This is a genomic window from Pedobacter panaciterrae (assembly GCF_013204795.1).
In the GTDB taxonomy this organism is placed as follows: Bacteria; Bacteroidota; Bacteroidia; order Sphingobacteriales; family Sphingobacteriaceae; genus Pedobacter; species Pedobacter panaciterrae.
Window position 1 is genome coordinate 457701 of the sequence record NZ_JABMKW010000017.1, and the last position, 57671, is coordinate 515371.

The 57671-nt window shown below is 37.2% G+C and carries 59 protein-coding genes (2 of these 59 cut by a window edge); 22 read left to right on the forward strand and 37 right to left on the reverse strand.

The annotated features are described in order from the left end of the window. The 5 genes from mtgA to HQN86_RS13355 all read right to left on the reverse strand — a co-directional run. A protein-coding gene (gene mtgA, locus HQN86_RS13335; RefSeq protein ID WP_394367892.1) for a monofunctional biosynthetic peptidoglycan transglycosylase crosses the window boundary here: on the reverse strand, positions 1-273 show its 5' end (the start). Its footprint begins 474 nt before the window's first position; the window shows 273 of its 747 coding nt (coding positions 1-273); its start codon is at positions 271-273; the stop codon falls past the left edge of the window. A 90-nt stretch (positions 274-363) separates the two neighbouring features. Next, positions 364-807, reverse strand: coding sequence for a 50S ribosomal protein L9 (gene rplI, locus HQN86_RS13340; RefSeq protein ID WP_048907352.1), 444 nt, complete (start codon positions 805-807; stop codon positions 364-366). Positions 808-817: 10 nt separating this feature from the next. Further along, positions 818-1081, reverse strand: a complete 264-nt coding sequence (gene rpsR / locus HQN86_RS13345) for a 30S ribosomal protein S18 (protein ID WP_012780908.1) — start codon at positions 1079-1081, stop codon at positions 818-820. After that, positions 1081-1440, reverse strand: coding sequence for a 30S ribosomal protein S6 (gene rpsF / locus HQN86_RS13350; RefSeq protein WP_048907353.1), 360 nt, complete (start codon positions 1438-1440; stop codon positions 1081-1083). The genes rpsR and rpsF overlap by 1 nt, the downstream gene beginning before the upstream one ends. Before the next feature lie 265 nt (positions 1441-1705). Continuing rightward, on the reverse strand, positions 1706-2296 hold the full coding sequence (locus tag HQN86_RS13355; RefSeq protein ID WP_172661442.1) for a flagellar hook assembly protein FlgD: 591 nt from the start codon (positions 2294-2296) through the stop codon (positions 1706-1708). A gap of 165 nt (positions 2297-2461) precedes the next feature. On the opposite strand from HQN86_RS13355, the gene HQN86_RS13360 reads away from it, so the two are divergent. Then, positions 2462-3334 (forward strand): AraC family transcriptional regulator, encoded by an 873-nt coding sequence (locus tag HQN86_RS13360; RefSeq protein ID WP_172661443.1) that lies wholly within the window; start codon positions 2462-2464, stop codon positions 3332-3334. 87 nt (positions 3335-3421) lie between these two features. Further along, the gene (locus HQN86_RS13365) at positions 3422-5206 is read left to right on the forward strand and encodes a DNA polymerase III subunit gamma/tau (protein ID WP_172661444.1); all 1785 of its coding nucleotides are present in this window, start codon (positions 3422-3424) and stop codon (positions 5204-5206) included. On the opposite strand, the gene HQN86_RS13370 is transcribed toward HQN86_RS13365, so the two are convergent. Further along, a complete protein-coding gene (locus HQN86_RS13370; RefSeq protein ID WP_172661445.1) occupies positions 5203-5631 on the reverse strand; it encodes a hypothetical protein in 429 nt (142 codons plus the stop codon). The two genes, HQN86_RS13365 and HQN86_RS13370, sit on opposite strands and share 4 nt — an antisense overlap. A 176-nt stretch (positions 5632-5807) precedes the next feature. Further along, on the reverse strand, positions 5808-8027 hold the full coding sequence (locus HQN86_RS13375) for an NADP-dependent isocitrate dehydrogenase (RefSeq protein ID WP_172661446.1): 2220 nt from the start codon (positions 8025-8027) through the stop codon (positions 5808-5810). A gap of 192 nt (positions 8028-8219) precedes the next feature. Here HQN86_RS13375 and HQN86_RS13380 point away from each other — a divergent pair, with 192 nt between their 5' ends. Together HQN86_RS13380 and HQN86_RS13385 are read left to right on the forward strand one after the other, a co-directional pair. Continuing rightward, positions 8220-10292: a TonB-dependent receptor gene (locus HQN86_RS13380; protein ID WP_172661447.1), complete on the forward strand. Its 2073-nt coding sequence runs from the start codon at positions 8220-8222 to the stop codon at positions 10290-10292. A gap of 76 nt (positions 10293-10368) precedes the next feature. Then, complete coding sequence (locus HQN86_RS13385) at positions 10369-10893, forward strand: DUF6141 family protein (protein WP_172661448.1); 525 nt, start codon at positions 10369-10371, stop codon at positions 10891-10893. Position 10894: 1 nt separating this feature from the next. On the opposite strand, the gene HQN86_RS13390 is transcribed toward HQN86_RS13385, so the two are convergent. The 3 genes from HQN86_RS13390 to HQN86_RS13400 form a co-directional block, all read right to left on the reverse strand. After that, on the reverse strand, positions 10895-11455 hold the full coding sequence (locus HQN86_RS13390) for an HPP family protein (RefSeq protein ID WP_172661449.1): 561 nt from the start codon (positions 11453-11455) through the stop codon (positions 10895-10897). Positions 11456-11588: 133 nt separating this feature from the next. Beyond that, positions 11589-12239 carry an NAD(P)-dependent oxidoreductase gene (locus HQN86_RS13395; RefSeq protein WP_172661450.1) on the reverse strand — a complete coding sequence of 217 codons (651 nt, stop codon included), beginning with the start codon at positions 12237-12239 and terminating at the stop codon, positions 11589-11591. 60 nt (positions 12240-12299) lie between these two features. Next, positions 12300-12710 (reverse strand): RrF2 family transcriptional regulator, encoded by a 411-nt coding sequence (locus HQN86_RS13400; RefSeq protein ID WP_172661451.1) that lies wholly within the window; start codon positions 12708-12710, stop codon positions 12300-12302. Positions 12711-12991: 281 nt separating this feature from the next. Between HQN86_RS13400 and HQN86_RS13405 the strand changes: the two genes are divergently transcribed. Then, positions 12992-13840: a bifunctional helix-turn-helix domain-containing protein/methylated-DNA--[protein]-cysteine S-methyltransferase gene (locus tag HQN86_RS13405; protein WP_172661452.1), complete on the forward strand. Its 849-nt coding sequence runs from the start codon at positions 12992-12994 to the stop codon at positions 13838-13840. Positions 13841-13846: 6 nt separating this feature from the next. On the opposite strand, the gene HQN86_RS13410 is transcribed toward HQN86_RS13405, so the two are convergent. Beyond that, positions 13847-14749 carry a DNA-3-methyladenine glycosylase family protein gene (locus tag HQN86_RS13410; RefSeq protein ID WP_172661453.1) on the reverse strand — a complete coding sequence of 301 codons (903 nt, stop codon included), beginning with the start codon at positions 14747-14749 and terminating at the stop codon, positions 13847-13849. Between the two features lie 81 nt (positions 14750-14830). Continuing rightward, positions 14831-16492 carry a glycoside hydrolase family 28 protein gene (locus HQN86_RS13415; protein WP_172661454.1) on the reverse strand — a complete coding sequence of 554 codons (1662 nt, stop codon included), beginning with the start codon at positions 16490-16492 and terminating at the stop codon, positions 14831-14833. A gap of 144 nt (positions 16493-16636) precedes the next feature. Here HQN86_RS13415 and HQN86_RS13420 point away from each other — a divergent pair, with 144 nt between their 5' ends. Beyond that, on the forward strand, positions 16637-17128 hold the full coding sequence (locus tag HQN86_RS13420; RefSeq protein ID WP_172661455.1) for a hypothetical protein: 492 nt from the start codon (positions 16637-16639) through the stop codon (positions 17126-17128). A 1-nt stretch (position 17129) separates the two neighbouring features. On the opposite strand, the gene HQN86_RS13425 is transcribed toward HQN86_RS13420, so the two are convergent. After that, positions 17130-17816, reverse strand: a complete 687-nt coding sequence (locus tag HQN86_RS13425; RefSeq protein WP_172661456.1) for an RluA family pseudouridine synthase — start codon at positions 17814-17816, stop codon at positions 17130-17132. Further along, positions 17816-18631, reverse strand: a complete 816-nt coding sequence (panB, locus tag HQN86_RS13430) for a 3-methyl-2-oxobutanoate hydroxymethyltransferase (protein ID WP_172661457.1) — start codon at positions 18629-18631, stop codon at positions 17816-17818. The genes HQN86_RS13425 and panB overlap by 1 nt, the downstream gene beginning before the upstream one ends. A gap of 319 nt (positions 18632-18950) precedes the next feature. On the opposite strand from panB, the gene carA reads away from it, so the two are divergent. The 5 genes from carA to eno all read left to right on the forward strand — a co-directional run bounded on the left by carA (position 18951) and on the right by eno (position 24339). After that, complete coding sequence (gene carA, locus HQN86_RS13435; RefSeq protein WP_172661458.1) at positions 18951-20063, forward strand: glutamine-hydrolyzing carbamoyl-phosphate synthase small subunit; 1113 nt, start codon at positions 18951-18953, stop codon at positions 20061-20063. Between the two features lie 94 nt (positions 20064-20157). Continuing rightward, positions 20158-20928, forward strand: coding sequence for an ABC transporter ATP-binding protein (locus HQN86_RS13440; RefSeq protein WP_172661459.1), 771 nt, complete (start codon positions 20158-20160; stop codon positions 20926-20928). Between the two features lie 8 nt (positions 20929-20936). Further along, complete coding sequence (locus HQN86_RS13445; RefSeq protein ID WP_172661460.1) at positions 20937-22031, forward strand: ABC transporter permease; 1095 nt, start codon at positions 20937-20939, stop codon at positions 22029-22031. A gap of 145 nt (positions 22032-22176) precedes the next feature. Continuing rightward, positions 22177-22869: an aquaporin Z gene (gene aqpZ / locus HQN86_RS13450; RefSeq protein WP_172661461.1), complete on the forward strand. Its 693-nt coding sequence runs from the start codon at positions 22177-22179 to the stop codon at positions 22867-22869. Between the two features lie 174 nt (positions 22870-23043). Then, positions 23044-24339 carry a phosphopyruvate hydratase gene (eno, locus tag HQN86_RS13455; protein ID WP_172661462.1) on the forward strand — a complete coding sequence of 432 codons (1296 nt, stop codon included), beginning with the start codon at positions 23044-23046 and terminating at the stop codon, positions 24337-24339. A gap of 82 nt (positions 24340-24421) precedes the next feature. Here eno and HQN86_RS13460 read toward each other — a convergent pair whose 3' ends face one another. After that, positions 24422-25411 carry a nucleoside hydrolase gene (locus HQN86_RS13460; protein ID WP_172661463.1) on the reverse strand — a complete coding sequence of 330 codons (990 nt, stop codon included), beginning with the start codon at positions 25409-25411 and terminating at the stop codon, positions 24422-24424. A 171-nt stretch (positions 25412-25582) separates the two neighbouring features. Between HQN86_RS13460 and HQN86_RS13465 the strand changes: the two genes are divergently transcribed. Further along, positions 25583-25882: an FtsB family cell division protein gene (locus HQN86_RS13465; RefSeq protein ID WP_172661464.1), complete on the forward strand. Its 300-nt coding sequence runs from the start codon at positions 25583-25585 to the stop codon at positions 25880-25882. Here HQN86_RS13465 and HQN86_RS13470 read toward each other — a convergent pair. Both HQN86_RS13470 and HQN86_RS13475 read right to left on the reverse strand, forming a co-directional pair. Next, positions 25879-26490, reverse strand: coding sequence for a trimeric intracellular cation channel family protein (locus HQN86_RS13470; RefSeq protein WP_172661465.1), 612 nt, complete (start codon positions 26488-26490; stop codon positions 25879-25881). The two genes, HQN86_RS13465 and HQN86_RS13470, sit on opposite strands and share 4 nt — an antisense overlap. Positions 26491-26499: 9 nt before the next feature. Next, on the reverse strand, positions 26500-28584 hold the full coding sequence (locus HQN86_RS13475) for a hypothetical protein (RefSeq protein WP_172661466.1): 2085 nt from the start codon (positions 28582-28584) through the stop codon (positions 26500-26502). 83 nt (positions 28585-28667) lie between these two features. Between HQN86_RS13475 and HQN86_RS13480 the strand changes: the two genes are divergently transcribed. Further along, positions 28668-29402 (forward strand): L,D-transpeptidase family protein, encoded by a 735-nt coding sequence (locus HQN86_RS13480; RefSeq protein WP_172661467.1) that lies wholly within the window; start codon positions 28668-28670, stop codon positions 29400-29402. Between the two features lie 53 nt (positions 29403-29455). Here the strand turns inward: HQN86_RS13480 and fabG are convergent, their stop codons facing one another. The 10 genes from fabG to HQN86_RS13530 all read right to left on the reverse strand — a co-directional run bounded on the left by fabG (position 29456) and on the right by HQN86_RS13530 (position 39285). Further along, positions 29456-30199: a 3-oxoacyl-[acyl-carrier-protein] reductase gene (gene fabG, locus HQN86_RS13485; RefSeq protein WP_172661468.1), complete on the reverse strand. Its 744-nt coding sequence runs from the start codon at positions 30197-30199 to the stop codon at positions 29456-29458. A 53-nt stretch (positions 30200-30252) separates the two neighbouring features. Next, complete coding sequence (locus HQN86_RS13490; protein ID WP_172661469.1) at positions 30253-31317, reverse strand: agmatine deiminase family protein; 1065 nt, start codon at positions 31315-31317, stop codon at positions 30253-30255. 9 nt (positions 31318-31326) lie between these two features. After that, a complete protein-coding gene (locus HQN86_RS13495; protein WP_172661470.1) occupies positions 31327-32202 on the reverse strand; it encodes a carbon-nitrogen hydrolase in 876 nt (291 codons plus the stop codon). Positions 32203-32276: 74 nt separating this feature from the next. After that, positions 32277-32540: a cysteine-rich CWC family protein gene (locus HQN86_RS13500; protein ID WP_246269603.1), complete on the reverse strand. Its 264-nt coding sequence runs from the start codon at positions 32538-32540 to the stop codon at positions 32277-32279. A gap of 232 nt (positions 32541-32772) precedes the next feature. Further along, entirely contained in the window at positions 32773-35151 is a 2379-nt protein-coding gene (locus tag HQN86_RS13505) for a ribonucleoside-diphosphate reductase subunit alpha (protein ID WP_172661471.1), read from the reverse strand. A gap of 106 nt (positions 35152-35257) precedes the next feature. Next, on the reverse strand, positions 35258-36232 hold the full coding sequence (locus HQN86_RS13510; protein WP_068893168.1) for a ribonucleoside-diphosphate reductase small subunit: 975 nt from the start codon (positions 36230-36232) through the stop codon (positions 35258-35260). 380 nt (positions 36233-36612) lie between these two features. Further along, positions 36613-37047, reverse strand: coding sequence for a septal ring lytic transglycosylase RlpA family protein (locus HQN86_RS13515; RefSeq protein WP_246269606.1), 435 nt, complete (start codon positions 37045-37047; stop codon positions 36613-36615). A 109-nt stretch (positions 37048-37156) separates the two neighbouring features. Further along, a complete protein-coding gene (locus tag HQN86_RS13520) occupies positions 37157-37636 on the reverse strand; it encodes a methionine-R-sulfoxide reductase (protein WP_172661473.1) in 480 nt (159 codons plus the stop codon). Positions 37637-37772: 136 nt separating this feature from the next. Next, positions 37773-38645: a succinate--CoA ligase subunit alpha gene (sucD, locus tag HQN86_RS13525; protein WP_048907383.1), complete on the reverse strand. Its 873-nt coding sequence runs from the start codon at positions 38643-38645 to the stop codon at positions 37773-37775. Positions 38646-38712: 67 nt separating this feature from the next. Next, positions 38713-39285 carry a TMEM175 family protein gene (locus HQN86_RS13530; protein ID WP_172661474.1) on the reverse strand — a complete coding sequence of 191 codons (573 nt, stop codon included), beginning with the start codon at positions 39283-39285 and terminating at the stop codon, positions 38713-38715. 96 nt (positions 39286-39381) lie between these two features. Here HQN86_RS13530 and HQN86_RS13535 point away from each other — a divergent pair, with 96 nt between their 5' ends. Then, a complete protein-coding gene (locus HQN86_RS13535) occupies positions 39382-39813 on the forward strand; it encodes a hypothetical protein (RefSeq protein ID WP_172661475.1) in 432 nt (143 codons plus the stop codon). A 6-nt stretch (positions 39814-39819) separates the two neighbouring features. Here the strand turns inward: HQN86_RS13535 and HQN86_RS13540 are convergent, their stop codons facing one another. Both HQN86_RS13540 and dctA read right to left on the reverse strand, forming a co-directional pair. Then, positions 39820-40644 carry a 3-keto-disaccharide hydrolase gene (locus HQN86_RS13540; RefSeq protein ID WP_172661476.1) on the reverse strand — a complete coding sequence of 275 codons (825 nt, stop codon included), beginning with the start codon at positions 40642-40644 and terminating at the stop codon, positions 39820-39822. Positions 40645-40688: 44 nt separating this feature from the next. After that, complete coding sequence (gene dctA, locus HQN86_RS13545) at positions 40689-41963, reverse strand: C4-dicarboxylate transporter DctA (protein WP_172661477.1); 1275 nt, start codon at positions 41961-41963, stop codon at positions 40689-40691. A 45-nt stretch (positions 41964-42008) separates the two neighbouring features. On the opposite strand from dctA, the gene HQN86_RS13550 reads away from it, so the two are divergent. The 3 genes from HQN86_RS13550 to HQN86_RS13560 all read left to right on the forward strand — a co-directional run bounded on the left by HQN86_RS13550 (position 42009) and on the right by HQN86_RS13560 (position 43355). Continuing rightward, positions 42009-42275 (forward strand): hypothetical protein, encoded by a 267-nt coding sequence (locus tag HQN86_RS13550; RefSeq protein ID WP_172661478.1) that lies wholly within the window; start codon positions 42009-42011, stop codon positions 42273-42275. Continuing rightward, complete coding sequence (locus HQN86_RS13555) at positions 42276-42848, forward strand: Crp/Fnr family transcriptional regulator (RefSeq protein ID WP_172661479.1); 573 nt, start codon at positions 42276-42278, stop codon at positions 42846-42848. A gap of 72 nt (positions 42849-42920) precedes the next feature. Continuing rightward, a complete protein-coding gene (locus tag HQN86_RS13560) occupies positions 42921-43355 on the forward strand; it encodes a carboxymuconolactone decarboxylase family protein (protein ID WP_172661480.1) in 435 nt (144 codons plus the stop codon). Here HQN86_RS13560 and HQN86_RS13565 read toward each other — a convergent pair whose 3' ends face one another. Then, positions 43356-43982: a gluconate 2-dehydrogenase subunit 3 family protein gene (locus HQN86_RS13565; protein ID WP_172661481.1), complete on the reverse strand. Its 627-nt coding sequence runs from the start codon at positions 43980-43982 to the stop codon at positions 43356-43358. Positions 43983-43998: 16 nt separating this feature from the next. Further along, a complete protein-coding gene (locus HQN86_RS13570) occupies positions 43999-45735 on the reverse strand; it encodes a GMC family oxidoreductase (protein WP_172661482.1) in 1737 nt (578 codons plus the stop codon). A 267-nt stretch (positions 45736-46002) separates the two neighbouring features. Between HQN86_RS13570 and HQN86_RS13575 the strand changes: the two genes are divergently transcribed. Then, entirely contained in the window at positions 46003-46647 is a 645-nt protein-coding gene (locus HQN86_RS13575) for a DsbA family oxidoreductase (protein ID WP_172661483.1), read from the forward strand. 254 nt (positions 46648-46901) lie between these two features. Here the strand turns inward: HQN86_RS13575 and HQN86_RS13580 are convergent, their stop codons facing one another. Beyond that, positions 46902-48674 (reverse strand): ABC transporter ATP-binding protein, encoded by a 1773-nt coding sequence (locus tag HQN86_RS13580; protein WP_172661484.1) that lies wholly within the window; start codon positions 48672-48674, stop codon positions 46902-46904. 3 nt (positions 48675-48677) lie between these two features. Continuing rightward, positions 48678-49442, reverse strand: coding sequence for a tRNA pseudouridine(38-40) synthase TruA (truA, locus tag HQN86_RS13585; protein ID WP_172661485.1), 765 nt, complete (start codon positions 49440-49442; stop codon positions 48678-48680). 89 nt (positions 49443-49531) lie between these two features. On the opposite strand from truA, the gene HQN86_RS13590 reads away from it, so the two are divergent. Both HQN86_RS13590 and HQN86_RS13595 read left to right on the forward strand, forming a co-directional pair. Next, a complete protein-coding gene (locus HQN86_RS13590) occupies positions 49532-49996 on the forward strand; it encodes a DUF4293 domain-containing protein (RefSeq protein ID WP_172661486.1) in 465 nt (154 codons plus the stop codon). A gap of 84 nt (positions 49997-50080) precedes the next feature. Next, positions 50081-51952, forward strand: coding sequence for a DEAD/DEAH box helicase (locus HQN86_RS13595; RefSeq protein WP_172661487.1), 1872 nt, complete (start codon positions 50081-50083; stop codon positions 51950-51952). Positions 51953-52017: 65 nt separating this feature from the next. Here HQN86_RS13595 and HQN86_RS13600 read toward each other — a convergent pair whose 3' ends face one another. The 4 genes from HQN86_RS13600 to HQN86_RS13615 all read right to left on the reverse strand — a co-directional run bounded on the left by HQN86_RS13600 (position 52018) and on the right by HQN86_RS13615 (position 56268). Continuing rightward, entirely contained in the window at positions 52018-52359 is a 342-nt protein-coding gene (locus HQN86_RS13600; protein WP_216854403.1) for a hypothetical protein, read from the reverse strand. 46 nt (positions 52360-52405) lie between these two features. Next, a complete protein-coding gene (locus tag HQN86_RS13605) occupies positions 52406-53404 on the reverse strand; it encodes an NAD(P)H-dependent glycerol-3-phosphate dehydrogenase (RefSeq protein WP_172661488.1) in 999 nt (332 codons plus the stop codon). Positions 53405-53486: 82 nt separating this feature from the next. Then, complete coding sequence (locus HQN86_RS13610) at positions 53487-54827, reverse strand: efflux RND transporter periplasmic adaptor subunit (protein ID WP_172661489.1); 1341 nt, start codon at positions 54825-54827, stop codon at positions 53487-53489. A 70-nt stretch (positions 54828-54897) separates the two neighbouring features. Continuing rightward, entirely contained in the window at positions 54898-56268 is a 1371-nt protein-coding gene (locus HQN86_RS13615) for a TolC family protein (protein ID WP_172661490.1), read from the reverse strand. 151 nt (positions 56269-56419) lie between these two features. Between HQN86_RS13615 and HQN86_RS13620 the strand changes: the two genes are divergently transcribed. Next, on the forward strand, positions 56420-57037 hold the full coding sequence (locus HQN86_RS13620) for a polysaccharide deacetylase family protein (protein ID WP_172661491.1): 618 nt from the start codon (positions 56420-56422) through the stop codon (positions 57035-57037). 290 nt (positions 57038-57327) lie between these two features. After that, positions 57328-57671: the 5' end (the start) of an aconitate hydratase gene (locus tag HQN86_RS13625; RefSeq protein ID WP_172661492.1), read on the forward strand. The gene runs 1933 nt beyond the window's last position; 344 of the gene's 2277 nt are visible here — the first part of the coding sequence; the start codon lies at positions 57328-57330; the stop codon falls past the right edge of the window.

The following is a 57671-nucleotide window of genomic DNA, read 5'->3' on the forward strand; positions in this document are numbered from 1 at the left end:
TTTCATATTATCGGATATATCTTCAAAGTCAACCCATTTTTTCTCCATTTTAAATGGTTTATCATCAGAACTACGCTCCAGATTTCTTTGGATCATTAAGAGTGTAATAGGAGGATTAACAAATCTGTAAACCAGCACCCAAAGCACAGTAACCATTAAGAACCAAAGGAATACTTTGGTAACAATGGTTGTAATTTTCTTAAATAAGGGAGATTTTGGGGTTTTTCTACTAGTTGCTCGTTTACGTTTTGCCATCGGCCAAAGGTAAGTCATAAGCCGATAATTTTAAAGCCTCGGGGAAGGTTGTATGCAAAAAAAAAGCGTCCTTATTTGGGACGCTTTTTAATATCAGAAGATAGATGATTACTCAGCTACAACTGCGAAAGGAACCTTAACTTTCACTTCTTTGTGTAAGTTTAAGTTAGCGATATAATCACCAACAAATTTAGGTTCAGTTTCGAAAGTGATACGGCGACGGTCAACATCAAAACCTTGTTGTTTTAATGCATCAGCAATCATGATAGTGTTTACAGCACCAAAAATCTTACCTGTTTCACCAGCTTTAGCACCGATAGATAACTTAACGTCAGTTAAACGCTCAGCAATACCTTCAGCATCTTTCTTAATTTTATCTTGTTTAAAAGCAGCTTGCTTTAAGTTTTCTGCTAATACTTTCTTAGCTGAAGGAGTAGCTAACTGTCCAAATCCTTGAGGGATCAGGTAGTTACGGCCATATCCTGGCTTTACAGAAACGATATCATCTTTTTCCCCTAGGGATTTGATATCTTGTTTTAAAATAATTTCCATCTCTCAGCTCCTATTTTAATTGGTCAGCAACGAAAGGCAACAAACCGATGTGGCGAGCGCGTTTTACTGCTTGAGCCACTTTACGTTGAAATTTCAATGAGGTACCGGTTAAACGGCGAGGTAAAATTTTACCTTGATCATTGATAAACTTCAATAAAAAGTTTGCGTCTTTATAATCAATATATTTAATACCGTTTTTTCTGAAACGGCAATATTTTTTCCTGTTATCGTCCACTTTTGGAGCAGTAACATATTGTATTTGATCCTTTGCCATTATACTGCAGCCTCCTGTTTAGGTTTTTTGTTAAAAGCACCACTGCGTTTCTTTTCATTATATGCAACCGCATGACGGTCTAATCTAATGGTTAAGAAACGTAGAACACGCTCATCGCGTTTTAGTTCTAATTCCAATTTACTAATTACTTCACCTGAAGATTTGTACTCTGTAAGGTGGAAGAATCCGCTTGCTTTTTTCTCAATCGGATACGCTAATTTTCTCAAACCCCAATTGTCCTCTTGAACAATTTCGGCTCCGCTATCAGCTAAGATCTTGCTGTATTTGGCAATAGCCTCTTTCGCAATTTCTTCTGACAACAACGGGGTTAGAACGATAACAGTTTCGTACTGATTCATTGTTATTATTTGTTTTTTAATTAATCCGCTCTTAATGCGGGATGCAAAAGTAACAATAAATTTCTAATAATCAAATGATTTAGTGTTTATTGAACAACTAATTCAGTCCCGCTTATTCACCAGGTTACAATATTAACGTGTGTGCAGCCTTTAATAGATATGTAGGATCATATCCTTCATATCAAGGCCGAAAGCTTCCTGACGTTACAAATAAAAAAAGGTTGCCCCAAAAGAACAACCTTTGTAAAAAAATTATTGTACCTACTTAGTACATTTGAACTGTTTTTGTAAAAACCTGGTTTGCCGATCTAATGATAAAAGTAAGCTCTTTCAGACCACGCGCAACGTCAAATCTCTTAACAAACTTTGTCTCTCCCTCAAACACACGTTCATATACAGCATCATTATATCGGTCTAAAATTTGAATTTCTAGGGGCCCCTTTGGAGCATTTTCAAAATTTAAAGTAATAATCCCGTTTTCTTTCGTTAACACTGGCCGAACCACATCAGCAACTAAAGGGTCTGAAACAGAAGCCTTACCGTCCTTAAGCTGTATCTTATACTCCGCCGTATTAGATTCTGTTTTCAGCTGAAATCTATAGCTCCCATCTGGAAGCGAATTCAAATCATATGTCTTTGTAGAACCTTTTAATGCATTTATCTTTTTTCCATATACAACCTCATTGTTAGCATCATATAAAGAGACTTCAACAACCTGCGTTTCATTAATAAAAAAAGTGACTGATTTTTCGTTTACATCCTTAAGTTTAATCGAAAAATTACCCTCACTTGCATACAAACCAACAGAATTAATTAATAAAACTGCGATCAAACTGATTTTTATAAAATTTTTCATATCAAAACTATTTAAATTGAACAATTAATTTATAAACCAAAATTACCGCTGTTTTCAATCAAAAATTTATTGCATATTTCCATATATCTATGCTATATTAACCCTCAATTTGAAATTAACTTCAGAAATCATATTTTATTCACTAAAAAAACGAATAAAAAGAAAATGAGGAATACAAAACCAGGCTTTGAAATCATTGAATCTTCTTTCGGAAGCTCCTTTTACTATTCAAAATATGCAGAGAAACTAAACAATAAGGCACATGTATGGCATTACCACCCCGAAATAGAAATGGTCTTTGTAAACGGGGGATCCGGTAAACGGCAAATCGGGAGTCACCTTTCTTATTATACAGATGGGGATTTAATACTAATCGGCAGTAACCTGCCCCATTGTGGCTTCACGGACAGTAATACAGCCAACAAGAATGAAACGGTTATTCAAATGAAACCAACCTTCCTGGGGATTGATTTTTTAAAACTACAGGAAACAAAATACATCTCAGACCTCTTTAATAAAGCAAAGGGAGGTATTGCTTTCGGAGCCGAAACAAAAAAAACAGTTGGCAAGAGAATAGAAAGTATGGATAACCAACAACCTTTTGATAGACTTCTAACATTATTGAGAGTTTTAAAGGACCTGGAAAATGCTAAAGACTACAAAATTTTAAATGCCTCAGGTTTCTCCATGGAAATGCAAGTTCAGGACAATGACAGAATCAATATGATTTTTAACTACATTAAAGATCATTTTCAGGAAGAAATTAATCTCGCGGCTATAGCAGAGATGGCCAGCATGACTACCCCATCCTTTTGCAGGTACTTTAAGAAAATAACAAAAAAAACTTTTACCAGATTCGTAAATGAATATCGGGTGGTACATGCCGCAAAGCTTTTGGCAGAGAAGCAGATCAGTATTGCAAATATCAGTTACGAAAGTGGGTTCAATAACTTCAGCCATTTCAATAAGCTATTTAAAGAGTTCACAGGAAAAAGTGCGTCAGAATACAGAAAAGAACTGAAATTCGTTTTCAAGTAAGCAGCGCTCTACTTTTACAGTCAATTTTTCAACATTTCCAAATTACCACATTCCAACCTCAACAAAAATTCATATTTTCGTTGGCGAATGGAAAACTTTATAGTATCAGCCCGTAAGTACCGCCCGGCAACGTTTGAAACCGTTGTTGGACAGCACCATATTACAGGCACGCTAAAAAATGCCATTAAGAACAATCAGTTAGCCCAGGCATTTTTATTCTGTGGCCCCAGAGGTGTAGGTAAAACTACCTGTGCCCGTATTCTAGCTAAAACTATAAACTGTACTAATCTAACTGAAGATCAGGAAGCCTGCGGAACATGTGATTCATGTGTTTCATTTCAGACTGGTCATTCATTTAATTTTCATGAGCTCGATGCTGCATCAAATAACTCTGTTGACGACATCCGCAGTTTAATTGAGCAGGTGCGCATTCCCCCACAGGCCGGGAAATATAAAATTTACATTATAGATGAGGTACACATGCTATCTGCAAATGCATTTAATGCATTTCTGAAAACGCTTGAAGAACCACCATCTTATGCTATTTTTATATTAGCCACAACAGAGAAGCATAAAATACTGCCAACTATCCTATCAAGATGTCAGATTTTTGACTTTAATAGGATTCAGGTCGATGATATATCCAGCCATCTGAATAAGATTGCACAACGTGAGAATATTTCAGTTGAGGCCGATGGATTACATATTATTGCCCAAAAAGCTGATGGTGGATTAAGAGATGCACTCTCTATGTTCGACCAGATTGTGAGTTATACCAATAAAAACTTAACCTACAAATCTGTAATCGACAACCTGAATATCCTTGATTACGATTATTATTTTAAGCTTACTCAAAACCTGACCGGTGCAGATGTTAGTAATGCATTAATCTTATTTGACGAAATCTTAAATAATGGTTTTGATGGCAATAATTTCATAAATGGGCTGGCAGGTCACCTACGTAATTTATTAGTTGCTAAGGATCCTCAAACCACAAAGCTTTTAGAAGTAAGTGAAAATATTAAGCAGAAGTACATTTCACAAAGTCAGCAAACACCTGTTTCATTTATACTTACTGCGCTAAATCTTGCCAATCAATGTGATCTCAATTATAAAAACAGTAAAAACCAGCGATTACAGGTAGAACTGGCTTTAATAAAAATGTGCCACATCCCTTCGGTACTTCAACTCGCCCAGCAGCCTAATAACAACTCCGCCACTGACACAGATCAGATTAAAAAAAAAACTAATGTAAGTTCGTCTGCACCTACAAACACTGTCTCAGCAGAGACCCCAAATAAGATAGCTGAACAGAATTCATCTAGCCTGCCATCAATTCCTGCAGCAAAGATAGCGAGCCCGCCACCGGCCACGAAGATTGCACTGAAACCTCTCGCCGACGTTAAAAAAGTGGCGACATTAATACCATCACTAAATGACATTGGCCGTGTAGCGGAAGGCGAGGATGGCGACGAGCCGAAATACATTAGCGGAGATGCAAGAGAGGCTTTTACCTATGAACAGCTATCAGCATTATGGACCCAATATGCAAATAAGGCAAAAGATGATGGCAAAATAAACATATACACCCTGCTTAGCAGTTCAGCTCCAATACTTGATTCTCCTGAGGAAATTACTGTACACGTAGAACATAAACTACAGGAAGGTTTATTACAGGAAGAAATGATAGATTTCCTTAATTTCTTAAGGCCAAATCTGAAAAACTTTAACCTAACCATTAAGGCTAAACAGGTAGCAAGAACTGTAGTCAACAGACTTTATACCAATACTGAAAAATACCAATACCTGATTGAGAAGAACCCTAAACTGGAAGAAATGCGTAAACGCTTTAATCTCGACGTTAATTCTTAATGAGGCTTTCCCGGCGGCGTGTCATTAACAGGATACCCCTCTTCGTCCAAATCATCCCGTTCATCCTCGGGAGTGCGTGCCAGCAGCTGATCTTCTGGCTCAAGCTCAAGGCTCTCTAATGTGTCGATGTGCATAGCAGCACTTTCTAGGTTTTCTCCAATTTGTTGATCTTCATCATACGCTGAACCATTATATGGATTTGCTTCATCATATGTAGAAATACTATCCTCACCATTTGGCGCAGAGGTATCATATGGCAATGGGTGATCATACTCACTATCTTCACCCCTTACATCAAATTCAAAGCTGTTTCGGGTCTTATCGTATGATAAATTATTAAAATCTTTAGTTTCTCCCAGTTCGGTTGGATGAAGTTTGTCGAGTGCTTTTCTTGGTCCGGGAACATTGTTTTGGTCTGCGCTCATAACAGTAAATTTTATATATAAACTTAGATATAATTGTTTTTATAAACAATTATAGTCTCTATGAATATGATGTGTAAATAAAACCTAAAAAGATCCTGAATTGTTTTCCGTTTTGGATTTAAATAAGAAGCCCGCTTACAAATGCAAGCGGGCTTCTTATTTAAACTTTTTTTATCTTATAAATTTGTCAAAGCAGTATTGAATGTTTCACTTGGGCGCATTGCTGTAAAAGCTAAATCGTCATTAGGATGATAATAGCCTCCAATATTTTGTGGTTTACCCTGCGCTCCTATCAACTCTCCTGAAATCTTTGCTTCATTTTCAGTTAAAGCCTTAGCTAATGGGGCAAATCTAGCCTGCAATTCTGCATCCTTAGTTTGCGCAGCTAAACCCTCTGCCCAATATAAAGCCAAATAGAAGTGCGAACCTCTATTGTCTATCTGGCCTACTTTACGGGCCGGAGATTTATCATTAGCAAGGAATTTCTCAGTTGCCAAATCCAAAGTTTCAGCAAGTACCAAAGCTTTTGGATTATTTTGAGTTTGCCCTAAATGTTCAAGGGAAACAGCTAATGCTAAAAACTCTCCTAATGAATCCCAACGCAAATAACCTTCATGAATGAACTGCTCAATATGTTTTGGCGCCGAGCCACCTGCTCCGGTTTCGAATAAGCCTCCTCCGTTCATTAATGGCACTATAGAAAGCATTTTTGCCGATGTACCTAATTCCAAAATCGGGAATAAATCAGTTAAATAATCACGCAGGACATTACCGGTTACCGAAATGGTGTCTTCTCCTTTACGAATTCTGTCTAGCGTAAACTTCGTTGCTTCAATTGGTGATAAAATACGGATGTCTAAACCAGTCGTATCATGATCCAATAAGTACTTATTTACTTTTGTAATGATCTCTCTGTCATGCGCCCTGTTCTCATCTAACCAGAAAACTGCCGGCGTAGCCGATAAACGAGATCTGTTTACAGCAAGTTTTACCCAGTCCTGAATTGGTGCATCTTTGGTTTGACACATCCTAAAGATATCTCCTTTTTCAACTTTTTGATCAAAGAAAACTTTACCGCTGGCATCTGTTACCCGGATTGTCCCGTTAGCAGTTGCCTGGAAAGTTTTATCATGAGAACCATATTCCTCTGCCTTTTGTGCCATTAAACCTACATTTGGCACAGAACCCATTGTAGTAACATCAAAAGCACCATGAGCTTTGCAATCATCAATTGTAGCCGTATAAACACCAGCATAGCAACGATCTGGAATGATAGCAATCGTATCTTGTTGCTTGTTATCTTTATTCCACATCTGTCCTGAAGTACGGATCATAGCAGGCATAGAAGCATCAACAATTACATCAGATGGCACATGAAGGTTGGTAATTCCTTTATCTGAATTTACCATGGCAATTGCCGGACCATTTTCAATTGCCTCGGCGATTGCAGCCTCAACTTCTGCCTGTTTAGGGTTCCCTGCAATTTTAGCATAAACATCTCCTAAACCATTGCGGGTATCTACATTTAATTCTTTAAATAAATCTGCATATTTAGCAAACACATCTGCAAAGTAAACTTCAACTATAGCTCCAAAAATGATTGGGTCAGAAACCTTCATCATCGTGGCTTTTAAATGCGCCGAAAGTAGAACTCCCGCTGCCTTTGCCTCTTCTATAGCTTTAGACACGAAAGATTTTAATGCAGAAAGACTCATTGCAGAACTATCGATAACCTCACCGGCTTTTAATGGCGATAAGCCCTTTAGTTCCGTAACAGATCCATTAGTGTCTACAAATTCTATCCTAAATTGAGAAGCTTCTGTTAAAGTAACTGATTTCTCAGATCCATAAAAATCACCTTCACTCATGCTTACAACTTTGGTTTTCGAATCTGCAGACCACGCTCCCATTGAATGGGGATTAGCCTTTGCGTAATTCTTAACCGCTTTTGGTGCTCTACGGTCAGAGTTACCCTCACGTAAAACTGGGTTAACTGCTGAACCTAAAACTTTTGCATATTTTGCTTTGATTGCTTTTTCTTCCTCTGTTTGCGCATTATCAGGATAATTAGGGATAGCAAATCCTTGCGATTGTAATTCGGTAATCGCACCAACCAATTGTGGAATAGAAGCCGAAATATTAGGCAATTTGATAATATTTGCCTCCGGTGTGGTTGCTAGCTGGCCTAATTCTGTCAACGCATCTCCAACTTTTTGGTCTTCCTTTAAAAATTCAGGAAAGTTTGCCAAAATTCTTCCGGCCAAAGAAATATCTCTGGTTTCTACATCAATACCTGCCGAGGCCGTAAAAGCTTGTACAATTGGTAATAATGAATAGGTTGCCAACATTGGCGCTTCATCTGTTTTGGTATAGATAATTTTTGATGTATTTGACATATTTTTATAAATACGATTATATGAATAAAAAAAATAAAGCAGTATTGTTTATGATAAACGTGCTTTCTATTAAAATCGCCTAAAGATATAATAAACAGATGAATTTCATGGTGTTTAACTGAATATATTAAACAGTAAATAGCCAATAGATGATGGTAATTATTAGCTGGTAAATTTTAGCTTTGTTAAAGAATGAAAACATTTTTAACAGGACTATTTGCCCTCATAGGAGTTACAAGCTTTGCTCAGGCACAACAGGATTCTATCAGAAGATTAAATCAGGTTACCATAAGACCTTATTTTTCCAACCAATCTTTAATCAGATCTACAGGTACAATTGGCCTTATTGATAGTGGAACCCTTAATAAACAATCCGGCAACTCATTTGTCTCAGCTGTAAATACAGTTCCGGGGGTTAGAATGGAAGAACGTTCTCCTGGAAGCTACCGGTTATCTATAAGAGGCAGCTTACTAAGATCGCCTTTTGGAATAAGGAATATTAAAATTTACATGGACGACTTCCCTTTAACTGATGCAGGGGGTAATAGTTATCTGAATGCTCTCGATGTCGCAGGCGCATCACAACTTCAAATTTTAAAAGGCCCACAGAGCAGTATCTATGGGGCTAACTCTGGTGGCGTCATCTTGATACAACCCCAAGGCACTAACGTACCAACGGACAGCACTTCTGTTGTGTTAAAACTGGAGGGTGGATCATTTGGAGCTTTTCATCAAAATGCATTATTACAACATCAATCGGGAAAGTATAAATTAAGCATTACACAAGCTTATCAGCGAAGCGATGGCTATCGCGATCACAGCAATATGGACCGCAAGTATTTTCAGGCGCTGCAAAAGTGGGATTATACAAAAAACGCGAACTTAAAAGCATTGTTATTCTATTCCGATCTACACTATAATACTCCTGGTGGATTAACTGAGGCTCAATATCAACAAAATCCAAAATTATCTCGTCCGGCTGCAGGACAGATCAAAAGTGCAATAGATCAAAAAGCGGGTATCTATAGCAAAACCTTATATGGCGGCATCTCCAACAATTGGATAATAAACGGTAATTTCAAACATGTTATCTCCGTATTCTCATCTTATACAGATTTTAAGAACCCCTTTATAACCAACTATGAAAAACGGAAAGAATTTACTCTGGGGCTCCGCTCTTATCTGGAATACACTAGAAACACATCTCATGTAGAATGGAAGTTTAACCTGGGGCTGGAAAGTATGAAAACTGGTACCGATTTTGATAACTATGATAATAATTACGGTCAGCGGGGTGCTGTTCAGGCATCGGATAAACTAAACGCAAATTCCAACTTCGCATTCGCCCATTTAAGTATCGATCTTCTTCAAAAACTGTTCATTGAATTATCTGCAAGTGCCAATCTCTATGGATACAACTACAAGAGCATTGCTCCAGTTGCCATTCCTAAAAAAACGAACAGGTTTGATATCCAGTTCATGCCAAGGGTAGCTTTGTCCTATAAAATAGATGATCAATTGTCGTTAAGAACCTCCGTGAGCAAAGGATATTCTCCCCCAAGTCTTGCCGAAGTAAGGGCATCAAACAATGTAATTAATGTTGATTTACAACCTGAATATGGCTGGAATTATGAGACTGGAGTAAGATATGAAGGTGTGAACAAAAGGCTATTTGTTGATGTAACCGGATTTTATTACAATCTTAAAAATGCAATTGTTAGACGCACTGTTTTAGTCAATGAAAAAGAAGCAGAGTATTTTATAAATGCAGGAGGCACAAAACAATGGGGTCTCGAAAGTTCTTTAGCTTTCTGGATTATTCCTCTCAATAATATACATTTTGTTAAAGGTCTGCAGTTAAAAAATTCATATACACTTAGTCATTTTAAATTTGATCAGTACCTGGACAAGACCAATAATTTCTCTGGAAATGACCTTACCGGAGTTCCTAAAACAACAATTGTTAGTAGCACCGATTTACAATTACCTAAGAGCTTTTCTGTATTTTTACAGCATAACTATACTTCTAGTATCCCACTTAATGATGCAAATACAGTTTACGCAAGGAAATATCACCTGGTACAAGCTAAAATTGGGAAAAAGAACTTATACATAGGAAATGTTCCCTTTGAAATCTACATAGGAGCAGATAACATATTAAACGAAAAATACAGCTTAGGCAATGACCTGAATGCTCTCGGTGGGCGGTATTTTAATGTCGCAGCAACAAGGAACTTTTATGGCGGGTTGTTAATATGTTTATAACTAGTTAACAACTATTTTTTCCTCATCTTTCATTTTAAATTAAATGTTTGTAATTTGTTGTTAGACAATATGAAACATGAATCCTAACAACGAAACTCTATTTTCAGAAAAACAGCGATTTGGGCAAAAATGGATTTGGGCAATCCTTATTGGAGCTAACTCAATATTCTTTTACGGCGTTTTTTATCAGGTTTTTCAAAGAAAATCATTTGATGACAACTCTATGAGTAACATGCAGTTGCTAATAGCCTCTGGCTTAATGCTATTGTTTACACTTGCAGTTTTAACATTAAAACTAGAAACCTATATTAAAAAAGATGGCATTTATGTACGTTTTTTCCCCTTCCATTTAACTTTGAAAAAATATTCCTGGGATAATATTCAAAGATTTTCTGTGAGGCAATATGATCCTATTACCGAATATGGTGGCTGGGGATTTAGATTTGGTTTCCTAACCAAAGGAATGGCGTTTAACGTTTCTGGAAACAAAGGCATACAACTGGTTTTAAAAAATGGATCCAGACTATTAATTGGGACTAATAAACCAGATGAAGCATTAGAAACGCTAAAGAAACTGGAACAACGGTCTGTATTTAATTAGCTTATTTTTTAAATATGCTCTGAGTAGGATATCTTCTATGTCTTAAATTATTAAATATCAACGCTACTAAAAATAGAATCATTATCCCCGATAATACTGGAGATAATACGTACATATAACCTAAGGCCTTAATTTTTTCGCTGCCAATTACGGCTATTAATGCTGTTGCTCCACCAGGAGGATGCAATGTTTTGGTGATTTGCATTGCAACTATAGATATCGATACAGCTAAGGCACAAGCCAGCCAACTCTCGCCAGGAAAAAATTTAGCAATTGTTACTCCAATTATTGCCGAAATCAAATGACCACCTATTAAATTTCTTGGTTGTGCCAGGGGACTATTAACAATGCCGTAAATTAATACTGAAGACGCGCCAAAAGAACCTATCAGATACAAATTATCATTGGCCACCAGATACTTGCTATTTAACAATCCTATTAAGCCTATCCCAATAAATGACCCAATAAAAGTTAAAATGTGCTCTTTAGCATCAATTAAAGTTTCACGATATAATACATACCTTGCCCTACGATAGTGCTTCCTGATTCTCTTTCTCGGCATTGCTCTTTAAAATATGGCGCAAAAGTAAGATTATATCTAGCCATTTACTAGTAATTATCTAATATCAATACATCTTATAAACTATAAGGTGAGCAAAAAAACGCACCTTATAGTTTTAAATTAGTAGCCTAAATTAGTAGCCAGCTGTAAAACGCTGACGAGGATGTTTGTTATTTTCTAGTTCATCAACAATTGCCATTGCCAAATCCTGAACCGACAAAGTACTTCTACCATCTTCATTAAACACAGGGCTATTTGTTCCTAAACGATATTTACCAGTTCGACCGGTTGTAATGCCGGGGTGCATTTCAATAGCAGGGCTAAAGAAACTCCATTGCAAATATTCCTCTTGTTTAAGTGAAGTTAAATAATCTCTGGCCGCAGTAGCACCGGCTTTATAATCCGCAGGAAAATCAGGTCCGTCAACTAATTGTTTACCATCAATTTCCAAGCTACCTGCACCTCCAACAACAATTAGGCGATCCACTCCAGATGCTTTAACAGCTTTTTGAATGGCCTCGGAACCTGCTATAAAGTCGTGGTACAGATTCGGGTTTGTCCATCCGCTATTGTATGCACTGATTACTGCATCACTTCCTTTTAATGTTTCTATTAAAGCCAATGTATCATTTACATCAACACCTTTAACAAACAAATTATTGTTGTCAATTTTAATCTTTTCAGGACTCCGTACAATAGCGGTAACCTCATGCCCGCGATTAAGTAATTCTTCTAAAATGGCGGTTCCTACGAAACCACTTGCGCCAATTAATGCTGTTTTCATATCCTTATTTATTTTTAAATGTTATTGTAACATTTTTCATTACAGTTATATATAAAAAAATCAATCAAAATGATTGCTGAAATCCGCAAGTGTTTGAGACGAAAGTTCTTTTACTAATGCCTGCTCTGTCGAATTATACAAGTTATTCAAATGTGTATTCATTTGTTTACCTACAGAACATTGCGGATTAGGTGTATTCTTAGAAATACCTAGCAAATTATTTTGTTTTACTGCCTTATAAATATCTGCCAGATTAATCTCTTTTGCAGATTTACTTAAATAGCTCCCCCCATTTTTTCCCTCTTTACTATCAACAAATCCATGATTCCTTAAATTACTTAATTCCTTTCTTACCAATACTGGATTTATATTTATACTTCCGGCCATAAATTCTGATGACAACAGTTCACCCTTAGCCCTTTCAAGTAAAGTAAGTATATGTAAAGAAATAGCAAATCTCGAGTTATTCATTCTGTAACTAAAATTATTACAGTACAAAGGTAGGGTAATAATTGTAAATTCCAAATACCAGGATCCGTGCTAGATCGATGCTTGTTCGACGATGCTTCGACTTTACTTCGCAAAACAGGTACTTTTGCCGAACAATCGGCACTCTAAAGCCGGACATCCAGTACCTAACACAAAGCCTGTTGTTGCCAGTTACAGCGGGCCACCATAATTTAATGATTAGCAAGTTTCGGGTTTTATTGTCTGGCTTATCAGCGTAATTTTGTTATATTAAATTAAAGATCATGGAAACATTAAGCCAAATTGATTACAACAGAATTGCCGAGGCGATAGCATATTTAAAATTAAATTTTAAACAACAACCTTCGCTAGATCAAGTTGCTGAGCATATTAACCTGAGTCCATTTCATTTTCAACGGATGTTTAAAGAATGGGCAGGCGTTACTCCAAAGAAATTCCTGCAGTACCTTTCTATTGAATACGCAAAAAGCATCCTTAAAGATAAAGAAACAACCTTATTTGATGCAGCCTATGAGACAGGATTATCAGGCACCAGTCGTCTGCACGATCTCTTCATAAATATAGAAGGAATGACTCCGGGTGAATTTAAAAATGGAGGGGAACAGCTTACCATAAACTATAGCTATGCAGAAAGCCCTTTCGGATCTCTAATAGTCGCATCAACAAAAAAAGGAATTTGCTATATGGCTTTTGCTGATGACCAGATAGAGGCATTAACAATGTTAAAAAGCACATTCCCTAATGCTAAGTATTGTCAGCTATTGGATATGATACAGCAGAATGCACTTTACATCTTTACTCAGGACTGGAGCAGACTAAATGAAATTAAACTTCATTTAAAGGGCACAACTTTTCAAATAAAAGTATGGGAAACCTTGTTAAAGGTTCCTATGGGAGATTTATCTACCTATGCTACCATCGCATCTGCAATTAACAATCCAAAAGCCAATAGAGCAGTGGGCTCAGCTATTGGGAACAATCCCGTTGCTTTTTTGATTCCATGCCACAGAGTCATTAAATCCACAGGAGAATTTGGGCAGTATCATTGGGGTAGTTCCCGTAAAACAGCAATAATAGGATGGGAGGCTGCAAAAACAAATTCTCAAGAATAAAAGACCTTATTCTTTATTTGCAAGACTTCTCCAAAGATAAAACACCAGATAACTCTCCCATCCAGGATAATTTCTAAAAAATGCCTGAATTTCCTCATGCTGTTTTTTATCTGTAATGATATTATGGTTTAACAAAGAATTTAAAAGCCCTGCATCGCCATAAGGAACACATGAATGTTCCTTTAAAGATTTCATAAGGGCATAGTTGGCAGTCCACACACCTATGCCCTTTATACTATTCAATGCTTTTTGTCTTGCGTTAAGGTCCGGCAAAGCAAGTAAATTATCTTTGCTCATTTCTCCACTGGCAAATGCCTTAGCAATAATAATCAGGTATTCGGCTTTACTTCTTGAGAATTGCATTTCTCTCAAATCATCTATAAAAAGTTCCGCAAGGACCTTGCAATCTGGAAACACATAATAATTGACACCATTAAAAGGAATATAAGTTCCGTACTTTTCTACCAGTCGTCTTTTTAATCTATATGCAAAAGTGAGATTGATCTGCTGCCCTATTATTGCCCAACAAATAGCTTCAAATAAATTAGGAATACCTATTAATCTTAACCCGCTATATGCTGTTATCATATAAGCTAGCCTTTCATCATTTTTTACTAATCGATAAAAGGATTCCATATCTTTTTCAAGGTCAAACCAATCAGATACAAATTGTTTGAGCTTTTTTACACCGTTTTCTTCCAGATCTCCTACAAGTACTTCGATCAGCAATTTACCTTCATAAAAGGCTACGCTAACCAATAACTGGCGACCCTCAATTTCAATAACCTTTATAACCTGATCTGCATCTACTTTGTGCATGCAATCGTCAAAGTTTCTATCCAAAAACCACAAACACTCTTCGAAATCAAAATTCCTAGGGACTTCAATAGATATGACTTGTTTATTCATATCTCAAAAGTATTCATTTGTTTATACAATAAAATCTGATTCTTGCTTAATATGTAGTACCAACTTATTCCCGCAAACCTTTTATAGCCTAACTTTAACCGACTTCTCATTTGCCCCGTTAAGGTAAACTACCTGCTGTTTGGCTTTTCTTAATTCGCCCCCATCTATATTAACGAACTCGTTACCTGTCCCTTCCAAACTAAGCAATACTTTACAGGGGCTTAAAACACGGACACCTGTAAGCAATATATCTTTGGAATTTGTGATCCGAAGCAATGAAGGAGCATCTAAACTTCCTTGCAAACTTAAGCCATTTATAGAAACATCCTGAACATTATCAAAAACTACAGCAGGCCGAAGGTCATTCTTCTCAAACTCAAACCGCACATTATGCAAGCTTAAGCCTTTTACGTTTCGGGCATATAAACCATAAGCTGGCGGCCCACCTGGTGTTTTGTCCCATACACCAAAATATTCAGCTACAATATTGGGCACGTCTCGCTTTTCTGCCTGTTCTGCAGTTCCCCCACCCGCATACTTTATATGAACATCGGTAAAACTGATGTCTTCAATATAATATTCGCCCATTGCATTCAAGGTAATGCAGGAGTTTTTTTCACCCTCCCATGTATGTAAATCAAAATGAATGTCAGGATGAGGAACTGGCAATGCTACAACATTAGCCCTTATGTTATTAAATGAAATATTTCGGAGATAGGGTTTCCCGGCAAGTTGATTATTTTCTGCATTTTTATTACTATTTACCCCGCTGAAGCCAATACCGATTGGACCGGTTACATTTTCCATAACTATATTTGAGAAGCTAAAGTTCTGTATACCTGCAACACCGGCACTGATCTTTATTGCACAACCATAAGTATCATAAATAAGGCAGTTAGTAATAGCAATATTTTGTGATTCACCACCCCCAAAACGAAATATTGACCATCGTGTACTGAAACTACAATTAGTTACTGTAACGAACTTATTGCTACCAAATAAGGCACAGGCATCGTCCTGGCACTGAACATCACTGTTAATCAAATGAACATATTGACAGCTATTGAAATGAAAGCCATCATTATTTTTATTTACCCGGTTGTAAATCCGTACACCATCAATATACGCATGTTTGCACTTCAATAATCGCACGCAATGATATGCGCTGGCAGCCATAAAAACATCATCCATCCGCAAGTTAGTACACTGGTAAAATATTAAGAGATGAGGCCGATCAAAATTGCCGTTTACTCCGTTTTGTCCAGGCCCGGTATTGTCGCCCTTTCCTGTATAAAATGCGAGACCATTTCCATCTATAGTCCCCTTGCCTTCTATACTAAGTCTTTCAGCATTTACGGCATATAAGAATACAATATTCCCATTTCCTTCGGGAATTCCTTTTCCTGCTGTATAATCCTCTCTTTTAGGACTTCCCAAAAGTTTTGCTTCTGCAGAAAGGTGCAAAGTTACATTAGATTTAAGCTCCAGAGTTCCCGACAGAAATACGCCGGCAGGGATCATCACCACACCCCCTTTATTATCACTACAAGTATTTATAGCATTCTGAATAGCATTTGTATCGAGCACCTTGCCGTCTCCTTTAGCTCCAAAATCTCTGATATTGTAAACATCTGTTCTGCTTTCTGCCTGGGGTATCTTTGCACTAATTAACGAAGCTCCGGCTACCGTAAGTGCGGGCACAGAAACTCTTCCTAGCCATTGACGGCGGGATAATTGATCCATACTGTAGTTTGATTTATAAATGATTTTACTATCATAAATATACGGACGACGATAAAACAATAACTCTCCCGAATAAACTAAATGCTCAGCCGTATTGGCTTTTGGCAAGGCTATTGTAGATAAATAATTCCAACCAATATCATTATGAAAAAATCACTTCTACTTTTAACAGGCATTGCACTACTTGCCTCCGCTTGTAATAGCAGCAATACTGATGATAAAAGTGTCGACAGTACTTCAGTAACATCCATGGACACTTCTCTAACACCATCTGTACCTGTTCAGGAAAAAATATCTGAGTGCTATATCTACACTAAAAACAGAGATACTGCCAAACTTAAAATAAACACAGAAAATGACGAATTGACCGGTGATTTGAGTTATAGTCTATTTGAAAAAGATAGTAACAAGGGGACCATTTCAGGAGAGGTTAAAGGCGACACAATTCTAGCAGAATACAATTTCGATTCGGAAGGGATGCGCTCAACCAGAGAAGTTGTATTTTTAAAAAGAGACAGAAAACTATATGAGGGCTTTGGCGAAGTAGAAGAGAAAAACGGCAAAACTGTATTTAAAGACAGATCAAAATTAAAATTTGGAGACGCAATAGTATTTTCTTTAACAGATTGTAAATAGGCTAAAAATTTTCAAAGCGTTCCCAAAAACCATCAACAGGTAGCTTAGCAAAAATATTTACAGGCTCTTTTTTTACTGGATGAATAAATTGCAATCTACGCGCATGTAAGCAGATACTACCCTTTCTGCTTCCTCTGGGATAACCATATTTGTTATCACCAACAATAGGACATCCTAAAGTAGATAGCTGTACTCTTATTTGATGAGAACGCCCGGTAAGCGGATCAACTTCAATCAGGTAATAACCACCAAGTTCCCCTATTAACCTATAACTTAATTCCGAACGCTGACTTCCGGGAACTTCAACATTATGCGGAGTAACAATATTTTTTTGAGGGTTTTTTACTAACCAATGAACAAGTGTACCTGAAGCTTTAGCAGGCTTATTCCTAACAATGGCCCAATACGTTTTTTTTACTTCGCGATTTTTGAATACTGCATTCATCCGCTCTAATGCCTTGCTTGTTTTAGCAAAAAGTATTACTCCACTAACGGGCCTGTCTAAACGGTGCACAACACCCAAAAAAGCACTATTAGGTTTATTATACTTTTTAGCAAGATATTTTTTAACCTGCTCATCAAGAGGCTCATCTCCAGTTTCATCAATCTGCACAATATCACCTGCGCGTTTCAGTACCGCTATAAGGTGATTGTCCTCGTAAAGCACATCTTTATCAGTTACCGGCATTAATACTGCTCCTTTTCGTTCGGGAAATCCTTTGCTTTCACATCTTTAATGTACGACTGTGCAGCTCCCAATATACCATCATACAGATTTACATATTGACGCAAGAAGCGAGGCTTAAAACCTTTTGTTAAACCAATCATATCATTAACAACCAAGACCTGACCATCGCAATCAGGGCCCGCACCAATACCTATAGTAGGAATTTGTAAACTTTCAGAAACTACTTTAGCTAATTTTGCTGGTATTTTTTCAAGCACAATAGCAAAACAACCAGCCTCCTGAAGCGCAATTGCATCAGTTTTTAACTTCTCTGCTTCATCTTCATCTTTTGCTCTTACAGTATAAGTTCCGAACTTATAAATAGACTGAGGTGTTAATCCAAGGTGCCCCATAACAGGAATTCCGGCCGTAATGATGCGCGATATTGACTCTGCTACTTCTGTTCCACCTTCAAGCTTTACGCCGTGTGCCCCAGATTCTTTCATGATCCTGATAGCAGAATTAAGTGCTTCTTTAGAATTTCCCTGATAGCTACCAAAAGGCAGATCGACTACAACGAAAGCTCGTTTTGCTCCTCTAACTACACCTTGAGCATGATAAATCATCTGATCAAGTGTGATAGGTAAGGTGGTTTCATGTCCAGCCATTACATTAGATGCAGAGTCCCCAACTAATAATACATCCAAACCAGCATCATCAAGAATAGTGGCCATCGAATAATCGTAAGCGGTTAACATGGCTATTTTCTCTCCACTAGCCTTCATCTCCTGAAGTATATGTGTGGTTATGCGTTTAACCTCTTTGTTTACAGACATAGTTCTATAGTTTTGTAGCGACAAAATTAGTTTTTACATTCGAAATAAAGACAGTTTTATCGTTTTTGTGACATTTTGTTAATGCCTGTCTAAGTTTATATAGTGCTATATAAACTTAGAGCGATTTATAATTGCCAAATGCCATTCGAAACAATCTAAAAAAAAATCTTGATTTAAATCCTCAAAAACGTATCTTTGTATCCCGAAATGAAGGGGTCACTTAACAGCACATTTGTTAACTACAAAAACGGCATCAAAGCCGCGCTAGAGCCATCATTTTTTCCTTTTTTTATCCCAATAATTTCTCTTAATAAATACCATGACTAATTACACCAAGTTACCTGCAATCTTGTTACTGGCTGATGGCACAGTTTACCACGGTAAAGCCGCTGGAAAAATAGGCACAACAACAGGCGAGATCTGTTTTAATACAGGTATGACAGGATATCAGGAAATTTTTACGGATCCTTCTTATTTCGCCCAGATTATGGTAACCACCAATGCACATATTGGAAATTATGGTATCCACAAAGACGAAACTGAATCAGAAAGTATAAAAATTGCCGGTTTAGTTTGTAAAAATTATAACATTGGTTTTAGCCGTAAAGAAGCTTCTGAGTCTATACAGGATTATTTTCAGAATGAAAATATTGTAGGCATTTCTGATATCGATACACGCGCTTTGGTTCGTCACATCAGAAATAAAGGAGCAATGAATGCAATTATTTCTTCAGAAATCATTGACCTTGAAGAATTAAAAAGCAAATTAGCCGAGGTACCATCTATGGATGGTTTAGAATTATCTTCTAAAGTTTCTACCAAAACACCTTATTTCTATGGTTCACCTGATGCTACCTATAAAATAGCAGCATTAGATTTGGGTATCAAGAAAAACATTTTACGCAACTTCGACGACAGGGATATTTATGTTCAGGTTTTCCCTGCTAAAACTACTTTCGAGGAAATGGACAAATGGGGTGCTGATGGTTATTTTATTTCTAATGGACCTGGTGATCCTTCGGCAATGCCGTATGCTATTGAAACTGTTACAAAAATATTAGCTGCTGACAAACCTCTTTTTGGAATATGCTTAGGGCATCAATTACTTGCAGAAGCAAATGGAATTGGCACCATGAAAATGTTCAACGGCCACAGGGGCTTAAATCATCCAGTTAAAAATATCATTAAAAATCATTGCGAAGTAACTTCACAAAACCATGGTTTTGGAGTTATCCCTGAAGATGTTAGAAAATCAGAAAAGGTAGAGATTACCCACATTAATTTAAATGATCAGTCTATAGAAGGTATCCGTATGAAAGGCAAAAAAGCATTTTCAGTTCAATACCACCCTGAATCATCTCCAGGCCCACATGATTCACGTTACCTTTTCGACGACTTTATAAGTATGATTAAGAACGAATTGGCCTGGTAATATTCACCGGTTCAAAATTATCATTTTACCGACATTTTAGAAGGTTTAGCAGAATAGCGTTTTCTATTCCTCTAAACCTTCTTACATTTATAACATGGATAAAACAAATGCCATTATCAGTGTAAAAGAACTGGTAAAAAAGTATGACGATTTCACTGCTGTGCAAGGCATTAGCTTTGAAGTTTATGAAAATGAAATATTTGGTCTTTTAGGGCCAAATGGGGCAGGAAAAACCACCACACTTGAAATTATCGAGACCCTTCGCGAAAAAACTTCAGGAGAGATTATTGTTGATGGCTATTCTGTAGACAAAGATGCCAACAAAATTAAAAGGATTATAGGCGTACAATTACAGGCAGCCGGTTATTACCCAAACCTAAATCTGGTTGAGTTAATGGAATTGTTTTCTGGTCTGTATGGCGTAGACATCAAACCGATGGAAATGCTTGAAAAGGTAAATCTTCAGGACAAAGCAAAAGCTAAATATAAAGCGCTGTCAGGCGGACAGAAACAGCGTTTTTCTATAGCCACAACACTTATTAACTCTCCTAAAATTATTTTCCTTGATGAACCTACTACCGGATTAGATCCTCAGGCACGCCGAAATTTATGGGATTTAATTATTGATATAAGAAATAACGGAACAACAGTAGTGATCACCACACACTATATGGACGAAGCAGAACAACTTTGTGATCGTGTTGCTTTTGTTGAACGTGGAGAGATCATCGCTTTAGATACGCCTGATAATCTGATAGACAATCTGATCAATAGTGGTTTTGAACGTACTAAAGAAGTTAAAAAGGCCAACCTCGAGGACGTTTTCATAAACCTGACAGGCAAAGAATGGCGCGAGGATAATTAATAAAGAACATGAGCAAACCTTACAATAATACTAAAGCTACGCTGGCCCTTGCAAAAGCAAGTTTCCGTTCTATTATGCGCAGCCCTTCAGCAGTTGTTTTTACACTTGCTTTTCCACTAATCTTCATTCTTGTTTTCGGCTTTTTAGGACGCGGAGGTGTTAAGGTTGACTTAGCCATTGCGTCAGGATCGGATTTACAAAATCCTATTATTAAAGCACTGGAACAAATCAGTGTTGTTCATATCATAAAGGATAAAGATCCTGCGGAATTAAAAACAGGACTTGAGAAAGGAAATATAGACGCTGTTATTAACGTTCAAAAAAACACTGAGGATAATACACCGGCTTACCTTGCCAATGTTCAATACACATCTGCTTCTTTAGACAAAGGAACTATACTTAAATCGGTGTTAAACAACCTGATGTATACTTTAAATTCAAAAGATGTAAAACCTACCATTGCGCAATTAAATGAAAGTACTGTTCAGGGTAGAATTTACCGCACCATTGATTTTATCCTGCCCGGACAACTTGGCTTTTCTTTATTAAGCACAGGTGTATTTGGAACAGCATTTGTATTTTTCAGTTTAAGACAAACCTTAGTTATTAAACGCTTCTTTGCAACACCGGTTAGCAGGGCAAGTATTGTATTTGGCGAAGGTATTGCAAGAATAGGTTTTGCGCTTTGTGGTGCAGTATTTATTATACTTATTGGCCATTTCTTTTTCCATTTCACCTTAATTCACGGTATCATCACGGTGTTGAATATGCTTTTACTTGCAATTATGGGCCTCATCGTTTTTATGGGCTTTGGTTTTGTAGTTTCCGGAATAGCAAAAAGCGAAAGTACTATACCCCCGATTTCAAATATTATAACATTGCCTCAATTTCTGCTGTCAGGCACTTTCTTTTCTATAGATGCATTTCCATCATGGCTTCAACCAATAAGTCGTGCATTACCTTTAACTTACCTTAATGATGCCATGAGAAAGGTAGCTTTTGAGGGAGCTGGCTTATGGGATGTAAAACATCAGATTCTTATTATGATAATTTGGGGCATCGGCGTATATGCCGTTGCTGTTAAGGTGTTTAAGTGGGAGTAATCCTCTGACAATCTGTACTTTTTCCTAGGAAAATTGAATAATTGTTTTTAAATTTCATTATAAAAACAAACATTCTTCTATTAATTTATTAACCAGGTAGTAAGAAAACCAAACCTTCATTACCACTAAACTAAATTAAACTCGTATGAAAAAACTAGCAGCAGAATTTATCGGTACATTTTGGCTCGTACTTGGCGGTTGCGGTAGCGCCGTTTTAGCCTGTAATTATCCAGGTGCAGGCATTGGCTTTGCAGGGGTAGCACTCGCCTTCGGACTAACAGTAGTAACTATTGCTTATGCTCTTGGTCATATTTCCGGGGCACATCTAAACCCGGCAGTTTCAATTGGTTTATGGATCGGCGGACGCTTTGATGGAAAGGATTTGGTGCCCTACATTATTTCACAGGTTCTTGGCGGTATTGTGGCTGCGGGTGTGTTATACGTTATCGCTACTGGAAATGGCAATCCTATTGGTGGATTTGCTTCCAATGGCTATGGAGATTTATCACCCGGAAAATATAGTATGACAGCAGCGTTGGTTACCGAAGTGGTAATGACCTTCATTTTTTTAATCATTATATTAGGTGCAACAGATGACAGAGCTCCCAAAGGATTTGCCGGATTAGCGATTGGCCTTGGGCTAACATTAATACACCTGATCAGCATACCTGTAACCAATACTTCAGTTAATCCTGCAAGAAGTACAAGCCAGGCGCTTTTTGTTGGCGGTGAAGCACTAAGTCAGCTTTGGTTATTTTGGGTTGCACCTATAGTTGGTGCCATTTTAGCCGGAATAGTTTATAAAGCTATCTTTGCGGCTAAGAGCGAAACTACATAAACTTAACTGACTAAAAAACAATACAATAACAGCAAAACAATTAAATATTCACCAATGAAAAAGTCGTAATTAAATTAATTACGACTTTTTTGCGTTTAATTTTTAACTTTGGATATCGCCTTAGTAATTGTAAATTTTACACTAAGGGTTATTTACAAATAAAAACCAATAAAAATGAGTTTAATAATTGATGTTCATGCGCGGCAAATACTTGACTCCCGCGGCAATCCTACGATCGAAGTAGATGTAATTACAGAAAATGGTATCCTTGGTCGTGCGGCAGTACCATCAGGAGCTTCTACTGGTATGCACGAAGCTGTGGAGTTAAGAGATGGTGATAAAAAAGTTTACTTAGGTAAAGGTGTTTTAAAGGCCGTTGCCAATGTGAATGATAAAATTGCTGATGAATTAAAAGGTATTGACGTATTTGAACAAAATGCTATCGATAGCTTAATGATCAAGCTTGATGGAACAGAAAACAAAGGAAATCTTGGTGCTAATGCTATTTTAGGTGTTTCTTTAGCGGTTGCTAAAGCTGCAGCTCAAGAAAGTCGTCAGCCTTTATACCGTTATATTGGAGGTGTTAATGCTAACATTCTGCCTATCCCGATGATGAACATCGTAAACGGTGGTTCTCACTCTGATGCTCCTATCGCTTTTCAGGAATTTATGATCATGCCTGTTGGCGCATCTTCATTCTCTGAAGCGTTAAGATGGGGAACAGAAGTATTTCACAACTTAAAAGCTATTTTGCATGACAGAGGTCTTTCAACAGCTGTAGGTGACGAAGGTGGATTTGCTCCAACTTTTGATGGTACTGAAGATGCCGTTGAAACCATTATTAAAGCTATTGAAAAAGCAGGTTACAAAGCTGGTGAGCAAATCTTTTTAGCATTTGACTGTGCTGCTTCTGAGTTCTATAAAGATGGTAAATACGACTACACTAAATTTGAAGGTGATAAAGGAGCTATCCGCACAAGTGCTGAGCAAGCTGATTATCTTGCATCTTTAACCGAAAAATATCCAATTATCTCTATTGAAGATGGAATGGATGAAAACGATTGGGATGGCTGGAAAATGTTAACTGATAAAATTGGCGATAGAGTTCAGCTTGTAGGTGATGATTTGTTTGTTACAAATGTAACTCGCTTGCAATCGGGAATCGACAAAAAAACGGCTAATTCAATCTTAGTGAAAGTAAATCAGATTGGTTCATTAACTGAAACCATCAATGCTGTTTCTTTAGCTCAAACTAATGGCTATACCTCAGTAATGAGTCATAGAAGTGGTGAAACTGAAGATACTACCATTGCAGATCTTGCAGTTGCATTAAACTGTGGTCAGATTAAAACAGGTTCAGCTTCTCGTTCAGACAGGATTGCAAAATACAATCAATTGTTACGTATTGAAGAAGAATTAGGTGCTGCAGCACGTTTTATTGGTAAAGATTTCAAATTCCTAAAGAAATAAATATCTTATATATATACTTTAAGATAAAATTTCAATAACAAACAACCCCATTACCCAGAAGTATTGGGGTTGTTTGTTAATATCAATTACCAGGCTCATACAACATTAAATCTTCAATTATTGTAGAAATCTTTTCATAAGGATATTTATGAGCTAGAAAATAATGTCCGGCATTAATATCCGCATCCCATCGATTAGATCCATCTTTATATACGATAAACTTCCCTGGACCGTTTACATAAAAATATTTTTCTGGATTTCTTACTGCACATAAAACTGCTGTTTGATCCCAAGATGGCCTATTGCTTAGTAGATTTTTATCATAAGTTGCTAAGTTATATTGATATGCCCATGCGGCAGGATTTTTACTAATATTTTGCTTTGCCACTTTTCCACCTGTAAGTATCTTATCTCCAATTTCAAAACCACTCAGCAATATCGGTTTCGGCCATCTACTAAAAGCTTCATAAGCCGCTTCCTTATGTTCATTTACATTAAATTCAACCCCATTTGGTATAATTCCCGCCATCGCGACCCAATTTTTCACTTTCTTTTTAACAAGGTCCATTCCCGAAAGGTTGGAAAATTTATCGGGCTTTGAGTTGAGAAGCTCTGCTATATTAGAGGTAAAGCCAACTGTAACTATCGTTACGCTATTGTCTTCCTGCCTGGCCAATACTTTTCGATAAACTTCTAAAGCATTGGGATATTCAGTGGGCTTTTTCTTAAGAAAATGTAAAACCAGCGAATCATTCCAATTATTATGGGCTATGAAGCCCGGGGCTTTTGCAGATGCTATGCCTATCGGAATATTGGGTTTGCCAAAATATTGATTAAAAATTTCTATAGTCGGTGCAACAGAAGCATGGCTATCACTGGATACTGTAGCAAGTATCTCACATTCGCCTTTAGCAGCCAATGCGTGCAAAACTGTTATTGCGCCTACATCATCAAAATCTGGCCCCATATCTGTGTCGAAGATGATCCTAGGTTTTCTATCCGCTTTCCCGTGTTCAACGATAAAGCCACAAAAAATGCAAAACACCAATAACGAGCAGAGAATTACTTTCATACATATATTAATTAACCTCCATACAATATCTGATCTTTTATCTAATACCTTACTATTGAAACACATAAATTACGACCAGCTAAAACCTACATGTTAATAAGTGGATAATACCCATTTGAATAAAAGGCAAAGGTTTTAAATCTTCGGGTGTTATTTTATATATTTGTCCATATGAATCGTTTTCTAGAACTTTTACGTAACAAATACTTCCTGAGCGTAGCTGCATTCGTTGTATGGATGTTATTTTTCGATAAAAACGATGTAATAGCACAATACGAATACAGATCGCAAGTAAGCAAGCTTCAGGAGGAAAAGGATTTTTATGTAAAGGAAATTGCTAAGGTCAAGAAAGATCTTAACGAATTAAATACAGATCTAAATACAGCAGAGAAATTTGCCCGCGAAAAGTACTTTATGAAAAAAGATAATGAAGACGTTTTTGTGATCATCAATGAAGCCCCAAAAGACTAATAGCCGAATTTAGGCAACGTAACTTTATATCTTACCACTACTATTCTTATTGTAAAAATAAACGCAATTACGGTAACCTTTGCCAGGTCTTCTTTCAAGTTAAAATATAGAAGAGTAAAATATAATATTCCTCCCATAATGCAGGCGGTGGCATAAACTTCTTTTCTGAATATTACAGGGATGGTATTTAATAGCGTATCTCTTATTATACCTCCAAAGCATCCTGTAATGGTACCAAGGGCGATACAAATACCCGGACTTAAACCAAAAATAATTCCTTTCTGAATACCCAGCATTGTAAAAAGACCAAGCCCTAAAGAATCGAACAAAAAAAGAGTTACTTTAAATTTCTTGATATGTGTTTTAAAAAAGATCGTAGCAATTGAGGTCAGCAAGATCAACAAGCAATAATTTACATCCCTCATCCATGCAACAGGAGTATCCCCTAGCAACAAATCGCGCACGGTTCCTCCACCAATAGATGTTACAAAAGCGATGATCAGTACCCCGAAAGGATCTAATCTTCTTTGCATGGCTGCAAAAGAGCCAGATATCGCAAAAGAGATAGTCCCCAAGATCTCAATGGCATCCATGGTATTTATTTGCATACTTTGCGCTTAAATTTCTCCGTTTCTTTTTCTTAAAAACCATTCCAGGGTTAGCAACATAACTATCAATGCAAACACCCACTTAAAGTTAATCAATTCCTCATATTTACGGTCTTCGTAACTCAGGGTTTTTACCTGTTCATTGGCTTCAATATCTTTTAAAATCTGCGATAAGTTCTGCGGCATATACATCTTACCGCCCGTTTGCATAGCCATTGTATTAAGCAGCTGATGATTTGCGATAGTTAGCTGATATTCTGCAACAAGTGTATTTACATAAAAAACTCCTTGCGCAGTGTGTTTTTTACCCCCAAGGTTAGTTGTGGCTGTATAAGTATAATTTCCTGCAGGCAACATCCCTGCATCAAGCTGATAGGCTGTTTCTGTTCTGGAGAATAGAAAATTATAGACCTTCCCCTCTTCATTCTTTATTTGAATACTCACATCCGGTGTATTTACCGAAACATAACTATCATTATAAAGAACTGCATTAATCGGCACATTTTCATTTTCATCAAAAGTGTTCTTGGCAGTGTAAACTTTAAACTTACGCTTATCGTCCTTTGCAGAAACATATTGGACAGCATTTGAAATTAAAGTATTAAAAGCATTTGACTTCTGATCATTTTGAGCCTCTCCCAACCTCCAACGCCATATGCCTTCTCCTATTAAATAACCTGCTTTTTTCCCCTCGGCGTTCATAAAAAACAATTGTGGCGATTCAGTCTTAATCTTGCCTATTCGCTGTTTTAAAGCCACTAATGCCGTTCCGTTTATTCTTACCTCCCCAAAAGGAGCTTGAAGAGGATCAAATCCTTCAATTTGTTTATCGAATGTCGCGCTCATTTCAAAGGCAGTAAATCCAGTATTAGCAACAGCAAAAGCCTCTTGCAAAGTATTATTGCTTCCATTAAAATTTACAGCACTTTGCATCTTATTAAACGCATACAAATTACTTTGAGCGCCCAAAATGTACCACAACGGCACATTACTTTGCTGAACCTTATTAATAAATGTACCACCGTCATTTTGAAGAGCCGGAAACTGGTACAGAATAATTAAACTATAGTCCTTTGGATTAATCACATTCAGATCGTCTCCCAAAGCAATTTTCAAATCATAATGTTTGTTTATGGAAATGGCCTGTTTTAATGCTGCAATGTCGGGGTGCGGGCCAGCAGAGGCAATCAATATTTTTTGCCTTGCATCAATTACCTCAATAAAAATACTTTGTGCGTTGTTACGTTCTGATATCTCATTTTTTAACGGGCTGAGTTGAATGGTATATTTTTGAAGTCCTAACCTCGAAGCCTTTAACTTAATAGGAATATTCTTTACAAATGCATTTGAATTAATCTGAATCTGCTCATTGTAAATCTTTTTTCCTCCCTCCATAACTAAAACCCTCGACATTTCACCCTTACTTTCAAAGGCTTGTACCTGAACCTCAAGCGTAAATTCATTATCAAGATAAACCAGGCTGTTGTGATTTACGTTCGAAATCATTAAATCCTTTTTCGGAATCGTATCCCCCAATGCAACGGTATAAACCGGAGCTTTAAGTTTGTTTAAATCATAAAGTGGGCTTCCCCCGCGATTAAAAATACCATCTGAGGCCAAAATAACTGACCCCACATTCCGATTTAATAATTCATCGTTTAACTGATTGATGAACTTCGAAGCGTTACTTACCTGCCCCTTATTTTTGAAATCATAGCCGGATTTCACGCTGTCACTGAAATTATAGACTTTAACTTCATACTTTTCCGACAGCTTATCGGCTAAGGCCTGCATGTCCTTCTCATACTGTTGCTTATTAAAGCCATTAGGTTCAATAGCTCCAACCGACAGAGAATTATCCTGCCCAATAACAATAACAGGTTTTTCGAGATTATACGAGACGCTTCTTACCAAAGGAAAGAATAGCAATGCAGTTATTACCGTTACTGCAACGGTGCGTATAACGAACAATCCATAACGCAGCCGTTTATCTAAATGTTCCGTTTTACGGTACAATAACCAGGCGAAAAGAATACCTGCAAGCAAGCATCCCAGTAAAGCCAATAAAATGTATAAGCTAAAAGAATCGTTCATACGTATTTGGGTAAAGATGCTAAATTTTAAAATGCTCGCACAATTTTATATAAGTTTGTTCATAGTAAAACTAACGCCTTACAATGAAAAGCTATTTTTACATTATTCTTCTAATGATTATGTCTACATCCGTACTGGCCCAATCTAATTTCAAAGCACAGCAATTAACATTTGAGCGCGTGAAACAAGCCTATGGTGAGAAGTGGAATAGCCTGCAAAAAGAGCTTAAAAAAGATCAAATAACCGGAAAGTTCAGTTTATATATAGCCGCTTATAAAGCTGAAAGAAAGTTAGAGATTTGGTTAAAAGAGAATAACCAAAAACAATACAAGTTGTTCAAAGTATACCCCTTTTGTCAGCACTCAGGTGTTCTGGGTCCTAAATTAAAGGAGGGAGATCTGCAAATCCCCGAGGGGTTCTATTACATCACCGCGTTTAATCCTCTAAGCAATTTCCACTTGTCTTTAGGAATAAATTACCCTAACAGTATTGATTTGCTAAGAAGTGCGAATGAAAAACCGGGCAGCGACATTTACATTCATGGAAAATGTGAAACTGTTGGATGTATTCCTATAACAGACGACAAGATAAAAGAGGTTTATGTGCTAGCCACTGAGGCACGAAATGGAGGACAAAATCAAATCCCGGTTCACATCTATCCGTTTAAAATAACTGATACTAATCTCAATAAATACCTGGCACAATTTCCACAACACAAAGCTTTCTGGATAAACCTTCAGCAAGGGTATAATTATTTTGAAAAATACAGGCGAGTGCCACAGGTGATAGAGCTTACTAATGCCTATCAATTTAAATAAAAAGGGGTGCCAGAAATCAATTCCGACACCCCTTGTAGATTTTTATTTTAAGCTTACAGCATTCCGCCGCAAACTGACAATACCTGTCCGGTAACATAAGAACTCATATCAGATGCAAGAAATACGCATGCATTCGCTACATCTTCAGTCTCACCTGCTCTTTTCAAAGGAATACCTTCTTCCCAACCCTGTACTACTTTAGGATCTAACACGTCTGTCATTTCAGTACGGATAAAGCCAGGAGCAATAACATTGGTGCGGATATTACGTGACCCTAATTCCTTAGCCAGCGATTTAGAGAATCCAATTATACCTGCTTTAGACGCAGCATAATTAGCTTGCCCGGCATTTCCTTGAACACCTACTACAGAACTCATGTTAATGATAGATCCCTTGCGTGCTTTCATCATCACCTTAGAAGCCGCCTTAGACACATTAAATACAGATTTCAAGTTTACATTAATTACTTCATCCCAGTTCTCCTCACTCATTCGCATCAATAAACCATCTTTCGTTATACCTGCATTATTTACTACAATGTCTAATGCACCAAAATCAGCTACAATATCATTGATCAGCTTCTCTGCTTCATCAAATTTAGAAGCATCAGAGCGATATCCTTTTACCTTTGTACCAAAACTTTGCAACTCTTGTTCTAAAGCCTCACCCTTTTCTACTGATGATAAATAAGTAAAAGCCACATTAGCTCCATGCTCTGCAAACTTTTCCGCTATTTTGCGGCCAATTCCTTTAGATGCACCTGTAACAAGTGCTGTTTTTCCTTCTAATAACTTCATCTGTATTTCTTGTTTGGTTATATTCAATTAATTATATCAATTATAAAAAGCGATTAGATTGCCGGTTCTTGTTGACTAAGGCAATGAAAACTTCCTAATCCCCAAATAATATCTGTAGAGTCAATTCCTACAACTTTTCTATCCGGAAAAACGCCTCGTATAATTTCTAAAGCTTTTTCATCATTCACATCTCTAAAAGTGGGCACAATTACCGCAGCATTTGCAATATAAAAATTTGCATATGATGCAGGTAACCTGGTATCCTCGTGTATTACCGGCGAAGGCATTGGCAATTTCACAATATTCAAAGGTTTCCCGTTTAATAATCGTAAAGTCTTTAATGTCTCCAGGTTCTCCTGTAACAGCAGATAATTTTCATCCAGAGGATTACTTTCCACAACTGTTAAAACGGTGTCTTCGTTAACAAAACGGGTAATGTCGTCAATATGGCCATCTGTATCATCCCCAACTATTCCATCTCCTAACCACAACACCTGTTCAGCGCCATAAAATTCTTTTAGGTACTCTTCAATCTGCTCCTTATTTAAATGAGGATTTCTGTTTTCATTTAATAAACAAGCCGTTGTTGTAAGTATTGTTCCTGCCCCATTAAATTCAACAGATCCGCCCTCCATCACAATATCAGGATGATAAACAGATAAATTAAAATGTTCAGCTATTTTGGTTGGGATTACGTCATCAAGATCATACGGAGGATATTTGCCCCCCCACGCATTATATCCCCAATCCACAATTGCTTTTTTCCCGGTTGGCTTATTTAATAAAAAAGCCGGTCCATGATCTCTGCACCAGGCATCATTGCTTGGATTAAAATAAAACTCTATCTGAGTTAAATCAGCCCCCACCTTTTCCAATTCAGAAATAGCAAAAGCTTTAGTCTCCTCATTGTTAATATTAATCCTAACTTTTTCACCTGTTGCCACGATTTTAATAAACTGGCAATAAGGTTCATATATAGTTTCAATCTTACCTGGCCATGATTCTTCCTTATGGGGCCAACTTAACCATGTTGCATCATGTTTTTCCCATTCAGCAGGAAAGCTAAAGCCTAATTTTTTCGGACTGCTGTTAAATATTACTTCGTTAAATGATGACATTTTTAAATCTTAATCTTCGTCAATAAATCTTTTAGTAATTGGCTGATAAGAATCTATTCTACGATCTCTTAAGAAGGGCCAATGTTTACGAAAGAAATCAGACTCAGATAAATCTAATTCTACTACTTTAGTTTCTTCATTATCATGTGAACCCAAATAAAGCAATTTACCCTGAGCATTTGTTGCAAAACTTCCACCCCAGAACTTCATGGCTCCATCTTGTTCAAGTCCAACACGGTTTACACTCACCACAGGTACTCCATTGGCAACAGCGTGAGAACGCTGAATAGTCTGCCATGCATTATATTGATCCTTATTTGTTTCCTCATCCTGATCTGTAGCCCAACCTATAGCTGTTGGATAAAACATAATCTCTGCACCCATCAAAGCAGTAATACGTGACGCTTCAGGATACCACTGATCCCAGCAGATTAAGATACCGATTTTAGCAAATTTGGTTTGAAAAACCTTATAACCTAAATCACCCGGAGTGAAGTAAAACTTCTCATAAAAAGCAGGATCATCAGGAATATGCATTTTACGGTACTTGCCAAGATAAGTTCCACCAGCATCTAAAACAGCTGTTGTATTGTGATACAGGCCCGCTGTACGCTTCTCGAATAAAGAAGCAATAATCACTACGCCCAATTCTTTAGCAATGACTTGTAAAGCATCTGTGGAAGGACCGGGAATAGCCTCAGCCAAGTTGAAGTTGTCATAATCTTCAACATCACAAAAGTAAAGGGAAGTAAAAAGTTCTTGCAAACACACAATTTGTGCACCTTTTGCTGCTGCTTCCCTGATTTTTAAAATTGCTTTATCTAAATTTTCTTGTTTATTACTGGTACAGCTCATCTGCACCAATCCAACTTGTACTTTTGCCATTCTTTGTTAACAAATAATTTGACGCAAAGTTAGCCAAAAAAAATAAAAGATAGGAGGCTCAAAACCAGCTATACTTATGAAGCAACGGCATCCCTGTACTCCTGCTGAAGCTCAAAAAGACATTTAGCGCATAAACAACCATCGTGTAATTCGCTAATGTACTGTACCTCATTTAAGTCCAGCTGTACAACACTACACTGGCATTTAGTGTACGAGTTAGCTTTACACTCTATTGGTGTACCACAACGTTCGCAGGGTATGATTTCGTGTTTAGCCATTAACCACAAAGATACAAGATCAGAAACTAATGGCTCCTGATTGCCTGTTAAAAATGACAAATAGAATATTAAACATAAACCTCGTTGCAAATTATATTAAGAATGAAAAAAGAATTTTGTTAGACAATAGTCTAACCAAGTCTAAGAAGAGTCTGACTTGAGTCTGAGGTGAGTCTTATCTGTTTGCATCTCCAACTAGATTCCTGCATGGTTAAATTCAGGATGAGGAAGCACAAAAAAAGAGCAGGTATTTGGTACCTGCTCTTTAAATATATTAATTATTAAATTATTATTAACCTGAACAGCTGATGCATCCTTCTTCCATTGAACAAACCGGTCCTTCAACAATCTCTTCGGCACTTTGTTCAATATGCTCAGGAATTACAGGCTCCATGTTTTTACCTGCCTGGTTCTCTACTGTAAATTTAACAGCTTGAGAGGCTGCTTGAGTACGTAGATAATACATACCAGTTTTCAATCCTTTTTTCCAAGCATAGAAATGCATTGAAGTTAATTTAGAAGTATTTGGTGCATTAATGAATAAGTTTAGAGATTGAGACTGGCAAATGTAAGCACCTCTGTCGGCAGCCATATCAATAATGCTACGCATTTTTATTTCCCAAACTGTTTTGTACAATTCTTTAATATAGTCAGGAATCTCAGCAATCTCCTGAATAGAACCGTTAGCTAAAATAATTCTGTCTTTCATAGCTGGGGTCCATAAACCTAAAGCTACAAGGTCTTTTAATAAGTGTTTATTAACAACAATAAACTCACCGCTCAATACCCTTCTGGTATAGATATTAGAAGTATATGGTTCAAAACACTCATTGTTACCCAAAATCTGCGAAGTAGAAGCTGTAGGCATTGGCGCAACCAGCAATGAATTGTAAACACCATCTTTAACCACTTTTTCGCGCAAAGTTTCCCAATCCCATCTTCCACTATCTGGTTTCACATTCCAAAGATCGAATTGGAATTTACCTTCAGATAAAGGAGATCCTTTAAATGTTTGGTAAGGGCCGTTTTTAACTGCAAGGTCATGAGAAGCAGTCATTGCAGCAAAATAAATTGTTTCAAAGATTTCTTTGTTCAATTCACGCGCACCTTCACTTTCAAAAGGCAAACGCATTAAAATAAACGCATCGGCTAAACCTTGTACACCTAAACCAATTGGTCTGTGGCGCATGTTTGAATTTCTAGCTTCTTCTACCGGATAATAGTTATAATCGATAATCTTGTTCAGGTTTAAAGTAGCCTGATAAGTAACATCATATAATTTTTGGTGATCAAATTCACCATTAATTACATATCTAGGTAGAGCTAAAGATGCAAGATTACAAACTGCAACTTCATCTTTAGATGTATACTCAATAATTTCAGTACAAAGGTTAGAGCTCTTAATTGTACCCAGATTTTGCTGATTAGATTTGCTATTCGCAGCATCTTTATATAACAAATAAGGTGTACCGGTTTCAATTTGCGAATCAAGGATAGCAAACCATAATTCCTGAGCTTTTATAGTTTTACGAGCTCTTCCTTCTTTTTCATAACGCTCATATAAAGCATCAAACTCTTCGCCAAAGCAATCAGCTAAGCCTGGTGCTTCATGCGGACAGAATAAGCTCCAATCGCCATTCTCTTCCACACGCCTCATGAACAAATCACAAACCCACAGTGCATAGAACAAATCACGCGCACGCAATTCTTCTTTACCGTGGTTTTTGCGCAAGTCTAAGAAGCTCAATACATCAGCATGCCAAGGCTCTAAATAAATTGCAAAAGCACCTTTACGCTTACCTCCACCTTGATCTACATAACGCGCGGTATCGTTAAATACCTTTAGCATTGGTACAATACCATTACTTGTTCCGTTAGTACCACCAATGTAAGATCCGGTAGCACGAATGTTATGGATACTTAAACCAATACCACCGGCACTTTGAGAGATCTTAGCTGTTTGTTTCAATGTATCATAAATACCTTCAATGCTATCATCCTGCATAGTTAACAAGAAGCACGACGACATTTGAGGTTTAGGAGTAGCAGCATTAAATAAGGTTGGCGTAGCATGAGTAAACCAACGCTCGCTCATCAGGTTATACGTAGCTATAGCACTTTCAATATCACCTTTATGGATCCCCACAGACACACGCATAAATAAATGCTGAGGACGTTCAACTATCTGTCCGTCTACCTTTAACAAGTAAGATTTCTCGAGTGTTTTGAACCCGAAATAATCAAACCCAAAATCTCTGTCATATATAATTGTGCTGTCAAGCGTGTCAGCATTTTCTTTAATTACTTCCCAAACATCATCAGCAATAAGAGAGGCTGATTTACCTGTTTTAGAGTCAATATAGTTATACAACATCTCCATCGTTTTAGAGAAAGATTTAGTTGTATTCTTATGAAGGTTAGATACAGCAATACGTGAAGCAAGCAAAGCATAATCCGGATGTTTGGTTGTCAAAGAGGCTGCGGTTTCAGCTGCAAGGTTATCCAATTCAGATGTTGTAACCCCATCATATAAACCTTCAATCACTTTCTTGGCTACATCTATCGGATCTACAAGTTCAGCGTTAAAACCATAGCATAACTTTTCAATACGGGCAGTTATTTTGTCAAACCTTACCGCTTCCTTGCGGCCATCTCTTTTTATTACAAACATATTTTTCAGGTATTTATGGTGCATATTGGGTTTGTGATGAGCAACCCCAGCATCGGCACCGAATTAATTATTTATTTATATTACTTATCGCCTAACCCGATAAGTTTTAAAAATCATCGTCTAAAGAGAAAGCCGCAGCTTTATCTTCTGTAGAGGTTAATACACCACTTTTCTGGTAATCACCAACTCTTTTTTCAAAGAAATTCGTTTTACCTTGTAGTGATATCATCTCCATAAAATCAAATGGGTTGGTTGCATTATAGATTTTAGTATAACCAAGCTCTTGCACCCATCTGTCTGCAACAAACTCAATGTACTGCGACATTAGCTTTGCATTCATTCCAATCAGTGCCACAGGTAAGGCATCTGTAATAAATTCTTTTTCTATTTCTACAGCATCCTTAATGATACCGTGAACTTGTTCTTCAGTAAGCTTATTCTTAAGCATACCATACAACAAACAAGCAAATTCGCAATGTGAACCCTCATCTCTGGAGATCAGCTCATTACTGAATGTTAAACCTGGCATTAGCCCTCGTTTCTTTAACCAGAATATAGAGCAGAAACTTCCGCTAAAGAAAATACCCTCAACAGCTGCAAAAGCTACCAAACGTTCAGCAAAATTACCACCTTCTATCCAGCGTAATGCCCATTCCGCTTTTCTCTTAACACAGGGAACAGTCTCTATTGCGTGGAACAACCTATCCTTTTCATCAGGATCTTTTATATAAGTATCAATTAACAATGCATATGTTTCTGAGTGGATGTTTTCCATCATGATCTGGAACCCGTAAAAGCAACGTGCTTCAGGCAACTGAACTTCACTCATAAAATTTACTGCAAGGTTTTCGTTTACAATACCATCACTTGCAGAGAAGAAAGCCAAAATATGAGAAATAAAATGTCTCTCCCCGTCATTTAGGTTATCCCAATGTTTCTGGTCATCAGAAAGATCAATTTCTTCTGCCGTCCAAAAACTAGCCTCACTCTTTTTATACATTTCCCAAATTGCCGGATATTTAATCGGTAAAAGAACAAAACGGTCTTTGTTTTCTTTTAATAATACTTCTTCTTCTTGCATAAGCCTTTGTTTAACGTAGTGAATGATTGAACTATGAAAAACCCTTAATAAACGCTAACAGTCGACAAAACCATACTTAATTTAAAGATTTGAAAAGACTTGAATTTCTCTGGCAACCTTAATCAACTAAATATTAAACCTTTAACTGAAAATCTACGTGTGATTTATTAAAGAATTTTACTTAAACAAATATAAAGTATGAGGCCTTTTTTGCAGAACAAAGTTGTTAACACGTTGTTAGATTTGGCTGTTTAAAAGATCAGATTTCAGTCATAATCAACCACCAAAAAAGCTAATTATTTCTTTTTAAGGGGATAGTAAAAACTTTTGAATGTTAATAATTTAAAAAAGCTGACTTTATATCCCCTAAAGTTTAAAAATTACTCGGTATCTGGCAGATAGCTAATTTCAAGTTTAGCAACCCCTTTTCCATAGAACCCAAGCTCTTTTGCCGCGCCTTCAGAAAGGTCTATTTTGAATTTTCTGGAATGCGGACCTCTGTCATTTATTTCGACGTCCACAGATCTGCCATTTATTGGATTAGTAACCGTTACTATTGTCCCAAATGGTAAGGACATGTGAGCGGCAGTCATTTTTTTACCCCGATACCTTACACCGCTTGTAGTTCTTCGTCCTTCAAACTTCTTTGCGTAATATGTAGCGTAAACGGTTTTAGAGATTAATTTAGAAGATAGATTGGATGACGATCTTGCTGTTGTTTCAGGGGCCGATTCTGATGTCGTTCCGTCTGAAATATCCTGGGAAAAACCCATAAAAGAAATCAGCATACCGCATAACAATAAACAATACTTCATATTTACTATAGTTGGTGAACGTGCAAACATAAGTAAACTAAACACTTATAAACAAGTAATGCCCGACAAGTTATCATCGGGCATTATACTTATGTCATTCCAAAAGATTTTATTTCTTATCGGGCACAAAACTCATAGAAATTGAGTTCACACAGTTACGAGTATTTTTAGATGTGAAGCCTTCTCCCAAAAATACATGACCTAAATGTGCTTTACAATTTGCGCATACAATTTCTGTACGCTGTCCGTCTGCATCAGGTATTCTTAACACTGCTCCTTTTATTTCATCATCAAAACTTGGCCATCCGCAATGCGATTCAAATTTTGATTCCGAGCGGTATAATGGTGCATTACATCGTCTGCAGATATAGGTTCCTTTTTCTTTGTTATTCAACAATGCTCCGGTTCCAGGATATTCAGTACCCTTCCGCACTATTACATCCTCTTCTTCTTTAGTTAATTTATTCCACTCCATATTATTGGTTGTTTTTTTGACTTCTTCTTTTTTGGGCTTTTGCGCACATGCTACAAAGCTAGTTATCACTAACAAGCCCGCTAGCATAAATGTTTTAGTAATTAAAGCTTTCATTTGCATATTATTTAATACAAGGTACGAACTAAAGCCTCCAGCGGTTTCATAATTGAAGTAATAATAATGTCAGTTATAAAAAAAGCTCCGATGAATGATATCACCAGAGCCTTTGCATTATACAAGAAGATCTTTATTATTTCTTTAACAAGGCAGCCATAGCTTCCCCAATTTCAGCAGGACTTGCTACAACGTGAATACCGCATTCTGCCATGATTTTCATTTTTGCTGCAGCAGTATCATCTGCGCCGCCAACAATTGCACCAGCATGGCCCATTCTACGTCCGGCAGGAGCAGTTTGACCGGCAATAAAACCTACAACAGGTTTTGTGCCATTTTCTTTAATCCAACGCGCTGCTTCAGCTTCCATACCACCACCAATTTCACCAATCATGATGATACCTTCAGTTTCCGGATCGTTCATCAACAACTCAACTGCTTCTTTAGTAGTAGTACCAATGATAGGGTCACCACCAATACCAATAGCAGTAGTAATACCTAAACCTGCTTTTACTACCTGATCAACAGCTTCGTAAGTTAAAGTACCAGATTTAGAAACTACACCAACAGTACCTTTTTTAAAGATGAAACCCGGCATAATACCAATTTTAGCCTCATCAGCAGTGATAACACCTGGACAGTTAGGACCGATTAAACGGCAATCTCTGTCAGAAATATATTCTTTAACCTGAATCATATCCTTAGTAGGAATACCTTCAGTAATACAAACAATAACTTTAATACCTGCTTCGGCTGCTTCCATAATAGCATCTGCAGCAAACGCAGGGGGAACAAATATAATAGATACATTAGCACCGGCCTTATCAACCGCATCCTTTACAGTATTAAATACTGGTTTATCTAAATGAGTTTGGCCACCTTTACCTGGTGTAACACCGCCAACAACGTTCGTTCCGTACTCAATCATTTGAGAAGCATGATAAGTACCCTCATTTCCTGTAAAGCCTTGAACAATAACTTTTGAATCCTTATTTACTAAAACACTCATGTATCTTTATTTTTTTGTGCAAACTTAGATAAAATAGTTTTCAATTACAATTTTATCCGCCTCTCCGTTAAGCTATCTTTTTTTCCACTCTTCTTTCGGGTATAAACCAGATTATTGCAATAAAAACATAACATGCTATACCTACCCATGGGGTTATAAAACTGCCTCCAATTGCAACTACGTAAGCTAAGCAGGAAACAGTGTCTTTTATGGTTGTGCCAAATGTATTCGCAAACTCAGAATCTGGCCCATGTAACTTTTTCAATGTACTTTCCAGAATAAAATAAGCCATGGCTGCCATAAACATTACACAACCATACATTGCCACTGGCCAGGTTTCATAATGATTCTCTCCCATCCACGCAGTAGCAAAGGGGAACAGTGAGAGCCAGAAAAGCAGATGCAGATTAGCCCACAACACCTTTCCATTAACCTTTTTAGCCAGCTGCATCATATGATGGTGGTTATTCCAATAAATACCAACGAAGATAAAACTGAGCACATAACTCATAAAAACAGGAATGAGTGGCGTCAGTGCCTGCAAAGAACTTCCATGGGGAACTTTCAGCTCCAAAACCATAATGGTGATAATAATAGCTAAAACGCCATCACTAAATGCTTCTAATCTGTTCTTATTCATAAATTAAAGATATATTAATTCAATATTTTTTTCAAACTACGCCCAAATACTCATTTATTTGTAAGGCTAAGATCAACCTTATCGCAAAAAAACAATATGAAACCGCTTAAAATTTATTTTAAAATCCTACAAACAGGAAATGGGAAATATCTCAAAACTAAAAATGAGGTAAGCAACCTTATTGTAGATATTATTGACAGGAACCCGACTAAATCATCATCGGCGATAAGGGAAATAGCTATTGAGGACTTTAAAAATAATGATAAAGCTCAAAAAACACTATGTACAAGCGCACGTTTCTTTATTCAAAGCATTTCTGACATTGAAGTTGCCATTACTTTCTTACCACAGGAAAAATTAGCACAAGAACAATTTTACACCCAATGGAGATATGTTCAAAAATCTGAACCATATAGACTTGTACAGTACTTAGATGAAAACAGGCTTGTGGTATATAGCGACAAAACAAAAGTGCTGCATACCGTAAAACTGGACAAAGATGTGTCTGTAATAGTTGAAGAAGAATAACTCCTTTTAGTTCTTAACAGGTCTCTTTACACGAGACAGATCTTTTATTTCGATGTTTTTAAAGTCAACAGGTTGGCCTTCGCTTTGCAGAGCGATAAAGCCGCTGCTTAATAATTTGCCATCTATTTTGATTTTAGGATCATATCCATTTGCTACGCCTCCACCGATCTGGGGTTTAGAGTATTGCAATACTGTATCACCATTAATAATATGAGTGATCAAAGAATCGCCAAGAACAATCAACTCTCCCCGTACCCACTGATCGCCGTCATATGTTTTTGAGGTAGAGTTTAAGCAGTGAGAATCTGCTATTTTGCCCTTATAAACCACATTGGTTCCGGGTGAGCACATATTGCCCGTAGGTCTTGGATTTCCGTCACCCAGGCCAGCAAGAAGTTGCATCTCAATAGAGATTGGCCAATCCTGCTCTTTTAACATTGTTCTCGGATCCTGCGAATGAAACATTACACCGCTATTTAACAAAGTATAATCAGGGGCTCCTTTTTGCAGTTTTCCTACAAAACGATATTCAAATTTCAAATGATAATAAGAGAATGGCGTTTTATAATACAGGTGCGCAAACTGATCATTAAAATCTCCATATTGATCATACCGCACTTTAATGATACCATCTTCAACCCTAAAAGTATTTCCAAAATTCACACCAAATTCATGATGATGTACCTTTACAAACCAATCCTTAATGTCTTTACCATTAAACAAAGGGACCCAACCTTTTTTGTCATCAGATTGGTTTGAGCTTTGCTTAATTCCTCCGCAGCCTGCAAAAAGAAGACAAGAAATCAAGGCTATAAATGTATATTTTTTCATGTTATGTGTGGTTTATTTAGTTGGAGGCAAAATACAATAAAAAATTAAATATCCGATTCCTCCATGCTTTCAATGGAAGCAGGTTGAATCGCAAGCTTATATTTCTCTTCATCAAATTCGTTTTCGCTTTTGGCAATTACAATCGTTGCAATTCCATTTCCAATCATATTTGTTATAGCCCTGGCTTCAGACATAAACCTATCTACTCCTATTAAAATCCCTATATGTTCAACCGGCATTAGTTTCAAAGCGGTTAAGGTAGACACTAATACAATAAACCCACTGCCAGTAACCCCGGCAGCTCCTTTTGATGTGACCATCAAAACAGCAAGCACACCTAGCTGTTCTCCTATTGAAAGATCTACATTAAAGACCTGACACAAAAATATAACTGCCATAGAAAGATAAATTGCCGTTCCATCCAGATTAAAAGAATAACCGGTAGGTATAACCAAACCAACAACAGATTTATCACAACCAATGGCTTCCATTTTCTTCATCATACTAGGTAAAACAGACTCAGAAGAGGAAGTACCCAAAACAATCAGGATCTCCTGTCGAATATATTTCAAATACTCTAATAAGCTAAATTTATAAAACCTGCAGATGGCGTTTAGCACTACAAAAATAAATAAGAAACAGGTTAGATAAACTGAACCCATTAGCTTCGCCATAGGCAACAACGTTTTTAATCCATAAGTACCAATGCTAAATGCCATCCCCCCAAAGGCACCCAACGGAGCAAGTCGCATCACTATCTTCATGATATTAAAAAATACCTTTGCCATTTTATCAAAAAAACTAAGCAATGGCTGCCCACTATCGCCAAGCTTATTTAAACCATAGCCAAATAAAATGGCAAAGAATAATATCTGTAAAATATCTCCTTTGCTAAAGGCCTCAAAAACATTATGAGGTATTATGTTCGCAAAAAACTCTAACCAATTAATTTTGCCTGCTTGTTCAGTATATGCTTTTATTTTACTCACATCACCCGTTGTAGGGTGAACACCAATCCCAGGCTTTAATAAATTGGCAACCACCATTCCAATTAAAATGGCTACAGTAGTAACCACCTCAAAATATAAAAGAGCTTTCCCTCCAACACGCCCAACTTTCTTCATATCGCCCATATGGGCTATTCCCAGAACTATTGTTAAAAATATGATGGGAGCAATGAGCATACTGATCATTTTAATAAAACTCTGGCTTATAAGTTCGGCATGTGGGGCGAAACCCGGGAAAAAAGTACCGACAATAATCCCTAAAGCAATAGCCACTAAAACCTGAAAAGTAAGATTCGAAAGGATAGATTTCATTATACTATAATAGTGAAATTTTGTTTAATGTATTAGCTTTATGGCATGGAAAGCGAAAACAAAAATCCTTACGTACAGTTCAACGGTAAAATCCTAAAGGATTGGAAAGACAATGGAGTAAAATACATCAAGCTTGTAGAGTTGGAAACCGACCTTACTGTTAAGTTTTTCGAGCTTATTCCGGATTCTGAGATTCCTGATTCCGGCGAAACAATATATCATATAGAATCAGATGATATTACCGAGCTTTTAGAGCCGGTAGCTAAAGTGAAATTTCTGGTACACGAAATCTATCTTGAAGAGGAGGAGTAAATGTATCCTGAACTTTTAGCCCACATTAAAAGATATGTACAACTTGAGTCGTATGAAGAGCAATTGTTATGCGATAGCATCGAGCTTAAAATACTTAAAAAGAAAGAGTATCTTCTGGAAGCAGGTAAATTATGCAAGGGAGATTATTTTATTGTCAAGGGCTGTTTAAGGCAATTTTACATTAATAAAAAACTGAACGAGCAGATTATAAACTTCGGTCTGGAAAACTGGTGGATAGCAGATCAGGACAGCCTACTGAACAAACAACCATCTACAACCAATATCCAGGCTATAGAACCCTCAGAACTTTTGTTTCTGAGTGAAAAGAATAAAACAGTCTTGTTCGAAAAAGTACCTCGATTGGAAAGTTACTTCCGCATAATGATGCAAAAAGCGTTTGTTGCCTCACAACGCCGGATAGGCTATATTTTTAACCAAACTGAAGAAGAACGTTACAGGCATTTCTCAAGTTTATTTCCTGATTTTATGCAACGTGTACCACAATACATGTTAGCTTCTTATCTAGGTTTTACTCCACAATTTCTTAGTCGCTTAAGAGCTAAAAAGCAATAAACTTTCTTAACCACAGTTCATTTTTCTAAGGTACTTTATTGCTCAACTTTGGTACAACAAAAACAAATAGTTATGAGTAATAGAATTAGAATTAACCAGGTAGAGCCAGCAGCTTATAAAGCAATGTTGGCGTTTGATAGTTATGTGGAACAAAGCAATCTTACCACTAAACATAAGGACCTCATCAAAATAAGAGCCTCTCAAATTAATGGATGTGCTTATTGTATCGATCTGCACACCCGCGATGCACGCAAAGCGGGTGAAACAGAACAAAGAATTTATGCCCTTAATGCATGGAGAGAAACTCCATTTTTTGATGAGCAGGAACGTGCCTTGTTAGCACTTACAGAAGAAGTAACTTTTATTAGCAACAAAGTATCTAATGAAAGTTACAATAATGCTGCTGCACTTTTTGACCATGTTTACCTTGCTCAGATAATCATGGCCATAATTAGTATCAATGCGTGGAATAGAATTGGGATAAGCACCGGAATGGAGCCGAAATAACTACACCCCTTCCATACCGTATTGCTTTAGCACATCTGCCGGTACACCTTCCCAACGGTTAGGTACATTGCCAACATAACCGAGGTCCTTAATACCGATCTCGGTTGTAAAGAATCCTGAAGCAGTGAGGTCTCGCATCAAACTAAAGAAAGCCACACCTTGTTGCATTCCTGGTTTTACTTTCTTTGGATATGCAATGTCATCAACCATCTCAATTTGCTGAGTTGATGATGCATCTTTAAAAGTTTTCTGATAGCGGTTTAAACATTGCAGATCAAGCCACTTTAGTCCACCGCGCATCGGAGTTTGATGTCCTGGCATATCCTTAACAATGAACTCAATAAAATCAGGCACTTTGGCATCCGAAGCGCTTCCTGATTTGTCATCCTTAGGAATAATAATATCCGCTAAAAGCGTTATTGTTGCCATTTCATGTTCGGTAAAGAACTTCCATGAATTTAATTTCTTATCACGTTCTACTTCAAACTCCTGTCTTCCAGGTTGGGCTTCGCCATCAGCACCTTTGGCAACAACTTCCGGTTCTTTTCCCGGTTTACAGGCTTCAAGCACCACACCTGCGCTAATTGCAGTAAGGCCCAAAGCTTTTAATGAATCACGTCTGTTCATATATATCGATTTGAGATCAGCTAATGTTTAAGTTTTTCTTTTGTGCTAAAATGTACTCTGCAGTACGCATAGAAAGCGCAAGAATTGTCCAGGTAGCATTTTTATCACCTTGTTGTACAAAAGGAGCAGCATCTACTACAAAAAGATTTTTACAATCATGAGCCTGGCACCATCTGTTTAATGCAGATTTTTTAGGATCATCACCCATTCTTACCGTGCCAACTTCGTGTATAATCTTTCCGGGCGCTTCTAATCCGTAGCTTGTTTCCGCACCAGGAGGCTCAGAGGCAATTGCCCCCATTGCATGCATAATTTCCTTAAAGGTTTCCTGCATGTGTTTTGCTTGCTTTACTTCTTCCGGGGCCCATTTATAGTTAAATCTAAGTACCGGTATTCCGTATTTATCTACTACGTTTGGATCTATTTCGCAATAGTTACTTTCCCTGGCTATAGCGGTTCCTCTACCCGCCATCCCAACTTCGGTTCCATAAAAGCGCCTGTAATCATCCTTTAACCCAGCACCATATCCGCCGGCTTCTTTCATTTTACCGTCCCTACCAGGTATAGAACCGTTCATACCCTCTATGCCCCAGCCAAATCCATAACCAGGCATACTAAGTCCGCCACCATATTCTATGTGATAACCTCTTGGGAAATCAAGTTTTTTATTATCAAGCCACCATGGGGAATATATATGTATACTTCCGGCACCATCTTCGTTATATCTTTTGCGATCTACCAACTGAGGCAGGTATCCACTCATACTGGCTCCAGTAGAATCATGCAGGTATTTACCAACTATTCCACTACTATTCGCCAATCCGTCAGGATGGGCAGCAGATTTAGAATTAAGTAATAACCTTGCAGATTCACATGCACTGGCACCCAGAATAATGGTCTTACCTTTTACCTGGTATTCTTGCATATCCTTTGTATTTACATAAGATACTCCCGTTGCTTTTCCGCTTTTATCAGTTAACACCTCTCTTACCATCGCATTGGTAATAACAGTTAGGTTTCCTGTTTTTACTGCCGGAATCACCAGGCAAGACGATGATGAAAAGTCGGCATAAACTTTACATGATCTTCCGCACTGACCGCAATAAAAGCATTGCCCCCGATCTTTATTGTCTTTTAATGCTTCGGTAAGTACAGAACCTCTGCCAGGAATTACAGTTACCCCAACTTTTTGAGCTGCTTTTTTTATAAATAGTTCATTAAGTCTTGGTTTCGGAGGTGTCATAAATATCCCATCAGGCTCACTTTCTATGCCCTCTACTGTACCATAAAGACCAATCATCCTATCTACCCTATCATAAAAAGGTTTTAGTTCCTGGTAAGTAATAGGCCAGGGATCAGTTAGTCCATCCTTAGGTTTAAAATCATCTGGACCCATTCTCAAAGAGATACGACCCCAGTGATTTGTTCTTCCACCAAGCATTCTGGAACGAAACCAGGCAAACTCCGAATTATTTTTCTGAGTATATGGTTCTCCTTCTAGCTCCCATCCGCCATAAGCAGCATCAAAATCACCAAAGTGTCGGGTAGTACCCGCTCCTCTTCTTGGCGACTCCCATGGCCACTTCAGTTGTTGAGAGTCTATTCTCGGATCAAAATAAGCACCAGCTTCCAGCATTAAAACTTTCAAACCTGCATTGGCAAGTACATATCCGGTCATACCTCCTCCGGCACCTGATCCTACAATGACAGCATCATATTCGACGCCCGATTTCTTGATTTCAAATTCGCTCATTTATAATCTGATTTTTTTTAAAATAACGATTTACGGAGCATTTTATTCCTAAAACCATTGTCTGTAACAACAATAATGGCTTAGGCTAAAATAAGCACTTAATAATAAGTAATATACAAATTTTAACAATCCACAGAAAAATTAGAACTTATTTATAACCACTCTAATTAAAGTCCATTATAGTCCATCGAGCTAACATTAATCATACAAAACTCATAATTAACAACATAACTCTATAAATAAATCCATATGTCTAAATTTGCTTCAATGAAGGTAGATATTTGGTCGGACGTGCGTTGCCCGTTCTGTTATATAGGAAAAAGAAAATTTGAGGCCGCTCTGGAACAATTTGAGCATAAGGATAAAGTTGAAGTTGAATGGCATAGTTACGAGCTTGATCCACATGCTGAAACTGCTCCGGAAATTAGCTCTTATGATCATCTTGCCAACAGATATGGCAGATCAAGAGAATGGGCTATAGAAACTCATGAGCATGTAACAGAAACTGCTGCAGCAGTAGGTTTAGATTTCAATTTTGACATCTCGGTTGTAGCAAATTCTTTTGATGCCCACAGATTAATTCAACTGGCAAAGTCAATGGGACTGGGTGATGAAGCCGAAGAACAATTATTTAAAGCACATTTTACAGATGGCATTAATATCAGCGATCATCAATCACTAATTGAAATAGGCACAAAGATCGGTCTCGACAAATTATCTGTACAAACTATGCTGAACGGCACCGATTTTACAGACGAAGTAAGATATGATGAAAATGCAGCCCAAACCATCGGGATTAAAGGGGTTCCTTTTTTTATATTTAATCAGAAACTTGCTGTATCAGGAGCACAATCACCGGAAACGTTTTTAGGTGCGTTGAATCAGGCATTTCAAAATAACATTGAAAAATAAGCATTCTCTTCAAAGTCTGGAATCTTTTGCGCCTGAAAAAGGGACAAAATTTCCTAGGCCTTTTCTGAGAAACTGATTTTTCAGGAAAACCCACCGTCTATTTTTTTAAATCTACTCACATATATCCATATCGCATAGCTAGTACATCTTGCATAACTTATTTTCCAGAAAAAATCCTTGTTCTTCGAAGACATGCAGATTTTTCCCTTCAAAAATCTGAGGATGAGAAGAATCAAGAATTTTTTCCTCTTGTTTTAAACTGATGTAGAAATGCCGGTAGAGTTAAATTGTAAATCGTACAATCTCTTGTAATACCCATCAAGTTTAAGTAATTGCTGGTGTGTTCCCATTTCCTTGATCTCGCCCCTCTCCAATACAAGAATTTTATCTGCTTTCTGTATAGTTGACAGGCGGTGTGCAATCACAATAGAAGTACGTCCCTTCATTAAGTTCTCTATAGCTCGTTGAATAAGCATTTCCGTTTCCGTATCCACAGAAGATGTAGCCTCATCAAGCACAAGAATAGCTGGATCGTAAACCAGCGCTCTGATAAAAGAAATCAATTGTGCCTGCCCTGCAGATAATGTTGCACCGCGCTCCATCACATTGTACTGATAGCCTCCTGGTAATCGCTCAATAAAATCATGAGCCCCTACTTTTTTTGCAGCATCAACAACCTCTTCCATCGTAATCGCATCATTATTTAGCGTTATATTATTAAAAATGGTATCCGAAAAGAGGAAAACGTCCTGCAACACAGTCGCAATTTTATTCCTTAAATAACTTAATTCATAATCCTGTATTCTTGTTCCATCAACTTTAATCTCTCCTTTTTGAATTTCGTAAAAACGGTTCAAGATATTTATTGTCGAGGATTTCCCGGCACCGGTTGCTCCAACAAGGGCAACTGTTTTACCTGCTTCAACTTCAAAAGATATATCTTTCAATACATAATTCTCATCATTATATGCAAACCAAACCTTTTCAAAGGAAATATTGCCTTTCATAATTTCAGGAGCATAAGTACCTTTATCCTCTGTAACCTCATTCGTGTCCAAAACCTTAAATACACGTTCGGCACCAACCATACCCATTTGCAGGGTATTGAACTTATCCGCGAGCTCACGGATTGGCCTGAAAAGCATACCGATGTACATAATGAACTCGGTAATAATACCAGGTTTAATTGTTGGATTGCTAAGGATCGTTCTGGCTCCATACCATACTAACAAACCAAGTGACATAGCAGAAATAATTTCCACTACAGGAAAAAATATAGAATAATACCAGTTAGAGCGGATGTTCGCATCGCGATAGCGGCCATTAATTTTCAAAAACTTATTATACTCTTGTTTCTCTCTGGCAAAATATTGAATAATTGAAACCCCGGTAATATGTTCTTGCAGATAGGTATTCAAGTTAGACACTTCCGTTCTGATTTCCTGAAAGGCAGATTTAATTGCTTTCTGAAAAATTGAAGTAGCAATAATAAGTAAAGGCATTGGCAATAAAACCACAAGTGTTAAGGCCCAATCTTCATATACCATCACGCCTATGATCACAATCACCATTAAAATATCGCCTATAATTACAATTAAACCTTCCGAGAAAATCTCAGCAATGGTTTCGAGATCCGAAACTGTCCGGGTAATTAACTGACCAATAGGTGTATTATCAAAGTACTTCAATCGCAACTTAGTAATATGATTAAACACATTTATTCTTAAATCACGAATTGCCGACTGCCCCAGCGTATTTGTAAGTAAGGTGTGACTATACTGTACCCCGGTTTGAACAACAAGCAATACAAGCATTAGTATGGTCATATTTAGTAACCCGCTGTAATCTCCGGTAACAATATGATGGTCCAGCGTATATCCGATAAGAATAGGTCTTAATGGAGCAAGAACAGCTAGGAGTATAGTAAGGATTACCGAAATTATAAAGATGCGCTGATACGGTTTTACATATTGAAAAACCCTTTTCAACAACCCTACATTAATTACATCACCGGTTATTTTAGACATATTTTATTTTACAAAAGGGTAGATTACGCTTACAAGATACAAACCACATGCAGGTACTGATTGTCCGGCATTACTTCTGTCCTTACTTTCTATTATTTCTTTAAATTGTTCCAGGTTAATTTCATTTTTACCAATCCGTACCAAGGTACCAACAATTGCGCGAACCATATTTCTTAAAAAGCGATCTGCTCTGATGGTAAACAATAAAGATTCATCCTTTATCTGAAAATGCGCTTCGGTAATTTTACAATTATTAGTAAATGTTTGCGTATTAGATTTACTGAAACAAGAGAAATCTGTATGTTCCAACAAAATTTCTGCAGCCTCATTCATTGCTGCAACATCAAGATCTCCTTTATATAGCCACGATCTATCTAGCTTAAATGGATCTTTATGAAAATGTATATGATAATGATAAGCTCTTTCTGTTGCACCAAAACGTGCATGGGCCGTATTTTCAACCTCAAAAATACGTTTCACTGATATTTGGTATGGCAATAGAGAATTTATACCTGTAACAGAACGCTCAAAATTCAATGGTTTAACTTCATTCGTTTCATTATCTTGTACAATGTCAAAGTGCGCATAAAATTGGGTAGCATGTACACCAGCATCTGTCCGTCCGCAACCAAGTGTAATTATAGGTTGCCTAAAATATGTAGACAGCGCCTTGTCCAGGCATTCCTGTACAGTAACGGCATTAGGCTGTACTTGCCAGCCATGATAACTTGTTCCGTTGTACGACAATTCAATAAAATACCGTTGCATATTCAATTGTACAAAATTATCTTTTTAATCGGATATCGGATTGGTTACTATTTGCCTTTTAATATATTTGTTGAAATTATTGAACTGATATGATACAACGCGTACAATCTATATGGCTGCTTTTGGCTGCACTCACCCTAATCTGTCTGTTTTTCATTCCTTTAATAACTAAAAGTGTGAATAACACAGAGTATCTTTTATATCTTGATGGCCATCAGCAATCAATTAAGGGGGTAAATGACGCTAGTACCGCTGTCACCCCTTTGGGAGCAATGATCATAAATGGAGTTGCAGTATTAGTATGCCTTATTTGTATATTTCAGTTTAAAAATCGCGCTATGCAAAAGCGACTGATCATGATCAATATTGTGCTGATCGTTGTTACAGCCATTTTATCAGCTTTAAACGCTTCACTTTTACCGGGGGGAATAAACGGTTCGTCTATCCATTTCGGCTCTTCGCTATTCGTTCTGGCTATAATATTTTGTCTACTTTCAATACGTGGAATCCGTAAAGACGAGCAATTATTAAGGTCGGCCGACAGACTAAGATAATTAATTAGCTCATTTTTATTTAGTTACGCATCTGTAAAATACCAAATATTAAGCTTACCTTTGCGGCTTAATAAATTATTATACATGATAAACCCATTTAGTAAATTGGGGATAAGTGATGACGTTGTTAATGCTGTAAAGGATTTAGGTTTCGAAAATCCAACACCTATTCAGGAACAAAGTATTCCTGTACTGTTAGAGGGCAATAACGATTTTGTTGGTTTGGCCCAAACAGGAACAGGAAAAACAGCCGCATTTGGTTTGCCGCTGTTAGAATTGATAGACTTTAAAAGCAATAAGCCTCAGGCATTGATTTTATGCCCTACAAGAGAGCTTTGCTTGCAGATTACCAGCGACATCAAGAATTTCTCAAAAAACATCTCTGGTGCTAATGTAGTTGCCGTTTACGGTGGCGCAAACATTATGCAACAGTTGCGTGAAATTAGAAACGGTGTACAAATTGTAGTGGCTACACCCGGCCGTATGTTGGACATTATTGGCCGTAAGGCTATAGATTTCAGTAATGTGAAATTTGTAGTTTTAGATGAGGCTGATGAAATGTTAAACATGGGCTTCCAGGAAGACATCAACGACATCTTGTCAACAACTCCTGACGACAAAAAAACATGGTTATTCTCTGCAACTATGCCTCCAGAGGTTAGAAGAATAGCTAAAAATTACATGGATCAGCCGGTTGAGCTAACCATGGGAACAAAAAACACAGGTAATGTAAACATTGAACACGAATACTATATCGTTCGTGCAAGAGATAAATACGCTGCCTTAAAACGTATTGTAGATTTTAATCCTGAAATTTTTGCAGTAGTATTCTGCAAAACCAAATTGGATACTCAAGACGTTGCTGAACACTTAATTAAAGATGGCTACAATGCTGATGCATTGCATGGAGATCTTTCTCAGCAACAACGTGATAAAGTTATGCAACGTTTCCGCGATCGTAACATGCAGTTGCTTATTGCTACTGACGTTGCTGCACGTGGTATTGATGTAAATAACGTTACTCACGTAATCAATTACTCTTTACCTGACGAAATTGAAAGTTATACTCACCGTAGTGGCCGTACCGGTCGTGCAGGTAAAACAGGTATTTCAATCTGTATCGTTAACTCTAAAGAGATTGGTAAAATCCGTCAAATTGAAAGGATCATCGGTAAACAGTTTACTAAAGCTGAACTACCTACAGGTTTTGATGTTTGCGAAAAACAATTATTTGCTTTAGTACACAAAGTTCACAATGTTGAAGTTAACGAAAACCAAATCGAGCAGTACATGCCTCGTATTATGGATGAGTTTGCTGAACTAAGCAAAGATGAGGTAATTAAACGTTTTGCATCTTTAGAGTTTAACCGCTTTTTAGAGTATTACAAAAATGCACCTGATCTTAATTCATCTGCTGATGACAGAGGTGAGCGCGGCGAACGTGGTGAACGTGGAGAAAGAAGTCACAGAGGTAGCGAAGGTTACACTCGTTTATTTATAAACCTGGGTTCTGTTGATGATTTTACAAGAGGTGATCTATTATCTTTTGTATGTAACAATGGTAAAATCAGCGGAAAAAGCATTGGTAAAATTGACCTAAAAGGTGTTTATTCATTCTTTGAAGTTGAAAATGCAACTGTTGAGTCTTTATTCAACAACTTTAAAGGAGTTGAATTTAATAACCGTGGTGTAAGGATTGAAAAAACTGCAGAAAGTGATGGTGGCGGTCGTAGTCGTGGTGGCTCAGGCGGTGGCAGACGTGAAGGCGGAAGCTATGGCGGTGGAAGACGCGAAGGCGGAGGAGAGAGAAGAAGCTACAGCGGTGGCGGTGGTGGAAGACGTGAAGGCGGAAACAGCAGCGGTGGTGGCGGTGGTTTCAGAGATTTCTCTGGAAGAAGCCGTGAAGACAGAGGCGGAAGACGTGAAGGCGGAAACGACAGAAAACGCAGATCTTAATTATAGATCTTCTTTATAAGAAAAAAGCCCTCCAGAAATTCTGGAGGGCTTTTTTTTATAGGCGCTTAATGTTTTACTGGTCTGTCTTTAATCTCAGAAGCCTTAAGATACACCTTAGCTCCTTTTTTATTAATGTAATACTTCTTATTCTTGCCGTCAATATATACATCTGTGCCATCAGGTGCCATTTTCCCTTTATAGGTCTGATCAACAACTTTAGCACTGCCTTTTACAGCTACTTCAGCCGTTTTGTTTCCTACCTTTTTCGCTGTTTTTCCTATTGCTTTACCAGTTTTATCGAGTGCCCCGCCTACTGTTTCCTTTTTCTTATCCTGTGCATTACTGTTAAAAGAAACGGCTGTGCATAGCGCCAGAGCTAATAAGCCCATCGCAAATTTTGTTTTCATAGTTATCTGTTTATATAAAAAACAACTATATCCACATTTTGTTTACTTAATTGAGTTGCTCTGTAAGCAAGCGCATTTCAATATGGGGCGAATGCTTTTCGTATAGAATAGCATAAACAGCCCTGCTAATTGGCATATCAACCTTATATTTCTTGTTTACATGGTGCATAGAATTTACCGCATAATAACCTTCGGCTACCATATTCATCTCTAATTGTGCTGATTTTACAGTATAACCTTTGCCAATCATATTGCCAAAAGTCCGATTACGGCTAAATTGAGAATATGCCGTAACCAGCAAATCTCCTAGATAGGCCGACTCTTTAATATCCCTCGAAATGGGATGAACGGCATCTACAAATCTTTTAATCTCCCTGATAGCATTAGATATTAACACCGCCTGGAAATTATCTCCATAACCTACGCCATGGCAAATCCCACTGGCTACGGCATAAATATTCTTCAGAACAGCAGCATATTCAGTACCAAAAATATCATCAGAAATATTGGTTTTAATATACCTTGTGGCCAACAACCTTGCAAAGATTGCGGCAAGCTCCAAATTGGTAGAAGCAATAGTTAGATAAGACAATTTCTCCAAAGCAACCTCTTCTGCATGGCAAGGACCGCTTATAACTACTATATCTTCATACGGCACATTATATTTTTGATTAAGAAATTCACCAATGATTAGATTTTCATCTGGTACAATCCCCTTAATTGCGGAAATGATCTTCTTTCCCTTTAATTGTTCCGGGCTCACACCATCCAGTGTCTCCTTTAAAAATGCTGCCGGCACATTCAAAATGATGTACTCTGCCTTTTCAATAATATCAGAGATATTGTTGGATATATTATCTTCAGGAATTCTGATTTCAACAGAACTCAGATAATTCGGGTTATGCTTATACTTCTGCAAATGCGTTATCGATTCCTGATTGCGCATCCACCAATAGATTTCCTTAGCAGTAAAATTATCTGAAAGCATTTTTATGATTGCAGTAGCCCAACTACCGCCACCAATCATTGCAACTTTAGGTATCATAACTTATAAATAAAAAACCCCGGTTTATTGTTTTAAACCGGGGGCAATTTACTTATTTTAAATGACTGATATCGCTTACTTTCTATTTGGGAGCAGCAAACAATTGATCCTTAGTGGTTTTTTCTACTTTCATACCATCCTTTAATCTGTTTTGAATTGCAGAGTAAGGACCTGTTACCACTTCCTGATTCGCTTTAAGCCCGGATTTAATAATGATGTATTGATCATTTTGAATTCCTGTAGTAACCTCAGTACGTTTTACTGTGCCATTATTAAACACATATACATACTGTTTAATGGTTTTATCAGAAAGCTTAGATTTTTGTTTGTCTACATTTTGATCATTATCAGCAGGCTTTTCGGCTTTAGACTTATCTTCTGTAAATACAGATTGAATAGGAATTGCTAACCCTTTTAAAGATTCACTTTCGATATCCACTGTTGCAGACATTCCTGGTCTGAATGGAGATGGAAGATCTTTTGCTCCTCCCTTAATATTACTATATGATTCAGCTAAAATACGAACCTTAACGTTGAAATTCGTTACCTGATCCACAGTGCTTGTTGCGGTACCCACATCTTTAGATGAACTTGCTATTTCAGTTACAATGCCTTTAAATTTTGTATCGGCAAATGCATCAACCTCTATAATAGAGCTATCACCAACATTTACCCTGTTAATGTCGTTCTCATTCACATCCACGTTTACTTCCATAGATGACAAGTTGGAAATACGCATAATCTCCGTACCTGCCATTTGAGCTGTACCAAGAATACGATCTCCCAATTCAACTGACAATTTAGAGATAACTCCATCAACCGGAGCGTATATAGTAGCTTTAGCAAGGTTAGCTCCTGCCTCTTTAACATTAGCACCACCTTCCTGCAAGCTGTATTTTGCACTGGTAACCATAGCTTTCAACCTGGCGATATCGGCTAAGGCACCAAAATATTGCGCTTTGGCGGCATCAAATTCTGAAGCTGAGATCACTTTTTTAGTAAAAAGTTCCTGACTTCTTTTATAGCTGGCTTCAGTATTATCAAAATTTGCATTGGCTTGTTTCAACTGTTGCTCTGCAGCCACTACCTGGGCTTTCTGAGTATTATTTGAAGCTACAGCTCTTTCAAATCCTGACTGAAGTACATCTGGTCTAACTTTAATCAGCAATTGGCCTTTTTTAACCACATCACCTTCTTTAACCAAAAGTTCAGTAACCTCACCCGATACTTCAGAGCTTAGTTTTACTTCAGTTTCAGGCTGTACTTTTCCACTGGCAGTAACCGTTTCAACAACTTTTCTGTCAGCCGCCTTTTCAATCGTCACCTTCTCGGTCTTATCTCCTCCTATTAAGCCGGTAAATTTTGCTACCGCCAATAATACGAGAATAACTCCTATTGCAATTAGTATGGGTTTTAGTTTCATTTGAGTTTATTTATTTTTTTATCATTTATAATCAAGGGGCAATAAATTGTGCGAATTTATTATGCTGCTCCTAGAAAACTATTTGTTTACCTAAGTAATAGTCAATCACCTTTGCTTTAAAAAGCAAATCATACTTAGCTCTGATCATGTCTATTTCTGCTTTATTCTTATTTGTTAACGAAGTGTTGTAATCTAAAGAGTTAACTAAACCAACGTTATAACGTTGCTCAATTACCGAAAAGGCCTCTTTTCTGGCATTAAAAGTATTGGTTGTAGATTCGTAAGTGCTTTCCGCTGCTTTTAAATCAGCAACAGCCTGATAAATAATCTTATTTAAGTTGTTTTTTGTCAGCTGTTCATCAGCCTGAGTTTGCAAAAAGTTAATTCTTGCTTTCTTTACCCCTATTCTAGATTGTAAGCCATTGAATATTGGAATACTCAAACCTATACCAACTCCTTTCGAAACATTGTTTTTTATCTGGTTACTAAAAGACAGATTCTGAACATTTGCCGGAAGATTATAATTATAGTTATAAAAAGATCCATAACTTCCGCTTAAAGTTAATCGTGGGTATAAACTACCTTTTGCTACATCGATCCCCTTTTTTGCGGAAGCAGTTTGAAGTGCTGCTAGCTTAATATCTGGGAAAAGATTTATTGCATCTGAATATACTTGCTCTGCATTGTAATTTGTAGATGGCTTATTGAATTCAGCTAGTACCGGCGCCTGTACATCGTATTTTGTCGAAGAGGGAATATCCATTAACTGGGCCAGGGTCAAATAAGAAATGCTAAGTGCATTTTCTGCAGTAGTAACATCCAACTGTGCCGTAGCAGTTTGTGATTTAGATTCTGCTAAATCAGCAAGTGTTTTATTTCCAACATCCAAAAGTTCTTGCTGTTGTTTCTGTTGTTGCTGTGCTACAGATAATTGTTGTTTTGCAGCAGATAAACGATCCTTATTATACAAAATCTCCATGTAAGAGGTAATTACCTGAAGAATTAGATCATTCTTAATTTTATCCGTATTGGCTTTTCCTGCCTCAAGAAGTATTTTATTTTGTTTGATCTGGTTTATTTTTGAAAGACCATTAAACAAATCAAAACCTAAACTTGCTCCCGGACTAAAGCTATAATTCTGCGTATTCTCATAAATACCCGTATTACCGAGATTATTACGTCCCCAGCCCATATTCTGATCAGCACCTGCATTCAATGTTGGATATAGCGCTAATTTTGATTGCTTCAAATTTTGACCGGCAAGATCCTCACTGTACTGTGATTTTTTTACCTGAAGGTTGTTATGTAACGTTTCTTCTATTGCTTGTTGTATGGTAATAATCTCTTGAGCGTTAGATTTTTGCACAAAACCCGTAATAAAGATAAGAGAGAGTGCTAAGGTTAATTTGGGCAATGTACTATAAGGGTTAATTTTTTTCATAATTTAGTTTTCACAATATTAATATAAACAACTTATTCGTTTTGTAAATTTTCAGGTACAACAACTGCATTTTATTGCTTCTTCTCTTCCTCTATTTTCTCTTAAGGCTTAAAAGAAGCCAATAAAATTAAAATTTTCTCTAAGTTTGGGCATGTACCTGATAAAATCCCCGCTTTTATTAAAATGGTATTATCCATCATTAACCTGGCACAAGAACCGGGATCAAAAAGTTATTTATTTAACCTTTGACGATGGACCCATACCAGATGTTACAGACTTTGCATTAAAAACTTTAAAAAGCTTTAACGCAAAAGCAACATTCTTTTGCATCGGAGATAATATTCACAAACATCCTGATATTTTTGAGAAGATAAAGAACGAAGGCCATCGCATCGGCAACCATACTTTTAACCATTTAAAAGGATGGAAAACGCCGGATGAAATATACACTAAAAACTTCCAAAAGTGTCAGGAATTAACTAACACGAATTTATTTCGTCCACCTTACGGCAGAATTAAAAAATCTCAGATCACCAACATCCGTGCAATGAACCCGGAAACTCAAATCATTATGTGGGATGTACTTAGCGGCGATTTTGACATCAACCTGGCACCTCACAAGTGCTTCAACAATGTGATTAAGCATACAAGCAACGGGTCTATTGTAGTTTTTCACGACAGTTTGAAAGCCTACGACCGGATGTATTATGCATTACCAAGAGTGTTGAAACATTTTTCTGAACTGGGTTATCGTTTCGATTCTCTTTAATTTTTCATGATCTGAACAGCTAAGGTTAGGCCAAAACACAAAAACAATTTAACACCCTAAAAAACAGATAATTATAAGCACTACAAAAAATAAAAGTGTTCATAAATGGACAGCAGTGTTCAGAAATGATCGCAACTATTTTGCAGATATTTAAGCCATTAAGGCTGTTACATTATTTAGAATAGGTATAAATAATATAATGATATGCAGATGATGTCCTACCCCTGTTTTTTTTTGTAAATTCGCTACAAAATAATAAGAATAACTTACCCTTTTAACACATATTATCAATGGCTTTTGATATAGAAATGATCAAAAAGGTGTATGCAAACTTTGGCCCCCGCGTTGAGGCGGCCCGTAAATTAGTAGGCAGACCTTTAACACTCTCAGAAAAAATCCTTTACGCCCACCTTTGGGATGGAAATACAAATACCGCTTACACAAGAGGTACTGATTATGTAGATTTTGCTCCTGACCGTGTGGCCATGCAAGATGCTACTGCACAAATGGCTTTATTGCAATTTATGCAGGCAGGCAGACCAAAAGTTGCTGTTCCTTCTACTGTTCATTGCGATCACCTGATCACTGCAAAGAATGGTGCTGAAATTGACTTACCAGCTGCAAACACTGAAAG

Excerpts from the sequence above, each read along its gene's own strand:
- rplI (WP_048907352.1), bottom strand. The coding sequence starts at position 807 with ATGGAAATTATTTTAAAACAAGATATCAAATCCCTAGGGGAAAAAGAT.
- rpsR (WP_012780908.1), bottom strand. The coding sequence starts at position 1,081 with ATGGCAAAGGATCAAATACAATATGTTACTGCTCCAAAAGTGGACGAT.
- rpsF (WP_048907353.1), bottom strand. The coding sequence starts at position 1,440 with ATGAATCAGTACGAAACTGTTATCGTTCTAACCCCGTTGTTGTCAGAA.
- HQN86_RS13355 (WP_172661442.1), bottom strand. The coding sequence starts at position 2,296 with ATGAAAAATTTTATAAAAATCAGTTTGATCGCAGTTTTATTAATTAAT.
- HQN86_RS13360 (WP_172661443.1), top strand. The coding sequence starts at position 2,462 with ATGAGGAATACAAAACCAGGCTTTGAAATCATTGAATCTTCTTTCGGA.
- HQN86_RS13365 (WP_172661444.1), top strand. The coding sequence starts at position 3,422 with ATGGAAAACTTTATAGTATCAGCCCGTAAGTACCGCCCGGCAACGTTT.
- HQN86_RS13370 (WP_172661445.1), bottom strand. The coding sequence starts at position 5,631 with ATGAGCGCAGACCAAAACAATGTTCCCGGACCAAGAAAAGCACTCGAC.
- HQN86_RS13375 (WP_172661446.1), bottom strand. The coding sequence starts at position 8,027 with ATGTCAAATACATCAAAAATTATCTATACCAAAACAGATGAAGCGCCA.
- HQN86_RS13380 (WP_172661447.1), top strand. The coding sequence starts at position 8,220 with ATGAAAACATTTTTAACAGGACTATTTGCCCTCATAGGAGTTACAAGC.
- HQN86_RS13385 (WP_172661448.1), top strand. The coding sequence starts at position 10,369 with ATGAATCCTAACAACGAAACTCTATTTTCAGAAAAACAGCGATTTGGG.
- HQN86_RS13390 (WP_172661449.1), bottom strand. The coding sequence starts at position 11,455 with ATGCCGAGAAAGAGAATCAGGAAGCACTATCGTAGGGCAAGGTATGTA.
- HQN86_RS13395 (WP_172661450.1), bottom strand. The coding sequence starts at position 12,239 with ATGAAAACAGCATTAATTGGCGCAAGTGGTTTCGTAGGAACCGCCATT.
- HQN86_RS13400 (WP_172661451.1), bottom strand. The coding sequence starts at position 12,710 with ATGAATAACTCGAGATTTGCTATTTCTTTACATATACTTACTTTACTT.
- HQN86_RS13405 (WP_172661452.1), top strand. The coding sequence starts at position 12,992 with ATGGAAACATTAAGCCAAATTGATTACAACAGAATTGCCGAGGCGATA.
- HQN86_RS13410 (WP_172661453.1), bottom strand. The coding sequence starts at position 14,749 with ATGAATAAACAAGTCATATCTATTGAAGTCCCTAGGAATTTTGATTTC.
- HQN86_RS13415 (WP_172661454.1), bottom strand. The coding sequence starts at position 16,492 with ATGGATCAATTATCCCGCCGTCAATGGCTAGGAAGAGTTTCTGTGCCC.
- HQN86_RS13420 (WP_172661455.1), top strand. The coding sequence starts at position 16,637 with ATGAAAAAATCACTTCTACTTTTAACAGGCATTGCACTACTTGCCTCC.
- HQN86_RS13425 (WP_172661456.1), bottom strand. The coding sequence starts at position 17,816 with ATGCCGGTAACTGATAAAGATGTGCTTTACGAGGACAATCACCTTATA.
- panB (WP_172661457.1), bottom strand. The coding sequence starts at position 18,631 with ATGTCTGTAAACAAAGAGGTTAAACGCATAACCACACATATACTTCAG.
- carA (WP_172661458.1), top strand. The coding sequence starts at position 18,951 with ATGACTAATTACACCAAGTTACCTGCAATCTTGTTACTGGCTGATGGC.
- HQN86_RS13440 (WP_172661459.1), top strand. The coding sequence starts at position 20,158 with ATGGATAAAACAAATGCCATTATCAGTGTAAAAGAACTGGTAAAAAAG.
- HQN86_RS13445 (WP_172661460.1), top strand. The coding sequence starts at position 20,937 with ATGAGCAAACCTTACAATAATACTAAAGCTACGCTGGCCCTTGCAAAA.
- aqpZ (WP_172661461.1), top strand. The coding sequence starts at position 22,177 with ATGAAAAAACTAGCAGCAGAATTTATCGGTACATTTTGGCTCGTACTT.
- eno (WP_172661462.1), top strand. The coding sequence starts at position 23,044 with ATGAGTTTAATAATTGATGTTCATGCGCGGCAAATACTTGACTCCCGC.
- HQN86_RS13460 (WP_172661463.1), bottom strand. The coding sequence starts at position 25,411 with ATGAAAGTAATTCTCTGCTCGTTATTGGTGTTTTGCATTTTTTGTGGC.
- HQN86_RS13465 (WP_172661464.1), top strand. The coding sequence starts at position 25,583 with ATGAATCGTTTTCTAGAACTTTTACGTAACAAATACTTCCTGAGCGTA.
- HQN86_RS13470 (WP_172661465.1), bottom strand. The coding sequence starts at position 26,490 with ATGCAAATAAATACCATGGATGCCATTGAGATCTTGGGGACTATCTCT.
- HQN86_RS13475 (WP_172661466.1), bottom strand. The coding sequence starts at position 28,584 with ATGAACGATTCTTTTAGCTTATACATTTTATTGGCTTTACTGGGATGC.
- HQN86_RS13480 (WP_172661467.1), top strand. The coding sequence starts at position 28,668 with ATGAAAAGCTATTTTTACATTATTCTTCTAATGATTATGTCTACATCC.
- fabG (WP_172661468.1), bottom strand. The coding sequence starts at position 30,199 with ATGAAGTTATTAGAAGGAAAAACAGCACTTGTTACAGGTGCATCTAAA.
- HQN86_RS13490 (WP_172661469.1), bottom strand. The coding sequence starts at position 31,317 with ATGTCATCATTTAACGAAGTAATATTTAACAGCAGTCCGAAAAAATTA.
- HQN86_RS13495 (WP_172661470.1), bottom strand. The coding sequence starts at position 32,202 with ATGGCAAAAGTACAAGTTGGATTGGTGCAGATGAGCTGTACCAGTAAT.
- HQN86_RS13505 (WP_172661471.1), bottom strand. The coding sequence starts at position 35,151 with ATGTTTGTAATAAAAAGAGATGGCCGCAAGGAAGCGGTAAGGTTTGAC.
- HQN86_RS13510 (WP_068893168.1), bottom strand. The coding sequence starts at position 36,232 with ATGCAAGAAGAAGAAGTATTATTAAAAGAAAACAAAGACCGTTTTGTT.
- HQN86_RS13515 (WP_246269606.1), bottom strand. The coding sequence starts at position 37,047 with ATGAAGTATTGTTTATTGTTATGCGGTATGCTGATTTCTTTTATGGGT.
- HQN86_RS13520 (WP_172661473.1), bottom strand. The coding sequence starts at position 37,636 with ATGAAAGCTTTAATTACTAAAACATTTATGCTAGCGGGCTTGTTAGTG.
- sucD (WP_048907383.1), bottom strand. The coding sequence starts at position 38,645 with ATGAGTGTTTTAGTAAATAAGGATTCAAAAGTTATTGTTCAAGGCTTT.
- HQN86_RS13530 (WP_172661474.1), bottom strand. The coding sequence starts at position 39,285 with ATGAATAAGAACAGATTAGAAGCATTTAGTGATGGCGTTTTAGCTATT.
- HQN86_RS13535 (WP_172661475.1), top strand. The coding sequence starts at position 39,382 with ATGAAACCGCTTAAAATTTATTTTAAAATCCTACAAACAGGAAATGGG.
- HQN86_RS13540 (WP_172661476.1), bottom strand. The coding sequence starts at position 40,644 with ATGAAAAAATATACATTTATAGCCTTGATTTCTTGTCTTCTTTTTGCA.
- dctA (WP_172661477.1), bottom strand. The coding sequence starts at position 41,963 with ATGAAATCTATCCTTTCGAATCTTACTTTTCAGGTTTTAGTGGCTATT.
- HQN86_RS13550 (WP_172661478.1), top strand. The coding sequence starts at position 42,009 with ATGGAAAGCGAAAACAAAAATCCTTACGTACAGTTCAACGGTAAAATC.
- HQN86_RS13555 (WP_172661479.1), top strand. The coding sequence starts at position 42,276 with ATGTATCCTGAACTTTTAGCCCACATTAAAAGATATGTACAACTTGAG.
- HQN86_RS13560 (WP_172661480.1), top strand. The coding sequence starts at position 42,921 with ATGAGTAATAGAATTAGAATTAACCAGGTAGAGCCAGCAGCTTATAAA.
- HQN86_RS13565 (WP_172661481.1), bottom strand. The coding sequence starts at position 43,982 with ATGAACAGACGTGATTCATTAAAAGCTTTGGGCCTTACTGCAATTAGC.
- HQN86_RS13570 (WP_172661482.1), bottom strand. The coding sequence starts at position 45,735 with ATGAGCGAATTTGAAATCAAGAAATCGGGCGTCGAATATGATGCTGTC.
- HQN86_RS13575 (WP_172661483.1), top strand. The coding sequence starts at position 46,003 with ATGAAGGTAGATATTTGGTCGGACGTGCGTTGCCCGTTCTGTTATATA.
- HQN86_RS13580 (WP_172661484.1), bottom strand. The coding sequence starts at position 48,674 with ATGTCTAAAATAACCGGTGATGTAATTAATGTAGGGTTGTTGAAAAGG.
- truA (WP_172661485.1), bottom strand. The coding sequence starts at position 49,442 with ATGCAACGGTATTTTATTGAATTGTCGTACAACGGAACAAGTTATCAT.
- HQN86_RS13590 (WP_172661486.1), top strand. The coding sequence starts at position 49,532 with ATGATACAACGCGTACAATCTATATGGCTGCTTTTGGCTGCACTCACC.
- HQN86_RS13595 (WP_172661487.1), top strand. The coding sequence starts at position 50,081 with ATGATAAACCCATTTAGTAAATTGGGGATAAGTGATGACGTTGTTAAT.
- HQN86_RS13600 (WP_216854403.1), bottom strand. The coding sequence starts at position 52,359 with ATGAAAACAAAATTTGCGATGGGCTTATTAGCTCTGGCGCTATGCACA.
- HQN86_RS13605 (WP_172661488.1), bottom strand. The coding sequence starts at position 53,404 with ATGATACCTAAAGTTGCAATGATTGGTGGCGGTAGTTGGGCTACTGCA.
- HQN86_RS13610 (WP_172661489.1), bottom strand. The coding sequence starts at position 54,827 with ATGAAACTAAAACCCATACTAATTGCAATAGGAGTTATTCTCGTATTA.
- HQN86_RS13615 (WP_172661490.1), bottom strand. The coding sequence starts at position 56,268 with ATGAAAAAAATTAACCCTTATAGTACATTGCCCAAATTAACCTTAGCA.
- HQN86_RS13620 (WP_172661491.1), top strand. The coding sequence starts at position 56,420 with ATGTACCTGATAAAATCCCCGCTTTTATTAAAATGGTATTATCCATCA.